This window comes from Paraburkholderia sp., assembly GCF_049581445.1.
Lineage (GTDB): Bacteria > Pseudomonadota > Gammaproteobacteria > Burkholderiales > Burkholderiaceae > Paraburkholderia.
This window is the reverse complement of sequence record NZ_JBAURZ010000294.1, coordinates 1-57245: the sequence shown is the minus strand read 5'-3', so window position 1 is coordinate 57245 and position 57245 is coordinate 1. Positions and strand designations below refer to the sequence as shown.

57 protein-coding genes (1 of these 57 running past the window's edge) are annotated in these 57245 nt (G+C 60.8%); 36 read left to right on the top strand and 21 right to left on the bottom strand.

The window, feature by feature from the left end; translation table 11 throughout:
- The 5 genes from WCA85_RS24555 to WCA85_RS24535 all read left to right on the top strand — a co-directional run.
- Positions 1-220, top strand: partial view of an NADPH-dependent FMN reductase gene (locus tag WCA85_RS24555; RefSeq protein WP_424067451.1) — the 3' portion only. Its footprint begins 443 nt before the window's first position; 220 of the gene's 663 nt are visible here — the last part of the coding sequence; the start codon falls outside the window, past its left edge; its stop codon occupies positions 218-220.
- A 442-nt stretch (positions 221-662) separates the two neighbouring features.
- Positions 663-881 carry a transcriptional regulator gene (locus tag WCA85_RS24550; protein ID WP_424067450.1) on the top strand — a complete coding sequence of 73 codons (219 nt, stop codon included), beginning with the start codon at positions 663-665 and terminating at the stop codon, positions 879-881.
- 97 nt (positions 882-978) lie between these two features.
- Positions 979-1887 carry a ferritin-like domain-containing protein gene (locus WCA85_RS24545; RefSeq protein WP_424067449.1) on the top strand — a complete coding sequence of 303 codons (909 nt, stop codon included), beginning with the start codon at positions 979-981 and terminating at the stop codon, positions 1885-1887.
- A 25-nt stretch (positions 1888-1912) separates the two neighbouring features.
- Complete coding sequence (iaaH, locus tag WCA85_RS24540) at positions 1913-3367, top strand: indoleacetamide hydrolase (protein ID WP_424067448.1); 1455 nt, start codon at positions 1913-1915, stop codon at positions 3365-3367.
- Between the two features lie 77 nt (positions 3368-3444).
- The gene (locus tag WCA85_RS24535) at positions 3445-4185 is read left to right on the top strand and encodes a CDP-diacylglycerol diphosphatase (protein ID WP_424067447.1); all 741 of its coding nucleotides are present in this window, start codon (positions 3445-3447) and stop codon (positions 4183-4185) included.
- Positions 4186-4288: 103 nt separating this feature from the next.
- Here WCA85_RS24535 and WCA85_RS24530 read toward each other — a convergent pair whose 3' ends face one another.
- On the bottom strand, positions 4289-4783 hold the full coding sequence (locus tag WCA85_RS24530; protein ID WP_424067446.1) for a MarR family winged helix-turn-helix transcriptional regulator: 495 nt from the start codon (positions 4781-4783) through the stop codon (positions 4289-4291).
- 284 nt (positions 4784-5067) lie between these two features.
- Positions 5068-5238, bottom strand: a complete 171-nt coding sequence (locus WCA85_RS24525; RefSeq protein WP_424067445.1) for a hypothetical protein — start codon at positions 5236-5238, stop codon at positions 5068-5070.
- Here WCA85_RS24525 and WCA85_RS24520 point away from each other — a divergent pair.
- Positions 5237-6046 carry an Arm DNA-binding domain-containing protein gene (locus tag WCA85_RS24520; protein ID WP_424067444.1) on the top strand — a complete coding sequence of 270 codons (810 nt, stop codon included), beginning with the start codon at positions 5237-5239 and terminating at the stop codon, positions 6044-6046. The two genes, WCA85_RS24525 and WCA85_RS24520, sit on opposite strands and share 2 nt — an antisense overlap.
- Here WCA85_RS24520 and hpnJ read toward each other — a convergent pair.
- The gene (gene hpnJ, locus WCA85_RS24515) at positions 6018-7439 is read right to left on the bottom strand and encodes a hopanoid biosynthesis associated radical SAM protein HpnJ (protein WP_424067443.1); all 1422 of its coding nucleotides are present in this window, start codon (positions 7437-7439) and stop codon (positions 6018-6020) included. The two genes, WCA85_RS24520 and hpnJ, sit on opposite strands and share 29 nt — an antisense overlap.
- Before the next feature lie 531 nt (positions 7440-7970).
- On the opposite strand from hpnJ, the gene WCA85_RS24510 reads away from it, so the two are divergent.
- Positions 7971-8312: a hypothetical protein gene (locus WCA85_RS24510; RefSeq protein WP_424067442.1), complete on the top strand. Its 342-nt coding sequence runs from the start codon at positions 7971-7973 to the stop codon at positions 8310-8312.
- Positions 8313-8423: 111 nt separating this feature from the next.
- Here the strand turns inward: WCA85_RS24510 and WCA85_RS24505 are convergent, their stop codons facing one another.
- Entirely contained in the window at positions 8424-9188 is a 765-nt protein-coding gene (locus tag WCA85_RS24505; protein WP_424067441.1) for a PP2C family protein-serine/threonine phosphatase, read from the bottom strand.
- Positions 9189-9257: 69 nt separating this feature from the next.
- Between WCA85_RS24505 and WCA85_RS24500 the strand changes: the two genes are divergently transcribed.
- Positions 9258-10049 carry a phosphate/phosphite/phosphonate ABC transporter substrate-binding protein gene (locus tag WCA85_RS24500; RefSeq protein ID WP_424067440.1) on the top strand — a complete coding sequence of 264 codons (792 nt, stop codon included), beginning with the start codon at positions 9258-9260 and terminating at the stop codon, positions 10047-10049.
- Between the two features lie 42 nt (positions 10050-10091).
- On the opposite strand, the gene WCA85_RS24495 is transcribed toward WCA85_RS24500, so the two are convergent.
- From WCA85_RS24495 to WCA85_RS24480, 4 genes are all read right to left on the bottom strand, one after another.
- A complete protein-coding gene (locus WCA85_RS24495) occupies positions 10092-12104 on the bottom strand; it encodes an acetyl/propionyl/methylcrotonyl-CoA carboxylase subunit alpha (protein ID WP_424067439.1) in 2013 nt (670 codons plus the stop codon).
- Between the two features lie 76 nt (positions 12105-12180).
- Positions 12181-12966: an enoyl-CoA hydratase/isomerase family protein gene (locus tag WCA85_RS24490; protein WP_424067438.1), complete on the bottom strand. Its 786-nt coding sequence runs from the start codon at positions 12964-12966 to the stop codon at positions 12181-12183.
- A gap of 38 nt (positions 12967-13004) precedes the next feature.
- A complete protein-coding gene (locus tag WCA85_RS24485; RefSeq protein ID WP_424067437.1) occupies positions 13005-14612 on the bottom strand; it encodes a carboxyl transferase domain-containing protein in 1608 nt (535 codons plus the stop codon).
- 63 nt (positions 14613-14675) lie between these two features.
- Positions 14676-15857, bottom strand: a complete 1182-nt coding sequence (locus tag WCA85_RS24480) for an isovaleryl-CoA dehydrogenase (RefSeq protein WP_424067436.1) — start codon at positions 15855-15857, stop codon at positions 14676-14678.
- A gap of 266 nt (positions 15858-16123) precedes the next feature.
- Between WCA85_RS24480 and WCA85_RS24475 the strand changes: the two genes are divergently transcribed.
- Entirely contained in the window at positions 16124-16864 is a 741-nt protein-coding gene (locus tag WCA85_RS24475; RefSeq protein WP_424067435.1) for a TetR/AcrR family transcriptional regulator, read from the top strand.
- A 136-nt stretch (positions 16865-17000) separates the two neighbouring features.
- Here WCA85_RS24475 and WCA85_RS24470 read toward each other — a convergent pair whose 3' ends face one another.
- A complete protein-coding gene (locus tag WCA85_RS24470) occupies positions 17001-18173 on the bottom strand; it encodes a 4-hydroxybenzoate 3-monooxygenase (RefSeq protein WP_424067434.1) in 1173 nt (390 codons plus the stop codon).
- 328 nt (positions 18174-18501) lie between these two features.
- On the opposite strand from WCA85_RS24470, the gene WCA85_RS24465 reads away from it, so the two are divergent.
- Positions 18502-19305: a DUF72 domain-containing protein gene (locus WCA85_RS24465; protein WP_424067433.1), complete on the top strand. Its 804-nt coding sequence runs from the start codon at positions 18502-18504 to the stop codon at positions 19303-19305.
- A gap of 37 nt (positions 19306-19342) precedes the next feature.
- On the opposite strand, the gene WCA85_RS24460 is transcribed toward WCA85_RS24465, so the two are convergent.
- On the bottom strand, positions 19343-20221 hold the full coding sequence (locus WCA85_RS24460) for a LysR family transcriptional regulator (protein ID WP_424067432.1): 879 nt from the start codon (positions 20219-20221) through the stop codon (positions 19343-19345).
- A gap of 291 nt (positions 20222-20512) precedes the next feature.
- Here WCA85_RS24460 and WCA85_RS24455 point away from each other — a divergent pair, with 291 nt between their 5' ends.
- The 8 genes from WCA85_RS24455 to WCA85_RS24420 all read left to right on the top strand — a co-directional run bounded on the left by WCA85_RS24455 (position 20513) and on the right by WCA85_RS24420 (position 27492).
- On the top strand, positions 20513-21259 hold the full coding sequence (locus WCA85_RS24455; RefSeq protein WP_424067431.1) for an SDR family NAD(P)-dependent oxidoreductase: 747 nt from the start codon (positions 20513-20515) through the stop codon (positions 21257-21259).
- A gap of 99 nt (positions 21260-21358) precedes the next feature.
- On the top strand, positions 21359-22462 hold the full coding sequence (locus WCA85_RS24450) for an alkene reductase (protein ID WP_424067430.1): 1104 nt from the start codon (positions 21359-21361) through the stop codon (positions 22460-22462).
- A gap of 54 nt (positions 22463-22516) precedes the next feature.
- Positions 22517-23506 (top strand): zinc-dependent alcohol dehydrogenase family protein, encoded by a 990-nt coding sequence (locus WCA85_RS24445; protein WP_424067429.1) that lies wholly within the window; start codon positions 22517-22519, stop codon positions 23504-23506.
- 270 nt (positions 23507-23776) lie between these two features.
- Positions 23777-24253 carry a DUF3331 domain-containing protein gene (locus WCA85_RS24440; protein WP_424067428.1) on the top strand — a complete coding sequence of 159 codons (477 nt, stop codon included), beginning with the start codon at positions 23777-23779 and terminating at the stop codon, positions 24251-24253.
- 570 nt (positions 24254-24823) lie between these two features.
- Positions 24824-25570, top strand: a complete 747-nt coding sequence (locus WCA85_RS24435; protein ID WP_424067427.1) for an SDR family NAD(P)-dependent oxidoreductase — start codon at positions 24824-24826, stop codon at positions 25568-25570.
- Positions 25571-25707: 137 nt separating this feature from the next.
- Positions 25708-26106, top strand: coding sequence for a DUF427 domain-containing protein (locus WCA85_RS24430; protein ID WP_424067426.1), 399 nt, complete (start codon positions 25708-25710; stop codon positions 26104-26106).
- An 86-nt stretch (positions 26107-26192) separates the two neighbouring features.
- A complete protein-coding gene (locus WCA85_RS24425; protein WP_424067425.1) occupies positions 26193-26942 on the top strand; it encodes an SDR family NAD(P)-dependent oxidoreductase in 750 nt (249 codons plus the stop codon).
- A 55-nt stretch (positions 26943-26997) separates the two neighbouring features.
- Complete coding sequence (locus tag WCA85_RS24420; protein ID WP_424067424.1) at positions 26998-27492, top strand: DUF3237 domain-containing protein; 495 nt, start codon at positions 26998-27000, stop codon at positions 27490-27492.
- A 51-nt stretch (positions 27493-27543) separates the two neighbouring features.
- On the opposite strand, the gene WCA85_RS24415 is transcribed toward WCA85_RS24420, so the two are convergent.
- From WCA85_RS24415 to WCA85_RS24395, 5 genes are all read right to left on the bottom strand, one after another.
- A complete protein-coding gene (locus WCA85_RS24415; RefSeq protein WP_424067457.1) occupies positions 27544-28032 on the bottom strand; it encodes an N-acetyltransferase family protein in 489 nt (162 codons plus the stop codon).
- Between the two features lie 40 nt (positions 28033-28072).
- A complete protein-coding gene (locus tag WCA85_RS24410; protein ID WP_424067423.1) occupies positions 28073-29005 on the bottom strand; it encodes an AraC family transcriptional regulator in 933 nt (310 codons plus the stop codon).
- 158 nt (positions 29006-29163) lie between these two features.
- Positions 29164-30129 carry an agmatinase gene (gene speB, locus WCA85_RS24405; protein WP_424067422.1) on the bottom strand — a complete coding sequence of 322 codons (966 nt, stop codon included), beginning with the start codon at positions 30127-30129 and terminating at the stop codon, positions 29164-29166.
- Positions 30130-30262: 133 nt separating this feature from the next.
- Positions 30263-31750 carry an aldehyde dehydrogenase gene (locus WCA85_RS24400; RefSeq protein ID WP_424067421.1) on the bottom strand — a complete coding sequence of 496 codons (1488 nt, stop codon included), beginning with the start codon at positions 31748-31750 and terminating at the stop codon, positions 30263-30265.
- 102 nt (positions 31751-31852) lie between these two features.
- Positions 31853-32404, bottom strand: a complete 552-nt coding sequence (locus WCA85_RS24395) for a cupin domain-containing protein (RefSeq protein ID WP_424067420.1) — start codon at positions 32402-32404, stop codon at positions 31853-31855.
- A gap of 434 nt (positions 32405-32838) precedes the next feature.
- Here WCA85_RS24395 and WCA85_RS24390 point away from each other — a divergent pair, with 434 nt between their 5' ends.
- From WCA85_RS24390 to WCA85_RS24315, 16 genes are all read left to right on the top strand, one after another.
- The gene (locus tag WCA85_RS24390; RefSeq protein ID WP_424067419.1) at positions 32839-33060 is read left to right on the top strand and encodes a hypothetical protein; all 222 of its coding nucleotides are present in this window, start codon (positions 32839-32841) and stop codon (positions 33058-33060) included.
- Positions 33061-33362: 302 nt separating this feature from the next.
- Positions 33363-34157, top strand: a complete 795-nt coding sequence (locus tag WCA85_RS24385; RefSeq protein ID WP_424067418.1) for a gamma-glutamyl-gamma-aminobutyrate hydrolase family protein — start codon at positions 33363-33365, stop codon at positions 34155-34157.
- 32 nt (positions 34158-34189) lie between these two features.
- Positions 34190-35524 carry a glutamine synthetase family protein gene (locus tag WCA85_RS24380; protein WP_424067417.1) on the top strand — a complete coding sequence of 445 codons (1335 nt, stop codon included), beginning with the start codon at positions 34190-34192 and terminating at the stop codon, positions 35522-35524.
- Positions 35525-35559: 35 nt separating this feature from the next.
- Positions 35560-36996 (top strand): aspartate aminotransferase family protein, encoded by a 1437-nt coding sequence (locus WCA85_RS24375; RefSeq protein ID WP_424067416.1) that lies wholly within the window; start codon positions 35560-35562, stop codon positions 36994-36996.
- Positions 36997-37069: 73 nt separating this feature from the next.
- Positions 37070-38203, top strand: coding sequence for a polyamine ABC transporter substrate-binding protein (locus tag WCA85_RS24370; protein ID WP_424067415.1), 1134 nt, complete (start codon positions 37070-37072; stop codon positions 38201-38203).
- Between the two features lie 207 nt (positions 38204-38410).
- A complete protein-coding gene (locus WCA85_RS24365) occupies positions 38411-39565 on the top strand; it encodes an ABC transporter ATP-binding protein (RefSeq protein ID WP_424067414.1) in 1155 nt (384 codons plus the stop codon).
- Entirely contained in the window at positions 39562-40536 is a 975-nt protein-coding gene (locus tag WCA85_RS24360; RefSeq protein ID WP_424067413.1) for an ABC transporter permease subunit, read from the top strand. The genes WCA85_RS24365 and WCA85_RS24360 overlap by 4 nt, the downstream gene beginning before the upstream one ends.
- The gene (locus WCA85_RS24355; protein ID WP_424067412.1) at positions 40533-41453 is read left to right on the top strand and encodes an ABC transporter permease subunit; all 921 of its coding nucleotides are present in this window, start codon (positions 40533-40535) and stop codon (positions 41451-41453) included. The genes WCA85_RS24360 and WCA85_RS24355 overlap by 4 nt, the downstream gene beginning before the upstream one ends.
- 37 nt (positions 41454-41490) lie before the next feature.
- The gene (locus WCA85_RS24350; RefSeq protein ID WP_424067411.1) at positions 41491-43074 is read left to right on the top strand and encodes a DUF3138 family protein; all 1584 of its coding nucleotides are present in this window, start codon (positions 41491-41493) and stop codon (positions 43072-43074) included.
- Between the two features lie 68 nt (positions 43075-43142).
- Positions 43143-44435, top strand: a complete 1293-nt coding sequence (locus WCA85_RS24345) for an NAD(P)/FAD-dependent oxidoreductase (protein WP_424067410.1) — start codon at positions 43143-43145, stop codon at positions 44433-44435.
- Complete coding sequence (locus WCA85_RS24340; protein ID WP_424067409.1) at positions 44435-45739, top strand: NAD(P)/FAD-dependent oxidoreductase; 1305 nt, start codon at positions 44435-44437, stop codon at positions 45737-45739. The genes WCA85_RS24345 and WCA85_RS24340 overlap by 1 nt, the downstream gene beginning before the upstream one ends.
- 64 nt (positions 45740-45803) lie before the next feature.
- Complete coding sequence (locus WCA85_RS24335; RefSeq protein WP_424067408.1) at positions 45804-46814, top strand: DUF2891 domain-containing protein; 1011 nt, start codon at positions 45804-45806, stop codon at positions 46812-46814.
- Positions 46815-46929: 115 nt separating this feature from the next.
- Positions 46930-47283: a hypothetical protein gene (locus WCA85_RS24330; protein WP_424067407.1), complete on the top strand. Its 354-nt coding sequence runs from the start codon at positions 46930-46932 to the stop codon at positions 47281-47283.
- Positions 47284-47465: 182 nt separating this feature from the next.
- Positions 47466-47609, top strand: coding sequence for a hypothetical protein (locus WCA85_RS24325; protein WP_424067406.1), 144 nt, complete (start codon positions 47466-47468; stop codon positions 47607-47609).
- A gap of 492 nt (positions 47610-48101) precedes the next feature.
- Entirely contained in the window at positions 48102-48293 is a 192-nt protein-coding gene (locus WCA85_RS24320) for a hypothetical protein (RefSeq protein ID WP_424067405.1), read from the top strand.
- A 399-nt stretch (positions 48294-48692) separates the two neighbouring features.
- Complete coding sequence (locus WCA85_RS24315) at positions 48693-48971, top strand: hypothetical protein (protein ID WP_424067456.1); 279 nt, start codon at positions 48693-48695, stop codon at positions 48969-48971.
- A 53-nt stretch (positions 48972-49024) separates the two neighbouring features.
- Here WCA85_RS24315 and WCA85_RS24310 read toward each other — a convergent pair whose 3' ends face one another.
- The 3 genes from WCA85_RS24310 to WCA85_RS24300 form a co-directional block, all read right to left on the bottom strand.
- Entirely contained in the window at positions 49025-49363 is a 339-nt protein-coding gene (locus WCA85_RS24310; RefSeq protein ID WP_424067404.1) for a superinfection immunity protein, read from the bottom strand.
- 134 nt (positions 49364-49497) lie between these two features.
- Positions 49498-49779, bottom strand: a complete 282-nt coding sequence (locus WCA85_RS24305) for a hypothetical protein (RefSeq protein WP_424067403.1) — start codon at positions 49777-49779, stop codon at positions 49498-49500.
- A 150-nt stretch (positions 49780-49929) separates the two neighbouring features.
- Positions 49930-50589, bottom strand: coding sequence for a glutathione S-transferase family protein (locus tag WCA85_RS24300; RefSeq protein WP_424067402.1), 660 nt, complete (start codon positions 50587-50589; stop codon positions 49930-49932).
- Positions 50590-50854: 265 nt separating this feature from the next.
- Between WCA85_RS24300 and surE the strand changes: the two genes are divergently transcribed.
- Complete coding sequence (surE, locus tag WCA85_RS24295) at positions 50855-51643, top strand: 5'/3'-nucleotidase SurE (RefSeq protein WP_424067455.1); 789 nt, start codon at positions 50855-50857, stop codon at positions 51641-51643.
- A gap of 22 nt (positions 51644-51665) precedes the next feature.
- Here the strand turns inward: surE and WCA85_RS24290 are convergent, their stop codons facing one another.
- The gene (locus WCA85_RS24290) at positions 51666-52922 is read right to left on the bottom strand and encodes a HAMP domain-containing sensor histidine kinase (RefSeq protein WP_424067401.1); all 1257 of its coding nucleotides are present in this window, start codon (positions 52920-52922) and stop codon (positions 51666-51668) included.
- A 347-nt stretch (positions 52923-53269) separates the two neighbouring features.
- On the opposite strand from WCA85_RS24290, the gene WCA85_RS24285 reads away from it, so the two are divergent.
- Positions 53270-54766, top strand: coding sequence for an MFS transporter (locus tag WCA85_RS24285; protein WP_424067400.1), 1497 nt, complete (start codon positions 53270-53272; stop codon positions 54764-54766).
- 21 nt (positions 54767-54787) lie between these two features.
- Here WCA85_RS24285 and WCA85_RS24280 read toward each other — a convergent pair whose 3' ends face one another.
- Entirely contained in the window at positions 54788-56236 is a 1449-nt protein-coding gene (locus tag WCA85_RS24280) for an MFS transporter (RefSeq protein ID WP_424067399.1), read from the bottom strand.
- Between the two features lie 267 nt (positions 56237-56503).
- The coding region (locus tag WCA85_RS24275; protein ID WP_424067398.1) for a LysR substrate-binding domain-containing protein at positions 56504-57245 on the bottom strand (742 nt) is incomplete at its 5' end.

The window sequence follows — 57245 nt, the reverse complement described above, 5'->3', positions numbered from 1 at the left end:
GCCCACGCCGTTTGGCGCCGGCATCAATACGCTCGAGACGCGCTTCGAGAGCGTGGATACCTGTTCCGACCCGAAGGTGGTCGACCAGCTCGCGACCGTCGGCCAGCAAGCCGCGCAATTCGCCCTGGCATTTAGCGCACAGCACGCGCCTGTTGAACGAAAGCCGGCCCACAGCGCTTCCGAGGCACACAAAAGCAAGGTGCTGACGCTAGCAAGATAAGTGCTGCACCGCTCGCTGAACGCGAGCAGAAAATCACTGCCATCAAACGCAAGCCCATTGACGATACTTCTCGCGCAATGGGCTTTTTTATGCCTGAAAACAGGGGCGAAAGACTGCGCGTCAGGCGGCCAGTGTGCGGAAAACCGCGCCCGGAAGTAGCGCATGCGTCAGCGCAGGCAAACCGTACTCTCGAGCGTGTGCAAAACCACAGACGGTACAAATTGCGCGCCGGATAGTCGTCACAACGCATCCGGGACCGCCACCTCCGACCATCCGAATCCACGAAGACCGTTTCAGGTCCACTATGATTTGCTTGCGACGAAAGATTGGTTCACTCGCAAGGCCGGCCAGCCTACGCTTGACCCCGCCCGCTCATTCACCGATCGGTACCCTGCGTCTGTCATTCCTTGCAACGCACGTAGGCACGATCATCGCCATCACCATGAATCGACAACACATTCAATACAAGGGTTACGAGGTCGCTCCGGTGGCCCAGCCATTGCCGAACGGCCTGTTTGCCGCCAATCTGACCATCGAGAAAGCTAGCGCCACGCAGCATCACGCCTACTCATTCGACGCGCTCGATTATTTTTTCGACGAGGAACACGCGCTCGCCTACGCATTCCGCTGGGGACGTCTGTGGATCGACAGTCATCAGTGAGCCAGTGACGCACCGCTGTCCATTGCGTTTCGCAACGCGTTTTAAAAGGCTGTGACAGAATAGGCGGCACTCCCCGCTTGCCCTTTTTTTCGCCGCCATGTCCGACACCCTGACAGACGCAGCCGAAGATCGCGCCCTGCGTCACTGGACGTTTCGCGATCCCACGTCACGCGTGAAGATTGGTTCGGAAGCACACCTGCAGATGTTCTGCAGCATGCTTCTCGAAACACACAACCCTTACAAACCCGCCGTGATCGACTGGCCGCCATTACCGGCGGACGTGCTGGCGCGCCTCACCGCGTTGCCGATCTGGGATATGGCGGTACAGACCGAAGGACGCGCCACGATTCGCGTTGCCAGCTACGCGGCGGGCATCACCGATCCTCTATTGCGCGCCGCCCTCGACATGGATTCCGCCGAGGAAGCGCGCCACAAACTGGTGCTCTCGAAGCTGGTGGCCGCGTATGGCATCGACCTCGCCCCCGAGCCGGAATACCTGGCGCCACGCGACCGGGAATGGGCGTGGATGGTGACCGGCTATAGCGAGTGCATCGACAGCTTTTTCGCCTTTGGCCTGTTCCGCTCCGCGCAGCAGTCCGGCTATTTCCCGGAGGAGCTCGTGCAGACCTTCGAGCCCGTGATCCAGGAAGAGGCGCGTCACATTCTGTTCTTCGCCAACTGGGTGGCGTGGTATCGGTGCACCATGCCCTGGTGGCGTCGTCCGTGGCACTCGCTGCGGGTCGGCGCGATCTGGATCTATCTGGTGTGGGAACGCTTGAGCATCGCCCGAGGCATGGACGCCGACGGCGGCACCCACGACTCGAATTTTCTGCCTGCGAGCACCGAGACCTTCGGCGACGCACTCGATCCGCGAGAGCTGTTCACGCTGTGCCTCTCAGAGAACGAGCGGCGCATGAGCGGGTACGATCCGAGGCTGCTGCGGCCCACGCTGGTCCCAACACTGGTACGCTTCGCCTTGCGCTTCATGAAGCGACGCAGCCCCTGAGCAACCCTATGAGGAGACCTCACGCATGACATGGACCGTCGACGAACAGTTGGCCCTCACGGCAACCGAAGCCGTAGCAGCAATCCAGACCGGCCGGCTGAAAGCCACGGACTATGTCGCGACACTGCTCGCCCGCGCTGCCGCCCTGCAGACGCTCAATGCACTCACCGCGCTCAATATGGAAGGGGCGCTCGCCGCCGCGCGGCATATCGACAGCCTGTCCGCGCAAGCGCGCGCGGCGTTGCCGCTGGCGGGCCTGCCGGTGGTCATCAAGGACAACATCAACACCACGGGTCTTCTGACCTCTGCGGGGACGCCCGCCCTCGACGGCTTCGTGCCGGATAACAATGCGCCATCGGTGCAGCGGCTGCTCGACGCGGGCGCCATCGTGCTTGGCAAGGCCAATATGCACGAACTCGCGTTCGGCATCACCAGCACCAATCTCGCGCCGCATGCCGGCGCAGTGCGCAATCCTTATGACCCGGGACTGATTCCAGGCGGCTCGTCGGGCGGCACCGCCGCGGCCATTGCCGCGCGCATCACGCCCGCGGGACTGGGCACCGACACCGGCGGGTCCACACGTATTCCTGCTGCGCTGACGGGCATCGCCGGCTTTCGTCCCTCGGTCGGCGACGGCGGCGCTGAGCGGCGCTATCACGATCCGAATGCGGTGGTGCCGATCAGCCATACGCGCGACACAGTCGGGCCCATGGCGCGCACCGTTGCTGATCTCGCGTTGCTCGACGGCGTCATCACCGGCGACGGACCGTTGCCTCAGGTGACGCTGACGGGCTTGCGCATTGGCCTACCCGCTCCGCTCTGGGACGACCTCGAATACGCGCTTGAGGACGTGGCGCGCGCCGCCCTCAAGCAGCTCGAAGCGGCAGGTGTTACGTTCGTGCCCGTGGCGATGGACCAACTGCTCGATCTGAATGCGCAGGTCGGCTCTGCGATCGCCATTTATGAAGCGCGCGAGGACGTGCCCGCATGGCTCGTCGCCAACAACGCGCCGGTTAAAACCGTGGCAGAAGTCGCGGCCCGGATTGCCAGTCCAGACGTGCGCGATGCCTACGACGCAATTCTTGCCAACCCGTTCGCCAATCAGTATCAAACGGCACTTACCGTGCTGCGGCCGCAACTTCAACAGCACTACGCGGATACCTTCGCCGTGCATCAACTGGATGCGCTGCTGTTTCCCACCACGCGCCTGTGCGCGGTGCCGATCGATCCGCTGGCCGGCTCCTCCACGGTATCGATCAACGGCGCCGCGCCCATCAACGAAATGAACGCTTTTCTGCGCAATACCGATCCAGCCAGCAACGCTGGTATCCCGGGCCTGTCGCTGCCTGCAGGTCTGAGCGCCGAAGGCTTGCCGGTTGGACTCGAACTGGATGGCCCGCGCGGCAGCGACCGGCGCCTGCTGGCAATTGGTGTGGCGTTCGAGCAATTGCTCGGCGCGTTGCCTGCACCGACGCTCTGATGCGGGCGCGCGAAATCTCGCGGGCGGCTCAGCCGACCCGCGCTCTCCCTTGGCCCCGCGCATGCGCCCGCTTCTTCATGAAGCGCGCAATCGGGATCGTTGCGGTCACGGTCGCGGCGACGAGCTGCGCGCAAATCGCCGCGCTTGATCCGGATGCGCTATGGAAAATCGTCGGTGGACAATGCGTGCCTCAGGAGCAGGCGATGGGCCGCCCCGGCCAATGCACGAGCGTGAATCTGCCCGAGCACTATGCGATTCTCAAAGACATCAGCGGCATCTCGCAGCACTTGCTGATCCCGACCGAACGCGTGACCGGTATCGAAAGTCCCAGCGTGCTGGAGCCAAATGCGCCGGAATACTGGGCGGACGGATGGAATGAACGCAAGGTGGTCGCGGATTCACTGGGGGAACCGCTCGCCGGCAATCAGTTCGGACTGGAAATCAATTCGAAGTACCGGCGCTCGCAGCAGCAACTGCATATCCATATGGACTGCATGCGTACGAACGTGATCGAAGCATTAGCTTCGTATCACGATGCCCCGCTCGGGAAATGGAAATGGGACACGCTCGACGGCGCGCGTTACCGCATCATGCGCGTGAGCAGCCTGACCCACGCCAGCAATCCATTTCGTATCGTCGCGCGCGATCATCCCGGCTCAGAGGCCATGGCCACCCAGACGATTCTCGTCACGGGCGCAGGGCCTTCGCCTGACCAGGACGGCTGGCTCGTCGTCAATAGCGGTATGGATGTAAACGACGGCTCCGGCACGGCCGAGGGTCTGCTCGATCACCACTGCCTGCTGGCCGAAGCGCATTAGCTTGTGCATGGGCCATCATGCAGCGGCGCACTGAAAAGCAGAGGCGTGGCGAGGCGCACGCGTGGCGCACGCCGCGCCACTCCACGCCGCGCCAGCAACGCGGTCATTCCGGCTCGCCCGGTGCACCCTCCACGGCCAGGCTCACCAGCCAGCGCCGGATCACGCTTTCTTCCTCCGCATCGAAGCCGGTCAGCATCTGCTGCTCGATTGCCTTGACGCGAGCGCGGCATTGCTTGAGCAACGCTTTGCCCTGATCGGTGACATCGATATGTTGAATGCGGCCGTGCACCGCATGCGGGCGGCGCGCAATGGCGCCCGTGCGCAGTAAGTTCGCGACGATCACGCTGACCGTCTGCGGCGTCAGCATCGCGAGCCGCGCGACGTCCGCATTGGATAGCCCAGGATACGCGACCAGCATCGTCAGCACCATGAATTGTGGGGGCGTCACGTTGACGTCAGCGAGTGCGCGCTCCATGCGCAACCGGTGCGCCGCGCCTGCCTGACGCAGCAGATAGCCGATATATCCTTCTTCGCCGCGTTTCCCCTCGCCGATACGGGGGACGTCTCGCCGTTCCTGCGTGGCCGAGGTCTTGCGCATAAGTCAGAGCATTTGCCTGATGAGTGTTCGACCTCTGATATTAACCGGTAAGTACGCCACGATGGCAACGCGCCAAAATCCCCGCCGTTACGCGCTATGCGTCTTTTCGCCAATGCTTTGCGAAACAAATTGGTTCGCTCGCGGCGTGGCTTTCCGTAGTCTTGGCCACAACGCGCCTGTATGGCGCCAAAGCTTTCCCCTTTATCCAGCACCACTTGCGCAACTGATGGCGATCTACCTCGACGACACCCAACGCAAAGCCTGTCGAACGCTCAGGAGGCTTTCTAGTCAAGGGTTACAGCGAATGGTTCAGGCGGTATGGACTCACTGCGGTTGCGCATCCGGTGGCTGGCGTTAGCTCCGATCGCTTCCGCGAAAAGCCGCCAGCTTCCATCGGTTTTGCAGGTAAATTGCAGGTGAAACGCATGGTAGTTGTCCGAGATGGAGTTCGCCATGAAGCTCACCTGTCCGCTCCTGTTAAACGCGAAACCAAAAGCGAAGCCCTATAACCTCACCGACCGCGATTCGATGTATCTATACGTATCGATCGCGGGTACGAAGACGGGGAAGTTCGACTTCCGATTGGACGACAAGGCTTGCACGTACACTCTCGGGCGCTTCCGCGCCCTATCGCTTCATGACGCACGAGAATTGCGAGGCAATGCCGCTAAGCTCGTCGGGGCCGGCATCCATCCCAAAGCTCATCAAAGGCAACTCCAGCAACAGACGATTGCCCATCACAAGCACACGTTTTGTGCCTGGCTGTCGACCCTGGCATGCGGCGTGCGCTTCACCGAACAACTCCAAGGCGTCCCCGGCATGAACGTCGCTTCGACAGCTCGAAGAGCCTTTGATTTGATTGGACGGAGCATCGATCGAGACCATCTGCGATATTCGGAGGGGTCAAATGAGAACGTCATACGCCTGGTTGAGCGCAGTCGTTCTGTTCATGCTGCTTACAGGCAACGCGAATACCTGGGAAGAAACCCCGAATCTGCGTGTCAACTACCTCGCCTACCCCGTGGCCTGAAACGGACGCACGATCACAATCGGCGCACGATTTCAGGTACCGCTAAACGTAATTCCACGATGCTTCCCCGACATTCGCGTCTCAACGACGACAAAAATCAGCTTTTGACACAGGCAGTCACCGTGAACGGAATGATGTGCAAGCGCGCTATTCCTCGACAGGCCGAGTATGGTCGAGTCGAGTGTAACGCGGTCACATCGGGCTTCATCCCTCGCGCGCCCGGAGAAATCTGAAGAACTCCACCCCTTCTTGCAGGCGCCGCTTCATCATTTCCCAACTGACCAGCATCTCGCGGACGATTTCCCAGATTTTCGTCGGTCTAAAGTAAAAGCGCTTGTAGAACTCCTCCACGCTTTGATAGATCTCTTCGCGCGACAGGTGTGGATAGTCTAAAGCTGAAGCCTGTGCGCCTGTGGAGCTGACGAGGGTGATGACCTTGCTTTCTTTCAGCCATCCATTCTCAAGCGCTTGTTTGTGAAGAGTCGTGCCGGGATAAGGCGCAGCAAGCGACACCTGGATTGTGTGCGGATTGATCTCTTTCGCGTATTCGATCGTCTGCTTAATCGTTTCACGCGTTTCGCCGGGAAGCCCAACAATGAATGTGCCGTGAACCTTAATGCCGAGCTTATGGCAATCAGCGCTGAACTGGCGTGCGAAATCGGTTCGCACGCCTTTTTTGACGTTCACGAGAATCTGATCGTCGCCGGATTCGTAGCCGACGAGTAAAAGACGCAAGCCGTTATCCTTCATCACCTTAAGTGTTGAATAAGCGACATTCGCTTTCGCGTTACAGGACCACGTCACACCTAACTTTCCAAGACCGCGAGCGATCTCTTCGGCTCTTGGTTTGAAGTCGGTAAACGTATCGTCGTCAAACATGATCTCCTTGACCTCGGGCATGTTGTCCCTGATCCATTTCACTTCTTCGAGAACGTTTTCGACCGAACGGGTGCGGTAGCGATGGCCCCCGACGGTTTGCGGCCACAGGCAAAAGGTGCACCTTGATTTGCACCCGCGCCCCGTGTAGATCGACACATACGGATGCTTGAGGTAGCCACTGAAGTAGTTCTCGCTCTTGAGATCCCGCTTATAAATGGGCGAGACAAATGGCAGCTCGTCCATGTCTTCAAGGATGGGTCGGGCTTCGTTGTGCATGACGCCGCCATCGGGCAGACGATAGCTGAGCCCGAGAATCGACTCGAACGGAAGCCCTTGCGCTATCTCGCGACAGGTGAAATCGAATTCCTCGCGGCATACGAAGTCGATTGCCTCGCTTGCGGTCAGCGAGCCGTGAGGGTCGACAGCGACTTTTGCGCCAACCATCCCGACGAGTATCGTTGATCTACGTCGCTTCAAATGCTCTGCGAATCGGGTATCGCTCGGGAACGACGGGGAGCTCGTATGAATGATGACCAGGTCGTACTGCTGAGCGATATCAAGGGACGCTTCCAGGGACAGGCCATCGGCTGGAGCATCCAGGAGGCGACTACCCTCGACCAGCGCAGCGGGCTGGGCGAGCCACGTCGGATACCAGAATGATCGAATCTCGCGCTTCGTTTGGTAACGTGAGCCCGCCCCGCCATCGAAACCGTCAAACGAAGGCGCCTGCAGAAACAACGTTTTCATAGATGCTCTCAAGGAAGATAGTGTGTTTCCGCGAGACGAGTCACCCGCAGGGACCTGCCGCGCACCGGGAACGCTCGCGATCTGATACATGCCCTCTAAAAGAGCCGTTCGCCGGATACTTCGGCAAACGAAAAGACGATCAAGAATACTAGGACTAGGGAATTTTGCATCGCAAACCGGGTTTTCACCTAGTTAATTGTTAAAGGACGGACGTGATCACACTAGACGCAATTGCCGCGTAGATCGAATACGCACCGAAAGGATAGATCGCTGATGGCGAGGCGCTGAACAACTTATACCCCCAAAACCAACTCGTAATCTGTATTCTGGAGCCTGTCGAAGTTTTGAGCCTCGTCGCCGATTTGCAGAACCGCGACCTCTGGCCGTGTGCAACATCACGCGCGAGATGAAAACCAGGCTTAGTGCGGTACGCAACAACTCGACCGCCGTGCACCGCACGGTGGGACGGCCAACGGGCAACGGCGCGATTCCGCGCTTTGCAGCGCGGTTGCACCTCAGCGGGTGGCGAATATGAATGAGGGTCGAAGCGATATGCAAGGTGTGCCGGTCGGCGGCGGTCGCCACATTAGCCCGGCGGAATTCTTGCTGATGTCGGGCTTTCTTGCATACCGGGCTCACCTGGCGCCGCTTGCTGCTCGCGCTGCGGCCCGACGGATTCTTGATGCCGTTTTTCGGGCCGCGGCGGCTAGCGGGTTCGTTCACTCGGTCGTTCTGGACACGATGATGGCGGACGAGGAAAAATCTCCGTGCATGTGGACGCTTGCGGAACAGGCCACCGCTGCCATCGGCGATACGACAACATTCCTGCACGTGATTCGGGGCGCCGACATATCGTTGCAGGGCGACCTGTAAAACGAAGCCATCAAGGAACGTCCGCGCCTCCGGGGGTTCTTTCCTCCGTCCCTCCAATTCTTGACACGCGCTACTTGCGCTGTGCCACCAGTATCTCGAAGGTATTTGGAATCACTGCCGGCCGCGGGACGCTGTCCCAGTACCGATCGAACAGGCCGCGAACCAGGCCTGCACGCGGGTCAGTTCGACGTCGCCCGGTTCGGATAATGGCTTGCCCGATTCGACGCGCAGACTGGCGACGTAATCCGCCGCCAAATCGAGCATGGCGGCGCTGAAATCGCCGGTCCGATGCGATAACCCGCTAAAGGTGCGTCGCGTGGAGATCAGTCCCGCGCAACGGGCCTTGAGCGAACGAACAGGGCCACGAGCGCCAGCGTGTGTTCGCGGCAGGCGGCGAGAAAAGCGTCCAGGTTGTTCCACGCCTGGCGGCGCGCGTCGTCCGAAATGCGTCACGTCGCTAGGCTGGCCGTGCACGTGATCGCGGGTAAGCTGCATGAACCCGCCCTTCTCCTGCACGTAGACGCGGCTGTCGCCGACCCAGCCGCACAGCACGAACTGCTGGTCGTGCACCAGCAGCGCGACGGTCGAACCGATCACGTCGACCTGGCGCTCGACAGCGACGGCGCGCAACTCGGCGTTGACCTGCTGCAGGCTGTCCTCGACCGCCGCGACGAATTCGTAGACACTGCCTTCTCGCTTCAGTTCGCCCAGCCGCTCGACAATCAGCGCGCTTGCCAGGTCGCCCGCCGCATGGCCGCCCATGCCATCGGCAACCACCCACAATCCGAGGTCTTCGCGGATCAGAATCGCGTCTTCGTTGCGGTGGCGCACCTTGCCCGTTTCGGTGTGGCCCGCGGACCGGCAATGGGTCGTCATGCGCCGACTCTGATGACGGCCAGCGAGCGTTCGACACGCGTCAGCGCCTGATATGCCAGAATCGTGAGCATGATCCGAGTCGCCGCCCTGCCAATGTACAACGTCACTCCCGCCCTCGCCGCCGACTGGCGCGCGTGGCTTGGCGATGTCTTGCGCGCGGTCGACCCACAAGCCCGTATCGTCGACCCTGGCGACGACCTTCACGCATTCTGGCGACGTCCCGACCTGCTGATCTCGCAGACCTGTGGTTATCCGCTGGTGAAAGGCCTACACCGCCAGGCTCAATTGATCGCCACGCCGCACTTCGATGCGCCGGGCTGCAACGGTGCGGGTTATTCGAGCGTGCTGGTCACCCGCGCGGGTTCGTCCCTTGCCACGCTCGCCGCATGCCGGGGCACCCGCGCGGCCTACAATCAGGACGATTCGAATAGCGGCATGAACGTGTTTCGGCACGCCGTCGCGCCGCTTGCCCAGGGTGGACGATTCTTCAGCGAAACCATCCGCACTGGCTCACATCTCGGCTCGTTGCGCTCCGTGGCGAGCAACGAAGCGGACGTGGCGGCGATCGACTGTGTAACGTATGCGTTCGTATGCGATGCGTTGCCGGAACTGGCGCAGCAAGTGCGCCAGATCGGTTGGACCGCCGCCTCGCCGGGGTTGCCGTTGATCGCCGCGCGCGATGTCCCGCAACCAACGATTGAAATACTGCGCGCCGCACTGCACGAAGCGATAAGCACGCAGCCCGAACGTGCTGCGCGGCTACGCATCAAGGGATTTTCGGCGCTGTCATTGAACGACTACGCGCGCATCGAACAACTGGAAAGCGAGGCGGAAGCGCTTGGCTATGCGCACCTCGCCTGATCCGCCAGCGAGCCAGGAAGCGAAGCAACGCGTTGCGTTGCCTCAGCCTACATCCAGCACCAGTAGTTGCGCCCCATCCGCCACCTGATCGCCCACGGCATAGAGCACTTCCGACACGGTACCCGCCGCCGGCGCTCCGATCGTGTGCTCCATCTTCATCGCCTCCATCACGATTAGCGGCGTGCCCTTCTCGACTACCGTACCTGCTTCCACCAGCACGGCGATCACCTTGCCCGGCATCGGCGCGGTTAAACGCCCTTCGCCATGTTCGGCGTCCGCGGCATGGGCCAGCAAGTTTTGCCATTCGAAGGCCTGCGCCTTGCCGAGACAAAACACGTGAAACACATCACCGTCGACGAACACGCGGCCCGTGACGTGCACATCGCCCAGCGTCGCGCCAAACTCGTGCGCTCCCGTGCCGCTCCACCAGGTGAAGCTGGCGCGCTCACCCTTGTAGTCAAGCGTCGGCACCGTGCCGTCGCGCCCAAACGTGGCGACGAACGCAGTATCGTTCTCTACGTCGCGCCATGCGAGCGTTTGCTTGTAGCCACCGTTGAGGCGCCAGTGCGACAGCGCGTCCCACGGCGAGGCGCCATGCGCGGTGCCGCCCTCACGTGTCAGCAACGCCGCGCAAGCGAGCGCCAGCGCCTCGCGGAACGGCTTGTTTCCGGGCGCAAATAGCGCATCGTGATGCCGTTCGATCAGCCCCGTATCCAGATCGCCCGTCGAGAACGGCTCGCTCGTCACGATGCGTTGCAGGAATTCCACATTTGTATGCGGACCGACCACCTCGCAGGCGCGCAGCGCGCGGCTCATACGTGCCAACGCTTCGGCACGCGTAGCGCCGTGGACGATCAGCTTCGCGATCATCGGATCGTAGAACGGCGTGATCGTGTCGCCTTCGCGCACGCCACTATCGATGCGCACCGCAGCGCGGGTGCTGCCCGCACCGATGCTGAACTCGACACCCTCAGGCATACGCAAATGCTTGAGCGTACCCGTCGATGGCAGAAATCCACGGGCCGGATGCTCCGCATAAATACGCGCTTCAATCGCATGACCGTCGAGCTTCAACTGGTCCTGTGTCAACGGCAAAGGCTCGCCGAACGCCACGCGCAACTGCCACTCGACCAGATCGAGCCCGGTCACCATTTCGGTGACCGGATGCTCGACTTGCAAACGCGTATTCATCTCCATGAAATAGAACTGGCTGGAGCCGGTCATAATGAACTCAACCGTCCCCGCGCCCACATAATTCACGGCGCGTGCAGCCGCCACCGCCGCCTCACCCATCGCCCGTCGCAATTCCGCGGAAAGCCCCGGCGCAGGCGCCTCTTCCAGCACTTTCTGATGGCGGCGCTGCACCGAGCAATCGCGATCGAACAGATACACGGTACCGCCCTGTTGATCCGCAAACACCTGTACTTCGACGTGACGCGGCCGCGTCAGATACTTTTCGATCAGCACACGGTCGTTGCCAAAACTGCTGGCCGCTTCGCGCTTGCATGACGCCAGCGCCGCCGCAAAATCTTCGCTGCGCTCGACCACCCGCATGCCTTTGCCGCCACCACCTGCGCTCGCCTTCAAGAGTACCGGGTAGCCCATCGAATCCGCTTCGTGTTGCAGCAGCAGCGGATCCTGGTCGTCGCCGTGATAGCCGGGCACGAGCGGCACTGCTGCTGCATGCATCAACGCCTTGGCGGCCGCTTTCGAGCCCATGGCTGCGATGGCTGCAACCGGTGGTCCGATAAACACAATGCCTGCCGCTTCGCACGCTTGCGCGAAGTCCTCGTTTTCCGACAGGAAGCCGTAGCCCGGATGCACCGCCTGCGCGCCTGTAGCAAGCGCCGCTGCGATGATGCGCTCGTAGCGCAGATAGCTCTCAGCCGCGGTTGACCCGCCAATATGCACTGCTTCATCGCACGCGGCGACGTGCTTCGCGTTGGCGTCCGCATCGGAGTACACCGCCACGCTCGCAATGCCGAGACGCTTGCAGGTCGCGGCCACACGGCAGGCAATTTCGCCGCGGTTCGCGATCAGGATCTTGTTGAACATGAGGTGTCTCGGTGAGGTGTCCAGAGTATTACGTTTAGGACTGTTGTTCTGCCGGATGCCGCGTTCACTGGCAACGTTAATTGCGCCAAGCCGGCGCGCGTTTTTCAAGGAACGACGCAACCCCTTCGCGGCCTTCCGCGCTGGCGCGTACACGTGCAATGCGTGCGGCCGTCTCTTCGATCAGCGCCGCGTCCAGTTCGTGGCCCGCGATATCCTGCACGAGCTGTTTGCACGCGCGCACCGCATGCGGGCCATTGGCGCATAGCGTATCGGTAAGTTGCTGCACGGTCGCATCAAGCCGGTCTTCACTGACCGACTCGCTTACGAGGCCCAGACGCAGCGCAGTGGCGCAATCAAACAGTTCAGCCGTGGTGAAGTAACGGCGCGAAGCCTGTTCGCCGAGCGCGAGGATCACATACGGGGCGATCGTCGCGGGAATCAGACCCAGACGCGCTTCGGACAGACAGAAGCGCGCGGTATCCACCGCCACCACAATGTCACACGCGCAGATCAGCCCCATTCCGCCCGCGTACGCGTCGCCATTGACGCGCGCGATCACCGGCTTGTTGCAGCGGTAAATCGCCGAGAGCATTGCGGCCAGGCGCAGGGCATCAGCGTGGTTCTCCTCATCGGAGTAACCCGCCATCTTCTTCATCCAGTTCAGATCCGCGCCCGCGCAGAAGGCCTTGCCGTGCGCGGCCAGCACCACCGCACGCACGTCGTCGCGCTGGTCGAGCGCCTGAAACGCGGCAGTGATTTCCGCAATCATCGTTTCGTTGAAAGCGTTGCGTACGTCCGGGCGGTTTAGTGTGACTGTCACCACCTGCCCCGCAAACGTGACGCTCAAAGTTTCGTATTGCATCTCGACTGACTCCTTCGTCAATGCGTCACACCCAGGCGTCACATTCTGAACACGCCGAAACGCGTGTCTTCGATCGGTGCATTCATTGAGGCCGATAACCCCAGACCCAGCACGTCACGGGTCTGCGCCGGGTCGATCACGCCGTCATCCCACAGTCGCGCGCTGGCATAGTACGGGTGTCCCTGATGCTCGTATTGATCGCGGATCGGCTGCTTGAACGCCTCTTCCTGTTCCGCGCTCCAGGTGCCACCCTTGCCTTCGATGCCATCGCGCTTCACGGTGGCCAGCACTGATGCCGCCTGCTCGCCGCCCATCACCGAAATGCGCGCGTTGGGCCACATCCAGAGGAAGCGCGGCGAATATGCCCGGCCGCACATGCCGTAGTTGCCCGCGCCGAACGAACCGCCAATGATCACGGTGAACTTCGGCACTTTCGCCGTGGCGACTGCAGTCACCATCTTCGCGCCATTGCGTGCAATGCCTTCGTTCTCGTACTTGCGGCCCACCATGAAGCCCGTGATGTTCTGCAAAAACACCAGCGGAATCTTGCGCTGGCAGCACAGTTCGATAAAGTGCGTACCCTTGAGCGCCGATTCGGAAAAGAGAATGCCGTTATTGGCGATGATGCCGACCGGGTGGCCCCAGATGTGCGCAAAGCCGGTCACGAGCGTCGTACCGTAACGGGCCTTGAATTCGTCGAAAGCGGAATCGTCGACGATCCGCGCGATCACTTCACGAATGTCGAACGGCTTGCGTGTATCCACGGGAATCACGCCGTAAATGCTCTTCAGGTCGTGACGTGGAGGTTTCGGCTCCTGCAACGCCACCGGCACCTGCTTGCTGCGATTCAGATTACCGACGATGCTGCGCGCAATCCCCAACGCATGGGCATCGTTCTGCGCGAGATGATCGACCACGCCCGACAGCCGCGTATGCACGTCGCCGCCGCCGAGGTCTTCCGCGCTCACCAGCTCGCCGGTCGCGGCTTTTACCAGCGGCGGACCGCCCAGAAAGATCGTGCCCTGGTTCTTGACGATGATCGACTCGTCACTCATGGCCGGCACATAGGCACCGCCCGCCGTACATGAACCCATCACCACGGCGATCTGCGGGATGCCGGCAGCGGACAGGTTGGCCTGGTTGTAGAAGATGCGCCCGAAGTGATCGCGATCGGGGAACACGTCGTCCTGATTCGGCAGGTTGGCGCCGCCGGAGTCCACCAGGTACACACACGGCAAACGGTTCTCCGCCGCAATTTCCTGCGCGCGCACGTGTTTTTTAACGGTGACCGGGTAGTACGTGCCGCCCTTGACGGTGGCGTCGTTGCAGACGATCACGCATTCTTGTCCGGCAATGCGTCCAATGCCCGTGATCACGCCGGCGCCGGGGGCGTCGTTGTTGTACATGCCGAATGCCGCCAGTTGCGACAGTTCCAGAAACGGCGTGCCTGGATCAAGCAACTGCGCGATACGGTCGCGCGGCAGCAGCTTGCCGCGGCTGACGTGCTTGTCGCGCGCGGCCTCGCCGCCGCCCAGGGCCAGCTTTTCGACCTTGGCCCGCAGATCGGCGACCAGCGCCTCAAGCGCCGCCGCGTTAGCGCGGAAATCGTCCGAGCGCGGGTTCAGCTTTGTTTCGATGATCGGCATTGCGCGGTTCTCCTCGTGGGCGCTGTTATTCGGCGTTGCTTAGGCTGTAATTCACGCCGTAATTCAGGCCGTTTCCGAAAACAGTTCACGCCCAATCAGCATGCGACGAATTTCGCTGGTCCCCGCGCCGATTTCATACAGCTTCGCGTCGCGCCACAACCGGCCCACCGGATACTCATTGATATAACCGTTGCCACCAAGAATCTGGATCGCCTCGCCGGCCATCCACGTCGCTTTTTCGGCGGTATAGAGAATCACGCCCGCGCAATCCTTGCGCATCTGCCGCACGTGTTCCGAGCCCAGCGTATCCAGTTGACGCCCCACGGCATACAGGTATGCGCGGCACGCTTGCAACGTGGTGTAGAGATCAGCGACCTTGCCTTGAATCAGCTGGAATTCGCCAATTGATTGGCCGAACTGCTTGCGGTCATGGATATACGGCACCACCGAGTCCATCACCGCCACCATGATGCCGGTCGGGCCGCCCGCGAGCACTGCGCGCTCGTAGTCCAGCCCGCTCATCAGCACCTTGGTGCCGCCGTTCAACTGGCCGAGGATGTTTTCTTCCGGCACTTCGACGTTTTCGAACACCAGTTCGCCCGTATGCGAACCACGCATGCCGAGCTTGTCGAGTTTCTGCGCCACCGAAAAGCCCTTCATGCCCTTTTCGACGATAAATGCCGTGATGCCGCGCGGACCGGCTTCGGGATCAGTCTTGGCATAGACCACCAGCGTGTCGCAATCCGGCCCGTTGGTGATCCACATCTTGGTGCCGTTCAGCACATAGTGGTCACCCTTCTTGTCGGCGCGCAGCTTCATGCTGACCACGTCCGACCCGGCATTCGGCTCGCTCATCGCGAGTGCGCCAACATGCTCGCCCGACACGAGCTTCGGCAAGTACTTCTGCTTTTGCGCAGCGGTGCCATTGCGGTGAATCTGGTTCACACACAGATTCGAATGCGCGCCGTATGAAAGGCCGACCGAAGCCGAGGCCCGCGATATCTCTTCCATCGCGATCATGTGCGCCGTGTAGCCCATATTGGCGCCACCGTATTCCTCCGACACCGTCATGCCCAGCACACCCAGGTCGCCGAATTTCTTCCACAGGTCCATCGGGAACTGATCGGTGCGGTCGATCTCAGCGGCGCGCGGTGCGATTTCCTTTGCAGCAAAACCCGCGAGGCTGTCGCGCAACATTTCGATCTCTTCACCGAGCGGGAATTGCAAACCGGGCAGATTACTCATTGCAGTGTCTCCAGGAATTCGTAGGCGATGGGCGCCGCTGGCGCTGCGGCCGCCGTTATGTCTGAGCGCGGCGCGGGCCGCTTGCGACCAATCGCTTGATGCGACGGTCGTACAAGGCGAATTTCACGCTAGATTTACGTATACGTCAATAGGTATTTTTGAGTGATACTCAGATATGGCTGAAGCACCTGAATGCGCTACCAGTGCGTGATAAACTCGGCAAAACTACGCTTTCCGCACAATCAAATCTGAACCGGACTCATATGATGGCCGCACCGAAGGCCGCAACCAGGGCCGAACTGCCAGCCTCGCGGCGCGAGCCTACGGGACGCAAATCGCAGCAGCGCGTGAAGGAGATCCTTCAGGCCGGGCGCGACGTGTTCTCCGAAAAGGGCTACGAGCGGGCCACCACCGCTGAAATCGCCCAGCGTCTGGGCATTTCCGAGGCCACCGTTTTCAGCTATTTCCGCGGCAAGCGCGAGTTGTGCGCGCGAGTGATCGGCGACTGGTACGACGAAATCATCGAGGCGATCGAAACGGGTTTGCCCCGCGACGGCAGCGTGCGGCAGCAGTTTGCGTTTATCGTGCGGATGCATTTGCGGCTGATGCTGGTGAACGGCACCGATCTTTGTGCGCTCGTGCTCTCGGAAGGCCGTGCGCGGCATCATGAGTTGAGTGAGGCATTGACGGAGTTGCAGCGGCGCTATACGGCCCCGCTCATGCGTGTGCTGGCACGGGGCCAGGAAAGCGGCCAGATTCGTACGGATATGCCGCTGCGGCTGCTGCGTTCGATGGTGTTTGGCCCCATGGAACACGTGCTGTGGGACGCCACCCTGGCAAAACGGCGTACGGATATCGAGGCCACCGCAGAGCAGTTGATCGAGGTGTTATGGGCGGCGCTGCAACCGCCCGATGCCGCGTTAGCCGCGTTGGTGCAGTTCCGGTATGACGTGGCAGAAGCGAACCGGCGGTTAGAACAGGCGGAAGGGGCGCGGAAAGCTTTGTGAAAGCTGAAACATGGGCGCCGCCATCCAAGATGATGCCGGTGTGGTAGCTCGCCGGTTCTGACGCGAGGAACGCAATGGCGCGAGCAACCTCTTCAAGCACGCCAATCCGCCCACACCTATGCGCTTCAAATAGACTCTAAACCGCCGCGACACCCACATAGTTTTCTGCCATCGCAGTCGCAGCGGCGCGTGAAGTGGTGACATGCTCGAGTTCCGCCACCTGAAGCTGCTGCTCAAAAGGCGATGCGTCGTCGAGCCGGTGCATCATCCGCGTCATCCAGTAAGAGAAATGCTCTGCGCGCCAAATACGCTTGAGTGCGGTCGCGCTATATCCATCGAGCAGATCGCTGCGGCCTTCTTCATAGAACGCCCGCAAGGCGCCGGTCAGCACGCGTACATCGGCCACGGCCAGATTCAGGCCCTTGGCGCCCGTCGGCGGGACGATGTGAGCGGCGTCACCGGCCAGGAAGAGCCGCCCATGTTGCATGGTGGTCGATACAAAGCTGCGCATGCTCACAATATTCTTCTGGAAGATCTTTCCGTCCACCACCTTCTGACCATCGGCGCAATCCACGCGAGCGTGCAGTTCCGCCCAGATCCGATCATCGGACCAGTTCCCCACTGAATCCTTTGGATCGCACTGAAAATACATCCGCTGCACATTCGGAGAACGGGTGCTAACGAGCGCAAAGCCGCGCTCATGCCGCGCGTAAATCAGTTCATCCGACGATGCCCGCCCCTCACACAGAATGCCGAACCAGCCGAACGGGTAGACGCGTTCGTAATCTTTGCGCAGCGCTGCGGGAATCGATCCACGGGATACACCCTGCGAGCCATCGCAGCCGATCACGAAGTCACATTGCAGTTCGCACGCGGCGCCTTCGTGCCTGAAGCGAATCGAAGGTGTAGCGGTTTCGATGCCGTGAATCGACGTACCGGAGACGCCAAACAGCAGTTGCCCACCCGCTTCGACGCGCGCCGCCACCAGATCCTTGAGTACCTCGTGTTGCGCATACACAGTGATGGAATGGCCCGTCAGTCCCGTGAGATCGATACGCCGGCGCTTGCCTTCGTAGGCCAACTCAAAGCCGTGATGCAGCGCGCCTTCGGCCTTCATGCGCGCGCCGACGCCGGCTTCGTTCAGCAGATCCATCGTACCCTGTTCGAGCACGCCGGCGCGGATGGTGGATTCGATCTGCTCGCGCTCACGCGCTTCGAGCACCACAGACTCGATACCGCGAAGATGAAGCAAATGGGAAAGAAGCAGGCCCGCGGGCCCGGCGCCGATGATGCCAACTTGAGTACGCATGAATGTCTCCTGAATGCGTCGATTGATTTATGGCCTCAGTGTGCCGACTCCATGACGTATCGCGCAACGCGATATCGTGGATAACGACTATCTATATTTGAGATACACGGAGAGACCGCCCACGGCGTGAGATCGGCGCTGGAGCGTTCGCGTTTGCAGCCAGCCAACAGCGTCAGCCAGCGTGCGCTAACCTATGCCCTAGTCGGCGCGGTCCAAGGCAACAACTTCGCGCTCAACAGATGTGGCACCGAACATGCTGACGTAACCGGAGAAACAGCTCAGCCCGAAGTACGCCGGACACCGATACGCACAACGAGGAGTTTTTTATATGGCAACGCGCAAACAATCGCGTATCAGGATCGGCATAGGCGGCTGGACATTTGCGCCCTGGCGCGGGGTTTTTTATCCCGACGACCTGACGCAAAAGCGCGAACTCGAATACGCCAGCCGTCAATTGACCTCCATCGAGATCAACGGCACGTTCTACGGCTTGCAAAAGCCGGAAAGCTATATGAAGTGGCACGACGAAACGCCCGACGATTTCGTCTTCTCGCTGAAGGCCCCGCGTTACGCTACGAACCGACGCGTGCTCGCTGAAGCTGGGGATAGCATCGAGCGATTCTTCGCGAGCGGCCTCACGCATCTGAAACAGAAGCTCGGGCCGATCAACTGGCAATTTGCTACCACCAAGCAATTCGACGCAGAAGATTTCGAGGCGTTTCTGGCGCTGCTACCCAAGCGTCTAAATGACCACGCGTTAAGACACGCAGTCGAAGTCCGTCACGAGAGTTTTCGCAGTGAGGCCTTTGTCTCGCTTGCGCGTAAATATGACGTTGCCATCGTGCTCGCAGGGGACAGCGAGTATCCGCAGATTGCAAATCTGACCGCACCTTTTGTGTATGCGCGGATCATGGGGACGACGGATGCGCATGCGAAGGGCTATTCGAAAGCCGCACTGGATGCCTGGTCGGAACGCGCTCGTCTGCTGGCTGCGGGCACCGTACCCGAGGATCTGCAATCGGTACAGGTTCGCGCGCCCGCCAAAAGCGCGCGGGATGTTTATCTCTACGTGATCAGCGGCTTCAAGGAACGTAACCCCGCGGCTGCGACGGCTCTGATAGAACGGCTTTAGTTGCCGAGGTGTATGCGCGAATGCCGCACCCGCCGCGCTAATCCACCAACTCATCTGCGCGCGATAGAAACAGCTTCAGTATCGGCGACGTATTCGATTTGCTGTAGCCCACCACCAGATCGATAGTCGGTGCCTCGCCCTCGAGCGGGCGGCTCACCACCGACCAGGGCAGCAGATTGTTCGCATACTCCGGCAGCAACGCGAGACCGCGCGTGGACGCCACCAGCGACATCGCCATCGCGAGATTGTCGACGCCGTGTTCCGGCGTGACTTCGATTGCGTTCTCCTGCAGATATTGCTTGACCACCTGGTGCAGCACCGTGGCCTTGTTGGTCGCCATGATGAACGGCTCGCCGGCGAAGTCTTCTGGACGGATCGTGGTCCGCTCCGTAAGCGGATGATCGCTTGGCATCAGCACGACGAGTTTCTCCTTGCTGACCACCCGATAGTTGAGATCGTAGCCCGGTTCGGCCCGCAAAAACGCGAGGTCGAGTTTGCCGCGTGCAAGTGCATCAGCGAGGTCCGGCGAATAGTGACTGGACACGGTGACGTCGATCTTCGGCAGTTCCTCGCGCAACACCTGCATGGCGCGCGGCAGCCAGGTCATCTCCTGGCCGGTCAGAAAACCGAGGGCAAAGACCTGTTTGCTCGGTTGCGCGGCCCGCCGCGCGGCCTCGGTAGCGGCGTCCACCTGCGAAAGCGCAAGCCGTGCATGGTCGAGAAAGGCCTTGCCCGCTGCCGTCAGTTCAACGCCGCGCGCGCTTCGGCTGAACAGTTCCGCCCCCACCTCGTCTTCCAGATCGCGAATCTGGCGGCTCAGCGACGGCTGCGACGTGAACAAACGCCGTTCAGCCGCAACCGTCAGGCTGCCGGTCTCGGCAACCGCGATGAAGTACCGCAAATGGCGAAGTTCCATGGGTCCTTTGGTATTGGACATGCCTGAAAAGCATGCCCGCAAGCCTACAAAGTCTTTTTGCTTTCCGCAAGCCCCCACTAGATTACCCATCAGGCAACGACGCGGACAGCAGCCGACTCCACAAGACGGCTTAGACGACGCGGCGCTCCATGCCTGTCATCTATATCACAGAGGACCCGAAAATGGACACAACCGTCGTTTTGATCACTGGCGCAAACATGGGCACGCTCGACCAGATCGTCACGGTCGGCGCAGGCAAGACGGCAATCTGAACGCGAGCGGAAGCTAATCATGAATCCTCTTACCGGAAAAACCGCGCTCGTCACAGGTGCCTCGCAAGGCATAGGTCGCGCCAGTGCGTTGGCACTCGCGCAAGCTGGTGCTCAGGTGCTGATTCACTACGGCCACGACGACATGGCCGCCAACGAAGTAGTGCGCATGATTCAGGCGGAAGGTGGCCACGCGCAGAAGCTCGCCGCCGATCTACGCGCGGCGGACGGCCCGCATCACTTGGCGCGGCGTGTTCGCATCATCATCGGCGCCCGTCTGGATGTACTGGTTGCAAGCGCCAACATTGCCATGGACGTCAGCATCGAAGACACCAGCGTCGCAGATTTCGACGACCTGTTTGCGATAAACGTGCGTGCGCCCTACTTCCTCGTGCAGCAGTTGATGCCGGTGATGTGCAAAGGCAGCAGCGTCGTGCTGGTTTCATCGCTGGCGGCACATGCCTCGGTGGGGCAACTGTCCGCCTACGCAGCGACCAAGGGCGCTATCGAAGCGATGGTCAAGCATTTCGCGCTCACCCTCGGTGCGCGTGGCGCTCGGGTCAACGCGATTGCGCCCGGCGTGGTTTCGACTGGCTTATCGGCACTGGCTGCCACGCAAACCGGCCGCGAGGCTGCACTCAGCATGCAGGCATTCAAGCGCATTGCAGAGCCGGATGATATTGCCGCAAGCATAGCTTTTCTCGCTTCGGACTCAGCACGCTGGATCACCGGCGAGACTTTTTACGTCGACGGTGGCTCGCGACTTTAATCAGTATTACCAATCTTCTGTGAAGAAGCAGAAATCATCATCAAAAGGATCATTGAAATGACACACGGCACTCCAGTACTGAACGAATCAGGAAAGATCATGGCTCACCTGTTCACTCCGAAGAAGGTCGGCGCGTATACCCTCTCTCATCGCGTCGTGCTTGCTCCGATGACCCGTCTGCGCACCATTCAGCCCGGCGATATCCCCAGCCCGATGATGGCCCATTTCTATGGCCAGCGTGCTTCGAAAGGCGGCCTCGAAATCGTGGAAGGCGTTAGCGTTTCGGTCGTTGCGCGCTCCTATCTCGGCGCGGCCAGTTTCTATCACGATGGCCAGATGGAAGGCTGGAAGGCGATCGCCAACGCGGTCCATGCCAAGGGTGGCCGTGTATTCATGCAACTGATTCACGGCGGCCGTCAGAGCCACGTTGAAATGACCGGCGGTGTCGATCCGGTTGCGCCGTCGGTTGTCCCCTTCGATGGCGTCGCGCTGACCAAGGACGGTTTCGTGCCCGCATCCCGGCACCGTGCGCTCGGCATCGGAGAGATCCCCGGCATCATCGAAGAGTTCCGCGTAGCCGCACAGCGCGCACTCGACGCCGGTTTTGACGGCGTCGAACTGCACGGCGCCAATGGCTACCTCGTCGACCAGTTCATTCAGGACGGCACCAACCAGCGCACCGACGCTTACGGTGGCCCGATCGAAAATCGTGTGCGCTTTCTGCGCGAAGCCGTCGAAGCGCTGATCTCGGTATGGGGCGCCGACCGTGTAGGCGTACGCATCTCACCGTCAGGCGAATGGGGCGGTATCTCCGATAGCAACCCGGAAGCCACGTTTAGCTACGTTGCGAAGGTGCTCGACGAGTACAAGATCGCCTACCTGCATGTGATCGAACCGCGCATCAAAGGCGATGACACGCTCCATGCAGACCATCCGCCAGTTGCAGTAAAGTATTTGCGTCCCTTCTTTTCTGGGCCGATCATCGCCGCCGGCGGGTTTGACGGCGTCAGCGCAGAAGCGGTAGTTGCTTCGGGCGATGCGGACCTCGTGGCGTTCGGCCGGCACTTCTCGTCGAATCCCGATCTGCCGTACCGTCTGCAGTACGATCTTCCGCTCACGCCGTATGTCCGCGCAGCGTTCTGGGGCGGCAGCGAACAGCACTACTCCGATTTTCCGACGTACGAGGAGACTGCAGAGGCTTGAAGCAACCGCCAGATGCAGCGCTCTCTCTCCCTTCACTCTGTTCTAGAGGTTCATATGTCACGCACAATCAAGTTTGCACAGGCAGGCGGCCCGGAAGTCCTCGAATTTGTCGAGACCCAGGTCCGCGCGCCGGCTCCTCACGAAGTTCGCATCAAGGTCAAGGCCATCGGCATCAACCGGGCCGAATCGATGTGGCGGCTCAACGACTATATCGAACCCGTCAAATTCCCAGCGGGTCTGGGGTACGAGGCAGCGGGCATCGTCGATGCGATTGGCTCCGAGGTAACGGGCTTCGGCGTAGGCGATGAGGTAAACCTCATCCCATCGTTCTCGATGAACGACTATGGCACGTATGGCGAAGTGATCATCGCGCCGGAACATGCGGTGGTGAAGCATCCCAAGTCGCTTTCGTATGCTGAGGCAGCATCGGTGTGGATGATGTTTGTCACGGCCTATGGTGCGCTGATCGAAGATGCAAAGATCGGCGAAGGTGATTACGTCATCATTCCAGCGGCGTCGAGCAGCGTAGGTCTCGCGGCCATCCAGATTGCCAATTACGCGGGGGCCACACCGATTGCGCTCACACGCACCTCGGGCAAGCGCCAACAATTGCTGGACGCAGGCGCCAAACATGTCATTGCCACTGAAGAGACCGACCTGGTCAAGGAAGTGATGCGCATCACCGATGGCAAAGGCGCGCGCATTGCATTCGATCCGGTTGGCGGCCCGACGCTGACCAAGCTGCTCTCAGCGCTGTCCTTCAACGGCACCGCGTATATCTATGGCGCGCTCAGCCCGGAAACCACGGCTTTGCCGGTCCTCGACATGATCGCCAAGATGACCAGCGTGAAGGCGCACAACATCTGGGTCACCAGCGGCGACGAAACACGCCGCAAGGCTGCGGTGGAGTATGTCCTCACAGGGCTGGAAAGCGGCGCACTCAAGCCGGTCATCGACCGCGAGTTCACGTTTGATGAAATGGTGGACGCGCACCGTTATCTGGAGCAGAACGGCCAGTTCGGCAAGATTGTCGTTACGGTGTGAGCCGCGGCGCCGCCATACGACAGCTGGCCAAAGTCGCCAACAGGGGTCGATTGTTGGCGAATTCCAAATGAAGTTTTCACAATGCATGCGTTTATCTGGCGCAGCGGGGTCGATATGATCCTGCCATGGGTGTCGCCCACGGCGCTGTGCAGTTCGCTATCTGCTGTGTCGCACGCCTTCACGATGGGAGCTGAGGTCCGCGCGACGTGACGGGGTGACTCGTCATGAGTCGCCGCGTCCGCTGGGCCGCAGCTGAACAAAGGATTAGACGTGAACGCAACAATAACCGAACTGGACATCGCGCCGACGCTAAAGGCCGCCGCTGACCCGTGGTCCGCCGTGATTTCGTGCCTCAAAGGTGACGGTGCAGACAGATCGTCACACGGTATGGATAAGGTCAGTCAGCCGATGCGGCAAGCACGTCGCGAGGGCGCTAGCGCAGCACTTCGCGGCAGCGCGGTTGAACGCACCCGGACGCCGTTAGTACGTCCCAAGAGCACCAGGGTCACGTTTGTCGAGCGCTTCACCGCGAAATCAGTGTCCATCACGTGGCGCGATGCAACGGCAGCCAATTACTGCGAGCAACTGTGGATTCGCCGGATCGCGCGCTCGCACGGCGTGTGTGCGCTCACCGGCGAGGCTATCGTGCGCGGCGATGCGGTCTACAGTCCCGCTGGACGTACCGCTATGCGCCCGGCCAATTGCGCGCAGATGGTCCTCGCCGCTGTACTCGAAGATCTGGAGTAGCCGAGGGGGCTGCGTGGTCCTTGCACCGTGCGGCCCGCACTTCGTCCAGCTTTCGTATCAATCAAGAAGCATTGCCTCTCGCAGCTTTCTTCAGTTCGCAACTGGTTCACCCAAGGGCAGTGGCACCGTCACTCGCTACCGTCCATTCACCGCCTCTGAAGCCATGTAGCCGCAGCGGGTCCAACCTGGCTCGCATCACGCAGCGCCCAAGCTTCGCAGCCTCGTCTCGCGCGCCGCGCCATGCAGGCAACCGGAGAACGCCATGCGTCTCATACTATGGCTTCATTCCTCTGAAGTTCCGTATCGCCCCCGTCAATTGGGGCGTACAGCGAAAATACGCGCCCCTCTGCGCCGTCAGATATGCCTCGCAGGCATGGCCACCAGCCCACAAAGTCTTTTTCCTTTGCACCGCGCGCCACTAGATTACCTCCCATGGCAGCGACGCAAATGCACTGACGCAAGCGCCGCAGCTTCGAGTCACAGGGCCCGGGCAAACCGCGCGGACGTCCTCGGGACACAAGCCGGCATCCGGCAGACCAGGCAGGCTTCCAGGCACACAGGAGATTGACCATGACTAACCTTACCGGCAAAACCGCACTCGTTACCGGCGCGTCGCGCGGCATTGGCCGCGCCAGCGCCCTCGCGCTCGCCAAAGACGGCGCCGAGGTACTCGTTCATTACAGCAGCGGCGCCAAAGAAGCGGACGGCGTGGTCGCAGAGATCCGTGCAGCCGGCGGCAAGGCACACAAGATCGGCGCCGATCTGCGCGCGGCGAACGGCCCCCACCAGCTTGCCCACCATGTGCGTGAGATCGTTGGTGAGCGTCTGGACATCCTGGTGGCGAACGCAGGCATTTCGAAAGCAGCCAGCATCGAAGACACCAGCGTGGAGGATTTCGACGACCTGTTCGCCGTCAACGTGCGTGCCCCCTACTTTCTCGTGCAGCAATTGCTGCCCGTGCTAGGCCAGGGCAGCAGCGTAGTTCTGCTGTCATCGCTGGCGGCGCACTCAGCGGTCGGCACACTGTCCGCGTATGCGGCGACCAAAGGCGCGGTCGACACGCTCGTCAAGCACTTCGCGTCGGCTCTCGGCGATCGCGCTATCCGCGTGAACGCGGTGGCGCCAGGCGTCGTCGCAACCGATATGTCGAACTTCACCAAGACCGATGCGGGCCGTGACATCACGCTCGGTATGCAGGCCTTGAAGCGCATCGCCGAGCCCGATGACATCGCCGGGGCAGTGGCGTTTCTCGCTTCCGATAACGCCCGCTGGATCACCGGCGACACGTTGCATGTCGACGGCGGCTCGAAGCTTTAACGCCTCAGGGCGAGGCACCGGTCGCGTCATCGTTCCTGCGCCAAATCTTCAAAGGGCCGATCATGGCGGCAGGCGGCCGCCTAGCGCGACGACCGCCCGCAGCAGCAACAGCCGTATCCACTCAAGGAGAGTTTTTCATGTCAGGCACCCTTAACACCGCAGGCAAGACTGTCAAGATCCCGGGCCCCGATCATCCCATCACGATCGAGCCTAATCCGTCGCATGTCGTCGTGACGCTTGGCGGCAAGGTCATCGCCGACACGCGCGACGCCTTGACGTTGCGCGAAGCGGCCTACCCTGCCGTGCAGTACATCCCGAGAAAAGACGTGGATATGACGCTGCTCGAGCGGACCGATCACGCAACCTACTGCCCTTACAAGGGCGATTCTGGATACTTCTCGATCCCATTGGGCGGCGAACGCGCAGTCAACGCGGTCTGGACGTACGAGCACCCTTATGCAGCAGTCGCGCAAATCAAGGATCACGTCGCGTTCTACCCGGACCGGGTCGATTCAATTGAGGTTCGGGCCGACTAATCCGTGTGGCACTGAAGCGGCATCACTCAAAGGAAACGCAACGCGGGCAGTGACTCCGCCGAAACACTGCCCGCTGGAGAAAAACTATGAACACATCACCTGTCGTACTTATCACCGGCGCCCTGACCGGCATCGGCCGCGCGACCGCCATCGCGTTCGCGCGTGACAAGGCTCGCGTCGTGGTCTCCGGGCGTCGTGCGGAAGAAGGCCAGAAGCTCGCCGAAGAACTCCGCGCGCTCGGTGCGGAAGCGGAATTCCTGCAGTCGGATGTTCGTTTTGAAGACGACGTGCGCAAACTGATCGACGGCACTGTGGCGCGCTTTGGACGGCTGGATATCGCCGTCAACTCCGCCGGTACCGAAGGCGAATCTGCCCCGGTAACGGATCAAACCCCCGAACGCTACGCAGCCGTGTTCGATACCAACGTCCTCGGCACGTTGCTTGCGATGAAACACGAACTGCGCGTGATGGCCGCACAAGGCAGCGGCAGCATCGTCAACATCTCGTCAACCATGGGCGCACGCGGCGCTGCCGGCGCATCGCTTTACGTAGCGAGCAAGCATGCCGTGGAAGGGCTCACGAAATCGGCAGCACTGGAAGCGGCCGCCTTCGGCGTGCGCGTCAACGCCGTCGCGCCCGGCCCTGTCGAAACAGAAATGCTCAACCGGTTAACGGTGAATGCTGAGCGCAAGGCGGCTTTTCTCGCTGGCGTGCCGCTCAAGCGAGCTGGAACGGTGGAAGAAATGGCTGACGCCATCCAGTTTGTCGCATCCCCGCGGTCGAGCTTCATGACCGGCGAAGTTCTCCGCGTCAACGGTGGACGAACCGCCGCGTAACATCACGTGGTTTAACATCCGCTGCAACTCTCCTAGCCGCGCAAAGGTGAATACGATGTCCACACCCGCTTTCAACGAACTTCCAACCCCGCTTCAAAGCATCCAGACGCGCCCACTATTTGTAATGCGCCTCGACGTCAAAGCGATGGTCATGGTCGGCGACACGCCGGGCTCGTTTCGGCGTGTCGGTATCGTGCCGTCCGGCACGTTCGCCGGAGAGCGGTTAAGCGGCAAGGTGCTGGACGGCGGCAGCGACTGGCAAGCGGTGCGCAGCGATGGCAGCACCACCCTGGATGTGCGGCTGATCCTCCAAACCGACGACGGTGTCAACCTCACGATGGCGTATCGCGGCATTCGTCATGGTGCGGCTGAGGTGATCCAGCGGCTGGAAAAAGGCGAAGAAGTCGATCCCGCCAGCTATTACTTTCGCACCAACCCGATTTTCGAGGCACCCGCCGGCAAGTACGAATGGCTGAACCGCGTCATTGCGGTGGGTACAGGGCACCGTTTTTCGTACGGACCGGTTTACAGCGTGTTTGAGGTCCTGTAAGACGAACGCGCCCAAACAGGCGTTGGGGCGCGTCCGCACATTTAAAGCGTCTCAGTTCGAAGCGACCTTTGTCGCGTCATAGGCGTAGTGGCGGTAACCGCCCTCATCATGGGTGTAAATGAAGCCGGTTCGTTCGTAAAGATACCGTGCAGGGTTATCTGGCTTGACGCCGAGCTGCAGCGTGCCGAAACCCGCCGCCTGCGCGTCGTCCATAAAACTGGCCAATAGTTGCTTACCCAGTCCATCGCGGCGGCGCTCCGGTACGACATAGATCGAAGCCAGCACAGCCGCGTTATTGTGAACTTCCCAAAAGCAATAGCCGCCGACTTCGTCACCGCATTGGACAACAAACATACGCCCCAGATCGTTGGTCCACTGCTTGATGTGCGAGTACATTGCATCCTTCCAGCGCGCCTCCTGATGCGGCTCGATCTGGCGGATATAGTCGAGCTCACCGGCATAGATTGTCGGGAGGTCAGTGGCACGGGCACGGCGAATCGAATGGCGTGTTGTCATTGTCTGTTGGAAGGTGGAATACATCAAACGAGCCTGAGTGCAGCCCTGCACACGGCAGCTCGCATTACTCCGCGCGCGCGTGCGAAGCACGCGCTGCGGTTCGGTATCGCTTCGGCGCATTGCCGGTCACACGTTTAAAAGCGTTGCTAAAGGCGCTCTCGGACGCATACCCGAGTTGTCCCGCGATAACGTTGACGGGAGTGTCGTTCTCGCGAAGGGCGCGGGCCGCAAGACGCATGCGCCACTCTGTCAGGTATGTCAAAGGAGCGAGGCCAGACACCGTTTTAAAGTAGGCCGCAAAGGTGGTCCGCGACATTGCGGCGATTTTTGCCAGTTCCTCAAGTTGCCAGGCGCGTCCGGGATCGCCGTGCATCACACGCAGTACAGGCGCAAGCCGTTTGTCGCTAGCCGCACGCAGCCATCCCGGCAACAGCGTCTTTGACGTTTCCAGATGCACGCGCAGGATCTGGATGAACATGAGCTGAGCCAGTTGCTCCGACGCGAGACTGCTGCCGGGGAGCTCAGCGTCGCCCTCGCGGACCATTTGCTCAATGAGCCATACCAGAACCGATGCGCGCGGTGACGCCGCGCGCACATGAACCAGAGGAGGAAGCATATCAGTTAGCAGGCTCGCATTCTCTGGGTCAAGGAGAACATGGCCGCCAATATGAATGAAGTCGTGGCCGTCGCCGAGGGTCACGGTCCCGCGGAGCGCGCTTGTGAATACGCTCATTGCTTCTATCGGCGCCGCCTCCAGATCACTGGCAAGTACGAACGATTTGCGGGCAGACAAAAGAAACGCGTCGCACGCGTCTGCACGCACCGGCTCTTTCCCTTCGAGACACACCCAGCCATGCCCATTCGCGACAGCGAAAAATCTGATCTGGTCTGGGGCCGGAAAGCGGATCGCCCACGAGCCTCCCGCCGAAAAGCCCTCTGTCACCACAGATTGCGCATTCGTCAGCCGAAGGATGTCGGAGAAGGGGTCGGCGTTCATGTCCGGATTATCAAGACTGAAAAATAAACTTTCAAGCATTCTCAGTCCGGGCAAGGACGCCCGCAAGCCGGTTGCATAAGCGCAAACCGCGATAGCCCTGCTCACTCTCCTATCCGCGGCCCACACTCTGCCCCGCAGCCAGCACGCTTAACGGTACATCACCGTCTGGCGGCGACCTTGCGCTGCCGCCACAGGCACAATACATCGCACGCGACATGCGCCGCGGCGATGGCCGTGATTTCGCTCTGATCGTAGGCGGGTGCCACTTCAACCACGTCTGCCCCCACCAGATTGACCGCCGCCAGACCGCGCACAATCGCCAGCCCTTGCGCGGACGACAAACCTCCCGCCACAGGTGTGCCCGTCCCCGGAGCGAAGGCAGGATCGAGGCAGTCGATATCGAAGGTCAAATAAGCCGGTCGCTCACCGACAATCGACACGATCCGCTCGATCGTTGCGCGCACGCCATGCTCATGCACCCATGCGGCATCGAGAATATTGATGCCCATGAAATCGTCGTTCCACGTGCGGATACCCACTTGCACCGAAGTCTTCGGATCGATCAGGCCGTCTTTCACCGCCTTATAGAACATCGAACCGTGATTCAGGCTATCCGGACTATCATCGGCCCACGTATCGCAGTGGGCGTCGAAATGGATCAGCGAAAGCGGTCTACCGTATTTCTCAACGTGTGCAATCAGCAGCGGATACGTAATATAGTGGTCACCGCCCAAGGTGAGCATCTTCGCGTCTGAACGCAGGATCGTGCGGGCATGCTCGATGATCGCCGGTTTGATCGTCATCGGGTTATGCGCGTCGAAATAGCAGTCGCCGTAGTCGCTAACCGCCAGATCGTCGAAGGGGTTAAATCCCCACGGATAAGGTTTTAATTCGGACAACTGCACACTGGCTGCACGCACGGCGGCGGGGCCGAGGCGAGCGCCAGAGCGGAACGTGGTGGCCAGATCCAGCGGCACACCCGAAACGGCGACGTCCACGCCGTCGAGCTCGCGGGTGTACTTGCGTCGCATGAACGACAGCACGCCCGCGTAAGTGTTTTCGATTGATGAACCGTAAACGGACGGACGGCGGATTGCGCCGTCGCCATAGAGGAGTTCAGTCATGAGATGACCTGATAAAACATGCCGGCGATACACGCGTGGTTTCCAGAGGTTGTGCGCATATAGCCCGGCTTCGGATTCATTGGGAACGCGACGGCGCCGTCATGGCACACCGCCGCGCTGGCTTGCGAATCCTTTAGCGCAGCCGCACCAGCGTAGACTTCAGCTCGGTGTACTTCTCCAGTGCGTGCAACGACTTGTCACGCCCATTGCCCGATTGTTTGTAGCCGCCGAAGGGGAAATTCATATCGCCGCCTTCGTCGTAGCAATTGACCCATACCGTGCCGGCACGCAGGCTGCGCGATACTTCGTGAGCCGTGGTCAGGTTCGAGGTCCATACTGCGGCAGCAAGGCCAAATTCGCTGTCGTTGGCAATCTTCACGGCTTCTTCAACCGTATCGAACGTGATCACCGACAGTACTGGTCCGAAGATTTCTTCCCGCGCAATTTTAGCATCGGCCTTCGTCTCGAAGATGGTGGGCTCGATATAGTAGCCACCGCTCTCCTTGTTGACGCGTCCGCCGCCGAGCAACAGTTTCGACTCTGCTCGTCCCGCTTCGATATAACCCAGCACACGTTCCAGTTGGACCTGATCGACGATTGCACCCATCGAGGTCTTCGGGTCCAGCGGATTGCCCGGCGTGTAGCTGCGTGCCGCCGCCAGCAGCTTGTCGAGGAACACTTCCTTGATGTCGCGATGCACGAGCAGACGCGAGCCCGCCGTACACATCTCGCCCATGTTGTAGAAGATCGCACCGGCCGCCGCGTTGGCTGCCCGATCCAGATCAGGACAGTCCGGCATCACGATGTTCGGTGACTTGCCGCCCAGTTCAAGCCAGACCCGCTTCAGGTTCGATTGTCCGGCGTACTGCATGATGAGCTTGCCGACGTTGGTCGAGCCGGTGAACGCAAGGCAATCCACATCCGGATGCAATGCGAGCAGCTTGCCGGGCTCACCGCCGCCCGGTAACACGTTGAATACGCCAGCCGGAATGCCGGCTTCGAATGCGAGTTGCGCAATGCGTATCGCTGTGAGGGGCGACTTCTCCGAAGGCTTCAGGACCACGCTATTGCCTGCCGCCAGCGCCGGTCCAAACTTCCACGATGCCATCAGGATCGGGAAATTCCACGGCACAACGGCGGCGACCACGCCGATCGGCTCGCGCGTCACGAGCCCAACCAGATGATGATCCGCCGGCGCCACTTCACCGCCGATCTTGTCGATCGCTTCCGCAAACCATTCGACGCAATAGGCCGCGCCAGGCACGTCAACCGACGTGGTGTCACCAATAGGTTTGCCCGCGTCGAGCGTCTCGAGTAGCGCCAGCTCATCTGCGTGTTCGCGCAGCGAAGCCGCCCAGCGCAACAGAATCGCTTTGCGTTTACGCGGATTCAGTCCCGACCAGACGCGCGCGTCAAATGCTCGGCGTGCAGCGGCTACTGCCGCGTTGGCATCTTCTGCACAGCTATCGGCCACCTTGACGAGCAGCTTGCCATCAATCGGGCTCAGGCAATCGAAGGTTCGGCCGCCTGCCGCATGGCGGTATTCTCCGTCGATGAATGCGCGGCCTTCAATCGAAAGCGTTGCGGCTTTGTCCTGCCAGTAAGCCAGGTTCTTTTCCATCAGGATGCCTCAATGTTATGCGTTCGACATTAGACACGAGCGCTGCCCCGTGCAGATATGATGCGGCGCTTGTGTGTGCCGGAACGCGTTGACGTGGAGTCTCTAGAAGCTCGGCGGCGAATTCGCCGACACGATCTCGCAGACGTGCTCCGTGCTGGGATTACGAAAACGGTGGGGTAAGCGGCTTTCGAAGTAGTAGCTGTCGCCAGGATCGAGCACCCACGTGACGCCTTCCACAGTCAATTCAATCTGACCGCTGACGATCACGCCGCCCTCGTGTCCGGTATGCACGAGCATTTCAGGCCCGGTATCCGCGAGCGGCTGGTAGACCTCGCGCAGAATGCCCATGTTGCGATCTTTCACGCCCGAGCCGGCAAGATAGAACTCAATCGACTCGTTGCCAAGATTCGGCATGTCCACACGGCGCGACACCACGGAACGGTCCGCTTCGACCTCGAATGTGAAGAATTCCGCGAGACTCATCGGTATACATTCGAGCAGCTTCTTGAGGGACCCGACCGAAGGACTCACGCGATTCTGTTCGATTAACGAAATGGTGCCGTTCGTGACCCCCGCCCGCTTGGCCAGCTCGCGCTGAGACAAGCCATTTTTCTTGCGGATGTACTGCAGACGGGTCGCTACTTCTATGGACATCGCCACACTCTCTGAGTGGATGAACCGGTTTAGGGAACGAGCAGGGATCAGTCAAGCGTCGCGCAATGACCGCGCGAGTGTTGAATATTCTAGTCACTTTCATCTCGCCGCTGCTGGGGAAAACCCTGCGATCAATCCGAAATACCGAGTATTGCAACGAGCATACCTGGTCCGAGGGTTTAGGCCTATTACCTCGGGAAAGCCCTGATAAATGTTTTGCAAAAATGATTTGACGGCAATATTGACTCGTATATGCTGGTTCCCAGGCGATCGTCATACCGATGTCACAGGCCACCAGCGAGTGATTTGTGACGCAGCGAATTCACTTTGCAACCGGTTAAGGCGATCATCCAGCGTCACGTTTCTTTAAACGCCCTGTGCGTTCAACGAAGCAAGGCGTTCAATAATTTCAACGTCGCTAGTCGAGTTCAATCGTGAGAGTCCGAGGCCCTTTGGTTAGGTGGGAACGCAGTCAGGCGAATCGTCTTCGCCCTGATGGCGCCATCGCCGACGGCAGCAACGGCAGCCTTACATTCCGCCGCTTCCTGTCCGTCTTCACGATCCTGTCCCGCCGCTCTGTCCGACGTCACAATTCTGTCTCTGCACGTGCGTTTATCGCCGTTCGCACAGACGAAGTCGCTTCGCTGCTGCCGTAGCGCCTCTCCCCTGTTCCCTGTTCGATTCACCTGATTGCCTGAGCGTGCCTTAACCCGCATTTGCACATGGCGCCGGCGTCATATCGCCTGTCGTCTGCGCATGCCTGATGCATCGCACTGTGTAACGGGCCGAATCGAACAGCATCCCTGATAGAAAACGCGCGGCGCGGTCCGCTTGAGGACATCGCTCGCACTTAAGGCAGCTTTGCGCCCGGCGCACGGTTGCGGAACTGTGCCGCGCCTGTTTTTAACGTTGTTCATGCCGCGTCCCGCGGGGAACAGACACGTCCATTCAATTAGTCATGCGAATCAGACCGCTGGTCGGCATTAGCGCCGACAGAACGATGATGGGAGTGCACCCGTTGCACGTGGTCGGCGAGAAATACATCGCCGCGATCGTCGACGGTTCACAGGCGCTCGCCATGCTGCTGCCCGCGTTGGGCGAGCGGCAGGCAAGCGCCGACATTCTGGCGACAGTCGATGGGCTGCTGTTTACCGGCAGCTATTCGAATGTCGAACCGCATCACTACGGCGGCGATGCCAGCGCTCCCGGCACGCTACACGACGCCGCACGCGACGCAACGACCCTGCCGCTGATGCGTGCGGCAATCGAAGCGGGTGTGCCAGTGCTGGCAGTCTGTCGCGGCTTTCAGGAAATGAACGTAGTGTTTGGCGGGACGCTGCATCAAAGCGTTCACGCAGTGGCTGGGTTGAACGACCACCGCGAGAACAAGGAAGATGAACTGGACGTGCAATACGCACCGTCTCATCCGATCACGCTGACCCGGGGGGGCTTGTTACAGCGTCTCGCGGCCGGTGCGGACGAGGCGCGTGTGAATTCGTTGCATGGCCAGGGCATCGAGCGGCTGGGCAACGGTCTCACGGCCGAAGCCAGCGCGCCCGACGGACTGATCGAAGCGGTGAGCGTCAAGGATGCGCGTGCGTTTGCTTTGGGTGTGCAGTGGCATCCCGAGTGGAAGCATGCGAGTGACGCGCTTTCCACCGCCATCTTTCAGGCCTTCGGCGACGCCTGCCGCGATCGAATGCGCATCAGGACCGGCCACGGCGCGGCACCTGCCGCTGCCACCATCGCTTGAGCCGGTTCGCGCAAAAAACTGAGAGATCAATCATGCATGACATCGACGAATTTCTGAAGAAACACCGCATCACCGAGATCGAAGCAATCATTCCCGATATGGCCGGGATCGCGCGAGGCAAGATCATTCCGCGCAACAAGTTCGAATCCGGGGAATCAATGCGCCTGCCGCAAGCGGTGATGATCCAGACCGTCACAGGGGACTATCCGGAGGACGGCACCCTGACCGGCGTCACCGATCCCGACATGGTCTGCGTTCCCGATGCTTCAACGATCCGCCTCATCCCGTGGGCAGTCGATCCCACGGCTCAAGTGATTCACGACTGTGTGCATTTCGACGGCACGCCAGTCGCGATTTCGCCGCGCCGCGTGCTGCGCAGCGTGCTCGAACTCTACAAGGCAAAAGGCTGGAAGCCGGTGATCGCACCGGAACTCGAGTTCTATCTGGTCGACATGAACAAGGACCCGGACCTGCCACTGCAACCGCCGATCGGCCGTACCGGCCGTCCGGAGACGGGGCGTCAGGCGTATTCGATCGAAGCGGTCAACGAGTTCGATCCGCTCTTCGAAGACATCTACGAGTACTGCGACACCCAGGAGCTGGAAGTCGACACCCTGATTCATGAAGTGGGTGCGGCGCAGATGGAAATCAACTTCATGCACGGCGACCCCCTGAAACTCGCTGATAGCGTGTTCCTGTTCAAGCGCACGGTGCGCGAGGCCGCGCTGCGTCACAAGATGTACGCCACGTTCATGGCCAAGCCCATGGAAAACGAGCCGGGTTCCGCGATGCACATGCATCAAAGCCTCGTCGACGAAGAAACGGGCCGAAACTTGTTCACCGGTTCAGACGACAAGCCGACCGAGCTGTTCGATGGTTACATCGCAGGTTTGCAGAAATACACGCCTGCCTTGATGCCGATTTTCGCGCCGTATATCAACTCGTATCGCCGCCTGTCGCGCTTCATGGCAGCGCCGATCAACGTGCAGTGGGGTTACGACAACCGTACCGTGGGATTCCGGATTCCGCATTCGGGCCCGGCTGCACGGCGCATCGAAAACCGCATTCCCGGTGTCGACTGCAATCCGTATCTCGCGATTGCCGCGACGCTCGCGGCTGGCTATCTCGGCATGACTCAGAAGCTGCGCCCCACCGAACCCCTGATCAGCGACGGCTACGAGTTGGCCTATCAGTTGCCGCGCAATCTCGAGGAGGGTCTCACCTTGATGGGCGCTTGCGAGCCCATCGCCGAAGTGCTCGGCGAAAAATTCGTCAAGGCCTACCTCGCCCTGAAGGAAACCGAATACGAAGCGTTTTTCCGTGTAATCAGTTCGTGGGAACGCCGGCATTTGCTGCTGCACGTCTAAACGCACAACAGCTAAAGAGAACACCTGGAGGCTACATGAGCTACAGAACCGAAGAAGTCGCTTACGTGCAACCGGCCCAGCCGGCTACGAGCGCGCAGGTTACGCAACAACGCAGTACAGCTGAGTACCGCGCGCTCGACGCTGCGCACCATATTCATCCGTTTTCCGACATGGGCTCCCTCAACAAGTCGGGCAGCCGCGTGATCGTGAAGGCCAAGGGCGTGTACCTGTGGGACTCGGAAGGCAATCAGATCATCGACGGCATGGCGGGTCTCTGGTGCGTGAACGTCGGTTATGGCCGCAAGGAACTGGCCGACGCCGCGTACCGGCAAATGCTGGAACTGCCGTACTACAACACCTTCTTCAAGACAACGCACCCGCCGGTGATCGAACTCTCCGCGTTGCTGGCTGAGCTGGCACCGGCACCGTTCAATCACTTCTTCTATTGCAACAGCGGCTCGGAAGGCAACGACACGGTGCTGCGCATCGTCCATCAGTTCTGGGCGACGCAAGGCAAGCACGCGAAGAAGTATGTGATTTCGCGCAAGAACGGCTATCACGGCTCGACCATCGCGGGCGGAACGCTGGGCGGCATGGGCTACATGCATGGACAGATGCCGTCGAAGGTCGAGAACATCGTTCATATCGATCAGCCGTATTTCTTCGGTGAAGCCGAGGGCAACCTCACACCGGAAGAATTCGGTCTCGCCCGTGCGCAGCAGCTGGAAGCCAAGATTCTCGAGATCGGCGCGGAGAATGTCGCGGCCTTCATTGGTGAGCCTTTCCAGGGAGCGGGCGGTGTGATTTTCCCGCCCTCCACCTACTGGCCGGAAATCCAGCGCATTTGCCGCAAGTACGACATTCTGCTCGTGGCCGATGAAGTGATTGGCGGCTTTGGTCGCACCGGCGAATGGTTCGCCCATCAGCATTTCGAATTCGAGCCCGATCTCATCACGCTCGCCAAGGGCCTGACGAGCGGCTATGTGCCGATGGGCGCAGTGGGCCTGCACGACCGCGTCGCCAAAGTCATCATCGAAAACGGTGACTTCAATCACGGTCTCACCTACTCCGGCCATCCGGTTGCAGCGGCGGTTGCGGTCGCGAATCTGAAGCTGCTGCGCGATGAAAAGATCGTCGAGCGCGTCAAGACCGATACCGGTCCGTACTTCCAGAAGAAGCTGCGCGACACGTTCGCAGATCATCCGATCATCGGCGATATCTCGGGCGTCGGTCTCGTGGCGGGGCTGCAACTGGCTCAGGATCCGAAAGCGCGCAAGCGTTTTGCCAACGGCGGTGACGTTGGCACGATCTGCCGCGACTTCTGTTTTAACGGCAACCTCATCATGCGCGCCACTGGCGACCGTATGTTGCTGTCGCCGCCGCTCGTGATCACAAAGCAGGAAATCGACGAGATCGTATCGAAGGCGAAAAACGCCGTCGACGCAACCGCACAACAACTCGGAATTTCGTAACGGCAGTTCTTTCCGGCATGCGCGCATTACGACACGCGCTCATGTCGGGCCCTCAACTTCAAGGAAAAAAGTCATGAGCGCTAGTCATAGTGGACGTCATCTTCGTCATGCGGTCGCGGGGGCCGCGCTTCTTGCCGTCACGAGCTTTGCCACGCTGTCGGTGACACCGGCGCTTGCGGCCGATACGGATCTGAACGTGTACAACTGGTCGGACTATATCGCCAAGGACACGATTCCGAACTTCGAGAAGCAGGATGGCATCCACGTCAAGTACGACAACTACGATAGCGACGACACGTTGCAGGCCAAGCTGCTGGCAGGCAGCTCCGGCTACGACATCGTGGTGCCGACGTCGAACTACATGGCCAAGCAGATTCAGGCCGGCGTCTATCAGAAGCTCGACAAATCGAAGCTGCCAAACCTGGCTAACCTCGACCCCGTGTTGATGAAGATGATCTCCGATGCCGATCCGGGCAATCAATACGGTGTGCCCTGGGCATATGGCACCGACGGTATTGGCTATAACGTGGAAGCAGTGCAAAAAGCGCTGGGCGCCAACGCCCCGGTGGATAGCTGGTCGCTGGTGTTCGATCCGGCTAACCTCTCCAAGCTGAAGGGTTGCGGCGTGTCGTTCCTCGACCAGGCCGTCGACGTATTCGCTTCCGTGCTGCAATACATGCACAAGGATCCGAACAGCACGAACCCGGCTGACTACCAGGCCGCCTTCGAAGTGCTGAAGAAAGTCCGCCCGTACATTACCCAGTTCAACTCGTCCGGCTACATCAACGACCTCGCCAACAACGACGTGTGCGTCGCCGTGGCATGGTCGGGTGACGTCGGCATCGCCAGCCGCCGCACGGCTGAAGCAAAACGCTCCTACCAGGTCAAGTTCTCGAACGTGAAGGAAGGCGGCCTGCTGTGGTTCGACGTGATGGTGATTCCGAAGGATGCACCGCACCCCGAAGCCGCACTGAAGTGGATCAACTACATCGAAGATCCGAAGGTCAATGCTGCGATTACCAACGAAGTGTTCTATCCGACCGCCAACAAGGCAGCGCGCCAGTTCGTGACGCCGAGCGTCGCGCAGGACACGACGGTTTATCCGGGTGATGACGTGTTGGCCAAGATGACCCTGATGAAACCGATGCCCACCGATATTCTGCGGCTCGAAAACCGTCTCTGGGCCCAGCTTAAAACCGGCCACTAATTTCTAGTCACATTATCGACAAGCATATTTAACTGCGAAGCAGGGATCGCTCGATCCCTCTCCGCCCGAATCAGGTAATAGGGCAGTCAGCCTGCGCCTTGCAAGCGCAGTCCCAATGTTTCCCGATCGCAGCAGACCTTTGTGAGTCGCCTCGCGCGACTCACACGGGGACGCTTACGCCTGCGATCCGCAAGGAATGGTCACACCATGAAATCGACGCCATCAAATACCGCCACCCAGGTGGCCCGGAATGCAGCAACGACGCATAGCAAATCGGACGAGTTTGTCCGGATTGAAAACGTCGTCAAGAAATTCGGTGACAGCACTGCTGTCGATAATGTCAATCTGAGCATCAAGAAGAATGAGCTGTTTGCACTGCTCGGCAGTTCGGGCTGCGGCAAGTCCACGCTGTTGCGCATGCTGGCCGGGCTGGAAACGGCCACCTCCGGACGCATCTTCGTCGACGGCGAAGATCTCGCTGCGATGCCGCCGTACAAGCGTCCCGTCAACATGATGTTCCAGTCATACGCGCTCTTCCCGCATATGACCGTTGAAGCAAATATCGCTTTTGGCCTCAAGCAGGAAGGTGCGCCGAGGAACGAGATCAAGGAACGTGTGGCCGACGCACTGCATCTGGTGCAGATGAGCAAGTTTGCGGGGCGCAAGCCGCATCAGTTGTCGGGTGGTCAGCAACAACGGGTGGCGCTCGCCCGCTCGCTCGTCAAGCGTCCTAAGCTGTTGCTGCTCGATGAGCCGATGTCCGCGCTCGACAAGAAAATCCGCCAGAAGACGCAGCTCGAACTGGTCAACATCATCGAGAAGGTCGACGTTACCTGCGTCATGGTCACGCACGACCAGGAAGAAGCCATGACGATGGCCGGACGCCTCGCGGTCATGAGCGAAGGCCGTATCGTGCAGATCGGCACGCCATCACAGGTCTACGAGTTTCCGAACAGCCGCTTTTCGGCAGAGTTTATTGGCTCAACCAATATGTTCGAAGGCGTCGTGGTGGAAGACGAACCGGATCATATCTTCGTCGAAAGCGAGGACCTCGAAACGCGCATGTATGTGAGCCACGGCATTACCGGGCCGCTTGGCATGCCGGTCGGCATCTCGGTGCGCCCGGAGCGCGTGAAGGTATCGCTAGAAAAGCCCGCTGTAGCCAATAACTGGGCCCGCGGCGTGGTTTCGGATGTGGCCTATATGGGCAGCTATTCGCTCTATCACGTGCGCCTGCCGAGCGGCAAAACCGTCGTCTCCAATCTCTCCAGCTCGCACCTGATGAACGAAGGTGCGCCCGCCTATAACGACGACGTGTTCGTCCATTGGTCACCGGCTAGCGGCGTGGTGGTGACGCAATGAGAACCCCTGCCCCCACTTCCTCCGCTACGCTCGGCGCGTCGCATACCAACGGCGCGCTCGCCTCGCTCAGGCAGCGTCTGTTCAGCGTGCTGCCTTCGGGGCGCACCACCGTGATCGGCGTGCCGTTCCTGTGGCTCACGTTGTTCTTCGCGCTGCCGTTCGTGCTGGTTCTCAAGATCAGTTTCGCCGATCTTCGCCTGGGCATTCCCCCCTACACCGACCTCGTCAACATGAAGGACGGCGTCGTGCACCTGGCTATCCAACTCGGTCACTACGCGTTCCTGCTGCAGGACGATCTGTACGTCGCGACGTACATCAGCTCGCTGAAGATGGCGGCCGTTTCCACCTTCTTTTGCCTCTTGATCGGCTATCCGATTGCGTACTACATCGCCCGGTCGGAATCCGCCCGACGCAACCTGTTGATGATGGGCGTGATGCTGCCGTTCTGGACGTCGTTCCTGATCCGCGTGTACGCATGGATCGGCATCCTGAAGGACGACGGCCTGCTCAATCACACGTTGATGGCGCTCGGCATGATCCACTCGCCGCTGCGGCTCTACCACACCGATATCGGCGTCTATATCGGCATGGTGTATTCGTATCTGCCGTTCATGGTGATGCCGCTCTACGCCCACCTCGTGAAAATGGACCTGACGCTGCTGGAAGCGGCGTATGACCTCGGCGCCAAGCCCTGGACCGCCTTCACACGCATCACGCTGCCGTTGTCGAAGAACGGCATTATCGCCGGCAGTTTGCTGGTGTTCATACCCGCAGTGGGCGAATACGTGATTCCCGAACTGCTTGGCGGCGCAGACACGCTGATGATCGGCCGCGTCATGTGGGACGAGTTCTTCAACGATATGGACTGGCCGATGGCATCCGCTGTGACGGTTGCGATGGTTCTACTGCTACTCGTGCCGATGGCCGTGTTCCAGTACTACCAGGTCAAGGAACTGGAGGGCGCGAAATGATCAAGCCAAATAAACCCCTTTCCACTACGGTCCTGACGCTCGGATTTCTGTTTCTGTATATCCCGATCATCAGTCTGGTGGTGTATTCGTTCAACGAATCGAAACTCGTCACGGTGTGGTCGGGCTTCTCGCTGAAGTGGTACGGCGCGCTGCTGCAGGACGATGAGTTGCTGAGCGCTGCGTGGCTGTCGCTGAAAATTGGCCTGTTGACGGCATGTGCGTCGGTCGTGATCGGCACATGGGCGGGCTACGTGCTCGCCCGCTTCGGGCGCTTTCGCGGCTTCACGCTGTTCGCCGGGATGATTAATGCGCCGCTGGTGATTCCTGAAGTGATTCAGGGCATTTCGCTGCTGCTCCTGTTCGTCGCGCTCGAACAGATGCTCGGCTGGCCGAAGGGCCGTGGCTTGCTGACGATCTGGATCGGTCACGTGATGCTCTGCGTGTCGTATGTCGCGATCATCGTGCAATCGCGTGTCAAGGAGCTGAACAAGTCGCTTGAGGAAGCCGCGCTCGATCTTGGCGCGACACCCTTCAAGGTGTTCTTCCTGATCACGCTGCCACTGATTTCGCAGGCGCTGATGTCTGGCTGGTTACTTTCGTTCACGCTGTCGTTCGACGATCTGGTGCTCTCCGCGTTTCTCTCGGGCCCCGGCTCCACGACGCTGCCGCTGGTGGTGTTCTCACGAGTACGCCTCGGCCTGAATCCAGAGATGAATGCGCTCGCAACCATCTTCATCAGCGTGGTGACGATTGGTGTGATCGCCGTCAACCGCTGGATGCAGATCCGCGAACGCAAACGGACCCGCGATATGCAACTGGCGTTCGCTCTCGCCGATGCGGCCGACGCAGCCGAAACCGTCCCCGCTACCCCACAACCCGCAACCGTACGCAAATCGCTCGGCGCCGCCCGAGCGTAGGCAATTTTCAGCAAGTCGACCAATAAGGAGAATATGAATGAGAAAGAAGCTCATCTGCCTGCTAGTGGCGGGGAGTCTGCCTGGCATCGCCATGGCGGACGCCACCAGCGATGAGATCAAGGCGCTGCAGACTCAACTGAATGCGCTACAAAAAGAAGTGAAGCAATTGCGCTCAGAAGTCGCAGCGAAACCCAAGGCTGTGGCTGTGGCGGCAGCGCCGGCGCCGGCTCCTGCTGCGGCAGCGCCTGCTGTGGCCGCGGCACCGGTGGACATTTCCTCACCGGACTATGGCAAGTCCACCGCCACGTTGACCAACGACCAGGTCGACTCGATGAAGCAGCAGATCGCCAATCAGCAGTTGAAGGTCGATTCGCTGGTGGACGCGCAGAATACGGGGCCGATTGCGGGCCTGTCGGTGACAGGCTATATCGATCCGACCTACATGTATAACCGCGCTCAGAGCAGTTCATCGTTCCTGTTCGCCAACCACGAAAGCAGCTACAACTACTTCAACAGCACGTTCGGCGATCTGTACCTCGACATCAAGAAGACCTTCGGTGTCGGCCCGATGGCGCCGTCTGCTGAAATCACCCTGATGCCGAACCGCGGCAACGGCATTACGCTGCTGCAAAACGAGCACGGCGAGATTGGCGACAACATCCTCAATACGGCAGTCGTCACCGTGCCGGTCACCGCCACGACGACCTTCGTCGCCGGTTTGATGCCGAGCTTCGGCGGCTATGAAGTGCAGCAGTCGAACCAGATGCTGACGCTCACGCACAACCTGCTGTATGACTTCTCCGATCCGGGCAGCTATGTCGGTGTGGGCGTGAACTACACGGGCGACGGCAGCAACTGGGCGTGGAAGTTCATGCTGGGTAACGAGCAGTACCGGACCTATGGCTCGGTGGTGCAGACCGGCACCAATGCCTTGGGCGATCCGATTACCAGCAGCAACAAGATCCCCACCCTCACGGGCCGGGTCGACTATACGTGGTCTAGCGCGCTGGATATTGGCGGTTCATTCAATATTGGCCGTCAGACGCTTGTGTCCGGCACCGATTCGAATGGCAATCCGGTGTACGGTGTGGGTGGTGTGGCGCCGAACGCTTTCGGTTCGTTCTTCTTCACTGAAGCCGATGCGTCGTACACGCTCGCCGACGTGCAGTACAACGCCGAACTCGACTACGGTCAGCAGCAGAACGCCGCGTACAACGGCGGCCAGGCGCAATGGTATGGACTCTCGCTGCTCGCGCACCGCAAGTTCAACGTGCCAGTGCTGGGCCGTATGGGCGCGACCGTGCGCTATGACGTCCTGGTCGACCAGAAGAATGGCGGCGGTGGCGGCGGTATCGCGCTGAACTCGAATGGCATGGATACGGCGGACGGCTTCGGTATTGGCGCCGATTGCATTGCGAACTCGTCGAATCACGGCTTCGAATGCAAGGGCGCAACGCATCAGGACGCCGCGCTCGACCTGTTGTTCTACCCGACGCAGCAGATCACGGTGAAGGTGGAATATCGCCACGACTGGGCGAGCCAGAATGTGTTCCTGCGCAACGACGGTTCGTATAGCAAATCAAACGATATCTTCGCCGCGCAGTTTATCTACTCGTTCTAACCTGACCCGCCGAAGCACGGCGCTTCATTTTACAGCGCCATGCTTCGGCCTCTTACGTGTTTCTGCCTATGCTCCGGTTCTCGAACCAGCCTCATGCTCCGTCGTACTACGCGGCCACGCTGAACGACACGTCCCGTCATCCGCCGCTCGACGCGGCGATCGACGTGGATGTCTGCGTCGTCGGCGCGGGACTCACCGGCCTTTCTACCGCACTCAACCTCGCGGAACGTGGCTATTCAGTGGCCGTGCTGGAGGCCTCGAAAGTGGGCTGGGCTGCAAGTGGTCGCAATGGCGGTCAACTGATTGGCGGCTTTGCGTGTGACATGGATACGTTTGGCCGCTTTCTGGCACCCGAGGACGTTAAACGCATCTGGGAGATGGGCCTCGAGACGCTGGAGATCGTCAAGGACCGCGTTACACGGCATCAGATCGACTGCGATCTCACCTTGGGCTATCTGCACGCCGCTAACAAGCCGCGCGACGTCACCGCCTTGCGGCAATGGCGCGACGAGGCGCAGCAACGCTTTGGCTACGATCGCTTCCAGTATGTCGAACGCGCGCGCATGGGCGATTATCTGGAGTCCTCACGTTATCTGGGTGGTCTGTACGATCCGGACAGTGGCCACCTGCATCCCCTCAATTACACGCTGGGCCTCGCGCGTGCCGCGCGCGCAGCAGGCGTGCAGATTTTCGAAGACAGTTGCGTCACGCGGATACGCAGCGACACCAACGGACATGTGATTCAAACCACCAGCGGCCAGGTGCACGCGAAGTTCGTTGCGCTGGCCTGCAACACCTGGCTGGGCGCGCTCGCCCCCGACGTGTCGAAGAAGATCATGCCGGTGGGCACCTATGTAATCGCGACCGAGCCACTCGAACCCGCGCGTGCCAAAGCGCTCATGCCCGCGCAAGCCGCCATCTGCGACAGCCGTTTCGCGCTCGACTATTTCCGGCCCTCTCCCGATCATCGGGTCCTGTGGGGCGGCAAGGTCAGTTATTCGACGCTCCCGCCGCGCCATCTTGGCGAGGCGATGCGCCGCGATATGCTGAAGACATTCCCGCAACTGGCGGACGTGAAGGTCGATTACGCATGGGGCGGTTTCGTCGATATCACGATGAATCGCGCGCCGCATTTTGGACGCATAGCACCAACAATCTACTTCGCGCAGGGCTTCTCCGGCCACGGCGTCAACACCACGGGGCTCGCGGGCAAACTGATCGCGGAGGCAATCGACGGTCAGGCATCGCGCTTCGACCTGTTCGGCAAGATTCGTCACCGTGATTTCCCAGGCGGCGCTACACTGCGCACCCCTGCCCTTGTGCTTGCGATGGCCTGGTATCGAATGAAGGACCTGCTGTGATGACAGATAATCTCGACCGCCGTGCGGATGCGCTAATCCGCAACTCCTATTACGAAGCGAGCGTCACGCGTCCGCTCGCCGACGATCCGATGCTTGACGGCACGCTCGACGCCGATGTCTGCGTGATCGGTGCGGGCTTCGCCGGGCTCTCGGTGGCGCTCGAATGCCGGGCGCGTGGCTTGTCGGTGATCGTGCTGGACGCGCATCGTCCAGGCTGGGGTGCATCAGGTCGCAACGGCGGCCAGACACTCGTGGGCTTTGCCAAAGACGAGGTCATCGAGAAACAACTCGGACTCGACGGTGCGCGCGCCGCGTGGGCTATGTCGGTGGAAGGTGTGTCTCTGGTACGCGAACGCATCGAACGGTATGGGATCGATTGCGATTTCACGCCCGGTTATCTGACCGTCGCCACCAAGCCGAAACGCGTGCCCGATTTGCGGGCGTGGATGGAGAGTGCGTCGTCGCGTTGGGGTTATTCCAGTCTGACCTGGCTCGACACCGATGCGGTCCGCGCAAAAGTCGCGTCGCAACGCTATCTGGCAGGCGTCTACGATCCGTTTTCCGGGCATCTGCATCCACTCAAATACTGTCTCGGTCTTGCTGAGGCGGCTCGCCGTGAAGGTGCCCTACTGTTTGCCCACTCGCCGGTAATCGAAGTGGTGCGCGGCGCGCGGCCTGTTGTACGCACCGCAACGGGCGAAGTACGCTGCCGGTTCGTCACGGCATGCGGCAATGCAACGATCGGTGACGTGTTGCCGGTTGACGTCGCCGCGCGCATCGCGCCGATCGCCTCGTATATCGTCGCCACCGAGCCGCTCGGCAAGGCCCGCGCCGATGCGCTGATCGCGGGACGCGCTGCCGTGTGCGATAACAATTTCTTTCTCGACTATTTCCGCGTCTCGGCCGATCACCGTGTGCTGTTCGGCGGACGCGCGAGTTCGACGGGTAGATCGCCTGCGCAACTGTCCGAAGAAATCCGCAAGCGGATGGTGGGCGTATTCCCGCAGCTCGGGGATACACGAATCGAGTTTGCGTGGGGCGGCTTTGTCGATGTCACGCGCAACCGTGCGCCGGATTTCGGTTCGATCGATCCGAATTACTTCTACGTGCAGGGGTTTTCCGGACATGGCGTCGCGTTGACAGGCGTCGCGGGGCGCGTCGTCGCGCAGGCGATTGTCGGAGAAACTGCCGCCTACGACCTGTTCGCGAAGCTGCGTCATGCGCGCTTTCCGGGCGGCCCAGCGTTGCGCGGACCGGCGCTTGAACTGGGCATGCTGTATCACCGGATTCGGGAGCTGTTGTAGTCTTTGGGTTTCGCTTGTGACCCGATGCTGGCCTGCCCCTTGGCCCGCTCCCGACGAGGTATCGATGTCCACTCAACTCACTTCCGCTATCGCGTCGAAATTCGCCAATCTCGCGCTCGATCACCTCACGCGCGAATATCCCAACAAGCTGACGCACTCGCTCGCCGGTCCCCAAGACGTGCAAGGTCCGCGCGCGCTGCACCCGATTTTCTACGGCAGCTACGACTGGCATTCGTGTGTACATGGTTACTGGCTGATCCTGCATCTGCTCGCGCGCTTTCCTGATCTGCCGGAAGCCGGGCGCATCGTTGCCGTGGTCGATCGGCACTTCACCGAAGCCGGTGTCGCGGGCGAGCGTGCTTACCTCGACCTGCCGCATAATCGCGGCTTCGAGCGTCCTTATGGCTGGGCCTGGCTGCTCGCGCTCTCCGCTCAGATCGATGCGCTCAACTTGCCGCAGTCCGCGCGCTGGCGCACGACCTTCGCGCCGTTGACCGAAGCGTTTGTCGAACGTTTCGAGGAGTTCTTGCCCAAGGCGACCTACCCGCTGCGGGTCGGCACGCACTTCAATATGGCGTTCGCGCTGGCCCTCACGCTTGATTTCGCGCGGCAGACCTCACGCGCGTCGCTCGAAAGCCTCGTCGTCGAAACCTCGAAGCGCTGGTATCTGCAGGACGTGGCGTGCCAGGCGTGGGAGCCGGCTGGCGACGAGTTTCTCTCGCCGTCGTTGATGGAAGCCGAACTGATGCGGCGGGTTTTGCCGTCCGCGCAATTCATCACATGGTTCGATGCGTTTTTGCCTGCGCTCGCCGGGCGTCAACCAGCGACACTGTTCGAACCGGTCACTATCAGCGACCGCAGCGACGGCAAGATCGCCCATCTGGACGGGCTGAATCTGAGCCGCGCGTGGTGTCAGCGTGCGCTCGCCCGCGCGCTGCCGGCAGATGACACGCGCCGCACGGTACTGAATGAGGCCGCCGAACTCCATCTCAACAGGGCTTTGGCGCATGTCGCCGGTGACTATATGGGCGAACATTGGCTCGCCACGTTTGCGACGCTCGCACTGGAAGCCTGAGCGGTGTGTTCGCGCGCGCCATAGGCATCGTTGCGCCAAACGGTAAACAGTAGACACAAATGTGCAGGAACTTGGCTTGCGGGATCCTTTCTTAAGATACAGGAGGGAGACCATTATGCTTCGCCGAATTGCAGCGCTCGCGGCACTCGCATCTGCAGCCGCTCTGACGGGGTGTGCCGTTGCACCTGGTTACGGATACCCAGGCTACGGCTATGGCTACGGGCAACCCTATTACCCCGACTACGGTTATGGCTACGGATATGGCTATGCGCCGGTCTACGGGTCAATCAACGTTTGGGGAGGTGGCGGGGGCTGTTGCTATTACGGCCATCCCTACGGCTATGGCCACGGCGGTTACTGGCACGGCGGCGGACATGGCGGCTGGCACGGCGGGGGCGGGGGCGGCGGTGGCCACTACCCAAGTGGCGGTGGCAGTGGTGGACATGGCGGCGGCGGTCATGGTCATTAACGAGCCGGTTGTGGCCCGGCTTGAATAGCATGCAAAGATGTCAGTCTTACATGTACCAACGCAAAAAACTCACTCCGACATGTTGTAACAAGCTTTTGCAAATCCTTAAAGCCGGTTTTGCCGAATGGCGGCTAATATTACGGCCTCGTTCAATCAACACGGTCGCCCGACCACCCTATTTCATGAAGAAGATTCTGCTCGCGCTTACATTTGCCGCCGTTACGGTCGGCGTGATGACCCCGGCTTTCGCCGACGAATATCATCATCACCATCCCGTTTGCCACAAGGTGAAGGTGCACGGCCACTGGGAAAAGCGCTGCCACTAAGGCGCTCGCCGGGCGAGCCCATTTCGGCAGATTTCGGGCCGGAAGCGCCGCCTGGCAGCCGTTAAGCTCCCGCAGGACAAAAAAATGGCCGCAGATTGCTCTGCGGCCATTCCATTTTGCGCAGCTTCACTCCGCCGCGTTCTCGTCTCGAGCGCCCAGTTCCGGCGCGGCCCCGTTTAGAACATCCCCGTACTTATGTTTCGCAACACTTAGTTACGTTTTGTTACAGTCTAGCGAATTCATCGCAGGTTGCTATCATGGTTTTCCTTAATACGGCCGTGGTGTCCCACGATGGCCTATTCACGGGCTTTTTAGCCGAACTGCGACGCGAAAATCGAGATTAGTATTTTTCGCAGCTTGCCATCTTGCGAATTTGCGTTAAAGTATTAATCAGACAAAACAAAGATAAACGCTGATCCAAGTACGCGCGGATACGGGGGGCTGGAGATGCTTACGTTAATCGATCAAGACATCGCGCATATCACGCGTGTCATGAGACCGTCGTTATGCGGCGATCTGGGTGGACCTATTCTGCCAACCACGTATTGGCGCCAGCGCCTCTACAAGCTGCTCGACTCCCAGCACGTCACGAAAACCCAACTCTGTTCCATCGACGATTTGCTGTTGCAACTCGACGAACTGGACGCTGCAATTCGCCACGACACCGCTGATTCCGAGAGATAGGCTCGCGCCCCCACAAGCCGCGCCGTGGATTGTTCCGTATCAGAGCCCACGGTATGATGCCTTCCGCATGCCCGCCAACCCGTAGCTGAGGCAAACGGAATGCTGACCGCTAACAGCGCGCCGCCGGTCGGGCAGGCTTGCAACGGCAGCGAATCCGGCGTCCTGTAAGCGACGGCCACCTTGGGTAGCCGTTGGCGTTTCCAGCGCGACGCGTTTTCGAAGTTAGACGCACTTGTGCGATGTGCTCCGACGGCCAAAGCACGGCGTGGCGGCCCACGTTCGTTCATGCCCGCTGTGTCCGTCCGTGCCCGTTCGCCCTCTTTCAATTGCCCTGAGCGCTCCGGCCGGTATGCCCCGCCCCAGCCTCAGGACAACGACTTAACCTTGACTTTCACCGCCATGGATATCAACAAGCAACTCGCCGCCCTCACCACGTCCGAATTACAAACCGCTGGCGCGAGCCAGGCGACCGCGATCGCCGTGAGCGTGCTGCTACGGCACCTGCAGTCGCCCGAACTCACCAAGCTGCTGTCGAGCGCGTTTGAAAATCATCAGGCTGTCATGCTGCAGACGCCGTGGCCCGACCAGATGCTGCAGTCATTTGAGGCCACGCGGCGCTTTCTCGAAGGCGCCGCGCGTCCCCCTGTCGCCGACGATGCTCAACAAAACGCGAGCTAGGCGCGAAACTTCGCGCCTAGCCCAGTGAGCATCCCGTCCTGATCGGTTTCGCCTCAGCGGCGAACTGGAATGGGCTGCAAAACTGGTTGGCCAGCCGCCAGGCGGCGCTGCAGCGCCCCGCGATACGCCGCGTGCTCCACGATCTTTGCAATCGTCACCCGCGCTGCCGCCCGCTGAGTCCTTTTCACCAAACGCGTCAAGTGCTTCTCAGCCGCCGGACGCCGCGCCCACATAAACGCCGCAACCCAGCCAATCACGGTCCATCCGAGCAGAACGTTAAATAGCGTGATCGCTTGCGCGTCCTGGCTGTTACGTGCATCCGCCATGATGGATGGAATCAGGTATAGCGTCAGACCACCAAGTATGGCCACACCTTCAAGAATCTGGGACATTGCATCACCTCACTGTTTGAACCGATGCTCGGTTCAATCCCGGGCCTAAACCAGGATCCAACCGCGAACCCGGCGACCAGCGGGTACAGCCTACGCACGCTAAACCGCGTACCTGTATCCGCCGTCCCCGGCGATTAATGGTGTGCGAAAAGGCTGCGTCCGTTGGGAGCAATCTGACGGGCGCCCGATTCGGACGAACTGCTAGCCACACCACCGTATGACGAATCGGTCACAGCCGTGCCGATCGCGTCGTTACGTTCGGCGGCGACGGTCTGCGAACTTTGGCCACGCTGTGACACGGGTGCGCCAGCCGACGGACGATAGAACGGAGCCGGGCCATAGCCGCTGGCAAACGCCGGCGCTGCGAAGGATGCTGAAACCGCGACGAGCAGGGCTGCAATGAGCTTGGTCTTCATGATGAAACTCCAATCAGGTATCGAGTAACGGGTGCGCTGCAGGTCTTTCAATGCCGCGCTGGTTGGAGTTCAGTTTAGAAGACTCCTATCGGAAGTCTATGTCCATAGATCGAAATCACAGTTGCCGGATCGCGAACAATGCGCCGCGGCTCAATCGCGGTCCGGCGCCCCAAGCGGGAACAGAGGACGGTATGGACGCGCCTCATCGACCGCTCGCGCAAAGGTCGGACGCGCCAACAGGCGCTTGCGGTAGCTAAGGACGTTCGCAAACGACGGGTCGATCCGAGAGGTCCAGTCGGCATAGAACAGGAACGGTGCGGCGCCGCAATCGGCGAGGCTGAAGGAATCGCCCGCGGCCCATTCGCGCCGCGCCATCACGGTGTCGAGCCACGCGTACGCGGTATCGAGCATCGCGCGGGCCTCGGCGACGCCACGCGGGTCGCGCTCCGCCTCTGGACGCATGCTGTCGTACACGATCCTTTGCGACGGCGTGGAGACGTAATTGTCGAAGAAGCGGTCCATGCTCCGGACCTCCAGCGCCGCATTGGGATCGGCAGGCAGCAGCTTGACCGGCCCCGGATAGTGCAACCCAAGGTACTCGATGATGATGGTCGCCTCGCACACGGTGCGGCCCTCGTCCAACAGCACCGGAAAGCGCTTGAGCGGCCATAGCCCGGCGAGTTCGCTCATCGCCTGCGGATTCTCGTGCGACAGCAGACACCACTCGAACGCGGTCTGGTTCTCGTACAGCGCGATCAGAACTTTTTGGCAGTAGGCGGAGAAGGGATGAGCATAGAGTTTGAGTGTCATCGCAAGGCACCTCGAATGGGAAAAGAAAAGTCGACGGGATAAAAGTCGTCACCAAAGCGCTTTACCTCACGACGCACGTGACCCGTACAAATCGACATGGGCAGCATAGCTTTTACGACACGAACTAGCGCCCTGCCCGTCCGGCGCTTTGGTGCCTGATTACGCAGGACGAAGTCGCCTGGCAGGTGCTGCATTGGCGCCGTCCGCAAGCGAATGGTCGGATAATGGAGCCTTCCTGACCACCGAAATCAAGGAGAGTCCTGCGATGTCCGCCCCCTTCACCAAATTGCCCCGCGTGCTCCTCACCAATGACGACGGCATCGACGCGCCCGGCCTCGCGGTACTCGAAGCGGTCGCGGCCGAACTCGCTGACGAGGTCTGGGTGGTCGCCCCCGAGCACGACCAGAGCGGCACCTCCCACTCCATCAGCCTGCATTCGCCATTGCGCGTGAGCCGCCAGGGCGAGCGGCGCTTCGGCGTGGTGGGCACGCCGGGCGATTGTGTGGTCATGGCCGCGCGCCATCTGATGGGTAATACGCCGCCCACGCTGGTCCTCTCCGGGATCAATCGCGGCGGCAACCTTGGGGTGGAGACCATGTTTTCCGGCACCGTCGGTGCCGCAATGACGGGGCTGCTGCTCGGACTGCCGTCCATTGCGTTGAGCCAGACGTTCAGCGACCGCGACAATGTCCGCTGGGACACGGCACGCTCGCTGGCGCCGGGAGTTATCCGACAGTTACTCGCGATCGCGCACGACGCGCCAACCTGCCTGAACGTGAATTTCCCCGATGTGGATGCCGCGGCAGCCGGGCCGCTTACCGCGACAAAGCAAGGCGTGGGGCTCGTGGAGGGAATCGAGGTCTTGCCGCAAGTCGATCCGCGCGGCATCGAATACCATTGGCTGCGCTTTCAGCGCGGTCCACGTGAAAACGCGCCCGATAGTGAAACGGCGGTGGTGGCCTCGGGCCGGGTGTCGGTCGCGCCATTGAATTTCGATCGTACCGACGAAGGCACCTTTGCCACCTTAAGCGCGGCGTTGCAGATGAAACGCTAGGTTTGTTGCATCCGCAACCGCTTCACGTAGCAGGCAGCACCAGACGCACACACAACCCGCCGTCAGGATGATTACTCAATTTGAGGTTCGCGCCGCAACGGCGCGCGAGCCTCGCCACCACCGCGAGGCCCAGTCCCCAATGCTGCGTGCTGCACGGTTCATGACTCAGACGCACGAAGGGCTGCGTCGCGCTCGACAGCGCATGCTCCGCGATACCCGCACCGTGATCCCGCACGGTGAGCCGCCAGCCACCCTGATCTCGCGCGGTGCGAATCTCGATAGGCGGTGCGCCGTGCTCAAGTGCGTTGTCGACGAGATTGGTCATCAGGCGCTCCAGCAGCGGACGTGACATCACGAATTGCGGGCCCGCCTTCAGATCGCAGTTGAAGAGCGTTTCATCCATCGTGCCCAGCACCGAATAGCGGTCGCGCAGGAAGCTATCCACGGACACCGTCTGCTCTCCTTTCTCGCCACGCCCCACGACGTCGAGCAGTTGCTGTGCGATGTCCGCGAACGCATCGATATCCTCGACAAATGCCACCCGTTGATGCCATTCGCTCACGTCGAGCGCGCGATCGCGCAAGCGGCCCGCCTGAGCTTCCATATGCCGCGCAAGACCCGCGAGCGCCACGGCCTGCTCCTCAACGGCCTCGTTGCGACGCCGCAGCATTTCGTTGAATGTGCGGACCACGCGACGCAATTCATTGGGGCCCTCTTCGCGGATCGTCGAAGCGCAGTGGCGCCCGCAGGCCGATTCACGCGCGGCGCGTGTCATGTTGAGCAATGGACGCTTCATATGCCAGACGCCCACACCCGCCAGCACGAGCAGCGCCAGCGCCGCCAGCCACTCTGCGACGGCCGCGCGCGAATCCGGCATGGATTCCACATCCGTGTCGGACCATTGCGCATCGTCCTGTGCGTCGCCCAGCAGTCCGGCCTCGATCGGCAGCGACGCGGATTCGCTCACGTTGACAAAGCCACCCGCTGACGGCGTCTCGTAGACGGCCGAACGAATGTCGACGATCTTTGGCCGGGCCCCGAGGTCGAGCCTCGTGGCAATGGGCATGGGTGAAACGTGCGCCGACCGCAGATCCGCCGGAGCTTGATCGGGGAGATCCAGCGGCCCATCCAGGTCGGAGGGTGTATCGAGCACGGCCGTCTGCAGGACGTGCTCGTAACCGGCCATAGCGGACGACGAATCCAGCAGCACGATACCCGCGCGCACTGCGAGCAGCACGGCGATCGATAGCAAAATGGTTCTTACAAACAAGGTATTCAACGATTCCTCTTCGTTGTCAGTCCGATTGGCGTGACAAACGCACAATGGGGTAAAGAATTCGCAGCAGCATCCGTTAACACGATTAAGCGTTGGAGACGCTGTCGAGACACCTCGGACACAATCTGTCCCACGCCGATATTCCCCCACGCGGGCGATATTAGAACCCACGAATAAGACCTGCGGGGACACAAGTCCTTACACGATCTTTCCCATTCCTTACTTCGGTAAGCGCGCAGATGGGCCGGGCGCAACGCTGACGCCGTCGCACCTCGCATTAGCAAATAACGAAAATGCCTTTGGCCGGCTAGCGAGCGGGCAGTAGGATCGCACTTTTGCCGGTCTTTTGCATGTCCACCCTGCTTGCTTCCCAGCCCAACTCCGCCTCCTCCGTTGAGTCCGGCGACACCTCCCGGCCGCTCATCCGTTCGGCGGCCGATGTGTCGAACCTCGTCAACTCGGGCGCGGCGGCGGGCAGCAACGCACGCATCGTTGTGGCGATTGCACTGGGTGGGGTGTTTCTTGACGCTTACGACCTGGGCGCGCTCGCCTTTGGTCTCAAGGACGTGACGCGCGAGTTCTCGTTGACGCCGACGGGTACCGGTCTGGTGGCCTCGGCAATCACCTTCGGCGCCATTGTCGGCGCATTCTGCGGCGGCTTTCTCACTGACAGGATCGGCCGCTACCGGGTCTTCATGGCCGACATGTTCTTCTTCGTGATCGCCGCGCTCGCCTGTGCATTTGCGCCGAACGCGTGGGTGCTGGGCGGCGCGCGCTTCGTCATGGGTCTCGGCGTCGGTATCGACCTGCCAGTTGCGATGGCCTTTCTCGCGGAATTCTCACGTCTGTCGGGCCGCGGCAACAAGGCCGCTCGCGTCGCCATGTGGTGCCCCGTGTGGTACGCAGCCATCAGCATCTCCTACCTCCTTGTGCTGGCGTTCTATGCAACGTTGCCCGCCAGCCACGCGGCTCTGCTCTGGCGTCTGATCCTCGGATTCGGCGCGGTCCCCGCACTCGCGATCATCGCGGTACGCAGCCGCTATATGAGCGAGTCGCCGGTGTGGGCGGCCAATCAGGGTGACCTGGCCGGTGCGGCGCGCATCCTGAAGCGCTCATATGGGATCGACGTGCAGGTTGCCCCGGACGCCCAAAATGCACCGCGAGTTACGCCAACCCGCACGGCCTCGTGGAAGAACTATGGAGCGTTGTTGCGCGGCGTCTATCTGCGACGCACTGTGCTTGCCACCGTGATCGGCATCGCGTCGTCGTTTGCCTACAACGCGGTGGCGTTCGGCTTGCCTGTCATCATCTCGAGCTTTCTCGCTCAATCGATGCTGACGACCATTCTCGCCTCGCTGGTGCTCAATCTCGGCTTCGCGTTCGTGGGCGGCGTGATCTCGGTACGCATCGTGCCGAAGGTTGGCGCCTGGAAGCTCACAGTGATCGGCTACGTGCTGCAGTTCATTGCGCTGGTCGGCCTCGCGATTGTTGGCCGGCCTGCCGCAACGCCTGAGGTGGTGGCCGCCGTCGCGCTGCTGGCAACTTTTCTGCTGGGCCAGGGAATCGGACCCGGGTCGCATTCAATGACTTTCGCGTCGCTAAGCTATCCGACTTCGTTGCGTGGCGTCGGCGTGGGCTTCAACCAGACCTTGATGCGCGCCAGTTCCACGCTCTCGCTGTTTCTATTCCCCGTGCTGGCAGCCGCGTTGACCACCCGTGTGTTCTGGATCATCGCGATTGCGCCGTTAGCCGGCCTCGTCGCCTTGCTGGCGATTCGCTGGGAGCCTTCGGGCTACGACGTCGATGCGGAAGATTTTCAACCCGCAGCAACGTCGCTTGCGCAGTAAGCGACCAAGGGGCACTCGTCCCTACCGCGAGATCTTCTCGAGTTCGAGTCCATTGGTGCGCGGCCCCATCAAACCAATCGCCAACATCACGATCAGCATCGCAGCGGCGATAAACACGAACACGCCAGTCGTACCGAAACCCTTCAACACTGCGGCAATCAGAAACGCCGTGAAGATTGCCGAAAAGCGGCTCCACGAGTAGACGAAGCCCACTGCGCGCGCCCGGATGCTGGTCGGAAACAGTTCCGACTGGTACGCATGGAAGCTGTACGACATGATGTTGTTCGCCAACGTCAGACCGATGCCGAGGCTCACGAGCAGTACGGCTCCTGATGCCTGACTGAACCAGAGGCCGCAGACAATATTTGCGGCCGCCATCACGACAATTACCGTCTTGCGCTCGAAGCGATCGCCGATAAAGAGACCTATGATCGGCCCGACCGGCGCGGCCAGCGCAATGACGCTCGAATACATCAGGCTAGTGGTAATCGTGATGCCCTGCTTGATCAGCAGCGTCGGCACCCAGTTCGCAAAGCCGTAAAAGCCCACCGTCTGAAACACGTTGAAAATCGTCATCATCAGCGTGCGGCTGCGATACGGCGGCACCCACATGTCGTGGAAACTGCCGCGCGGCGCGACCGGCATCGGCGGCGCGGTGGGCGGCAACTCGCGACCGTATTCGCTGCGCACCTTCGCTTCAAGCGCGCTCATCACGCGGTCGGCTTCGTCGAGGCGTCCCTGCTGAGCGAGCCAACGCGGGCTCTCCGGCAACGCGCGCCGGATCCACCAGACGAACAGCGCACCGTGTGCGCCGATCAGCACCACCCAGCGCCAGCCGTCGAGTCCGAACGGTGTGCGCGGCACCAGCAGATACGACAGGAATGCCACCACCGGCACCGCCGTAAAGCCGACCGCCTGCTCACAGGCAAAAGCACGGCCGCGAATCTGCTTGGGGACCAGTTCGGAGATGTACGTGCCGATCGTCACCAGTTCGACGCCAATCCCGACACCCGCGAGAAAGCGCCAGAAATTGAGTCCCGTGGCGCTGTCCTGAAAGGCCATCACGACATTGGCCACGGTGTACCAAAGCAGCGAATACGTGAAGACCGCGCGACGTCCAAAGCGATCGGCGAGAAAGCCGCAGGCGATCGTGCCGATGAAAAGCCCCGCGAACAGCGCGCCAATGAAACTCGCCACGCCCGTCGTGCCGAACAGACCATGTGTGGTCGCCGTCAGCAGTCCGCTCTTGACGAGACCGGGCGCGACATAGCCGGTGTACAGCAGATCGTAGAGTTCGAAGAAAAAGCCGAGGCTCAGCAGCACCACGAGCTTCCAGATGGAACGCGTGGCGGGCAAACGGTCGAGGCGTGCAGAAATGGTGCCGGCGTCGATTGCGACGGTTTGAGCGCCAGGGGAACGGCCAGCGCCGCCCGCCTGCGCAACGGAGCCGGCTTGTTCGGGGGTTGCCATAGTGTCTAAGTGTCTCCTTCAGATATGAGGCCGGTCTCGTGCCGGCTCTCGCTGATGCGCGCCGCGTTGGGGCAATGTCATGTCGCACTCGGGCCGCGGCAACACCCGCGCTGATGTGCCGGGCACAAGGCCAGGCGTGCATTCTAGCCGCGTGCGCCTGTCAATTGTTCTATGGTCGTGATTCTTTATGCCGACCAGCCAGTATGAGCGCCGCACCCGCTCCACCTGAGTCTGCCTCCGGGTAATGAATGGCCAATAGCTGAGGCATCATTCACTTCCCAAGTGCGCCTTGAGCGCATCGATAAACACCCGCACCTTCGGCGCCGTATAACGAGCCGATGGGAACAGTGCATGAATCCCCGCCGCAGGCGTGGCCCACTCCGGCATCAAGCGGACCAGGCGGCCCTGCGCAACGTCCTCGCCAATCGAGAAATCAGTCAGCGCCGCCACCCCGCCGCCTGCCAGCGTCGCCGCCCGGCAGGCTGGCGCGGTATCCGCTAGAAACCCGGCGTTAAAGCGCACGGTCTGCTTCTTGCCCCGCGCGTTTTCAAGCGACACCATCAGCGGCTTTGGCAGCACAGCAGTGGCAATAAACGGCAACCCGGCCAGCGCCGCCCACGTCTCAGGTTCGCCATGGGCAGCGATGAACGCGGGGCTTGCCACCAGCCATCTGACGAAAGTACTCAGCTTCACCGCGCGATGGCTCGAATCGGCCAGCCGCCCTACACGGATGGCGACGTCAATGCCCTCCGCGACCAGATTCACCAGCCGGTCGCCGGACACCAGTTCGATATTGAGCGCCGGATGTTGCTCGCGCAGCGCAACCAGGGCGGGCGCGACGACGATCGCGCCGTAGTCGATCGCCGTGGCGACGCGCAGCGTGCCGTGCAACGCCCCGCCCTGATCGAGGGCCTGAAGCGCTTCGTCCGCGACGTTCAGGATTTGCCGGCTCGCCTCATAGAACGACCGGCCGGCCTCGGTGACGCTGACGCGGCGCGTGGTGCGTACC

Coding starts and splice junctions, on each gene's coding strand:
- WCA85_RS24370 (WP_424067415.1), top strand. CDS start 37,070: ATGAGCGCTAGTCATAGTGGACGTCATCTTCGTCATGCGGTCGCGGGG.
- WCA85_RS24525 (WP_424067445.1), bottom strand. CDS start 5,238: ATGGCGAACTCCATCTCGGACAACTACCATGCGTTTCACCTGCAATTT.
- WCA85_RS24355 (WP_424067412.1), top strand. CDS start 40,533: ATGATCAAGCCAAATAAACCCCTTTCCACTACGGTCCTGACGCTCGGA.
- WCA85_RS24350 (WP_424067411.1), top strand. CDS start 41,491: ATGAGAAAGAAGCTCATCTGCCTGCTAGTGGCGGGGAGTCTGCCTGGC.
- WCA85_RS24345 (WP_424067410.1), top strand. CDS start 43,143: ATGCTCCGGTTCTCGAACCAGCCTCATGCTCCGTCGTACTACGCGGCC.
- hpnJ (WP_424067443.1), bottom strand. CDS start 7,439: ATGAAAACGTTGTTTCTGCAGGCGCCTTCGTTTGACGGTTTCGATGGC.
- WCA85_RS24460 (WP_424067432.1), bottom strand. CDS start 20,221: ATGGAACTTCGCCATTTGCGGTACTTCATCGCGGTTGCCGAGACCGGC.
- WCA85_RS24450 (WP_424067430.1), top strand. CDS start 21,359: ATGGCTCACCTGTTCACTCCGAAGAAGGTCGGCGCGTATACCCTCTCT.
- WCA85_RS24365 (WP_424067414.1), top strand. CDS start 38,411: ATGAAATCGACGCCATCAAATACCGCCACCCAGGTGGCCCGGAATGCA.
- WCA85_RS24480 (WP_424067436.1), bottom strand. CDS start 15,857: ATGAGTAATCTGCCCGGTTTGCAATTCCCGCTCGGTGAAGAGATCGAA.
- WCA85_RS24410 (WP_424067423.1), bottom strand. CDS start 29,005: ATGAACGCCGACCCCTTCTCCGACATCCTTCGGCTGACGAATGCGCAA.
- WCA85_RS24285 (WP_424067400.1), top strand. CDS start 53,270: ATGTCCACCCTGCTTGCTTCCCAGCCCAACTCCGCCTCCTCCGTTGAG.
- surE (WP_424067455.1), top strand. CDS start 50,855: ATGTCCGCCCCCTTCACCAAATTGCCCCGCGTGCTCCTCACCAATGAC.
- WCA85_RS24505 (WP_424067441.1), bottom strand. CDS start 9,188: ATGACGACCCATTGCCGGTCCGCGGGCCACACCGAAACGGGCAAGGTG.
- WCA85_RS24420 (WP_424067424.1), top strand. CDS start 26,998: ATGTCCACACCCGCTTTCAACGAACTTCCAACCCCGCTTCAAAGCATC.
- WCA85_RS24530 (WP_424067446.1), bottom strand. CDS start 4,783: ATGCGCAAGACCTCGGCCACGCAGGAACGGCGAGACGTCCCCCGTATC.
- WCA85_RS24320 (WP_424067405.1), top strand. CDS start 48,102: ATGAGACCGTCGTTATGCGGCGATCTGGGTGGACCTATTCTGCCAACC.
- WCA85_RS24510 (WP_424067442.1), top strand. CDS start 7,971: ATGAATGAGGGTCGAAGCGATATGCAAGGTGTGCCGGTCGGCGGCGGT.
- iaaH (WP_424067448.1), top strand. CDS start 1,913: ATGACATGGACCGTCGACGAACAGTTGGCCCTCACGGCAACCGAAGCC.
- WCA85_RS24375 (WP_424067416.1), top strand. CDS start 35,560: ATGAGCTACAGAACCGAAGAAGTCGCTTACGTGCAACCGGCCCAGCCG.
- WCA85_RS24380 (WP_424067417.1), top strand. CDS start 34,190: ATGCATGACATCGACGAATTTCTGAAGAAACACCGCATCACCGAGATC.
- WCA85_RS24500 (WP_424067440.1), top strand. CDS start 9,258: ATGATCCGAGTCGCCGCCCTGCCAATGTACAACGTCACTCCCGCCCTC.
- WCA85_RS24395 (WP_424067420.1), bottom strand. CDS start 32,404: ATGTCCATAGAAGTAGCGACCCGTCTGCAGTACATCCGCAAGAAAAAT.
- WCA85_RS24300 (WP_424067402.1), bottom strand. CDS start 50,589: ATGACACTCAAACTCTATGCTCATCCCTTCTCCGCCTACTGCCAAAAA.
- speB (WP_424067422.1), bottom strand. CDS start 30,129: ATGACTGAACTCCTCTATGGCGACGGCGCAATCCGCCGTCCGTCCGTT.
- WCA85_RS24330 (WP_424067407.1), top strand. CDS start 46,930: ATGCTTCGCCGAATTGCAGCGCTCGCGGCACTCGCATCTGCAGCCGCT.
- WCA85_RS24535 (WP_424067447.1), top strand. CDS start 3,445: ATGAAGCGCGCAATCGGGATCGTTGCGGTCACGGTCGCGGCGACGAGC.
- WCA85_RS24425 (WP_424067425.1), top strand. CDS start 26,193: ATGAACACATCACCTGTCGTACTTATCACCGGCGCCCTGACCGGCATC.
- WCA85_RS24400 (WP_424067421.1), bottom strand. CDS start 31,750: ATGGAAAAGAACCTGGCTTACTGGCAGGACAAAGCCGCAACGCTTTCG.
- WCA85_RS24335 (WP_424067408.1), top strand. CDS start 45,804: ATGTCCACTCAACTCACTTCCGCTATCGCGTCGAAATTCGCCAATCTC.
- WCA85_RS24545 (WP_424067449.1), top strand. CDS start 979: ATGTCCGACACCCTGACAGACGCAGCCGAAGATCGCGCCCTGCGTCAC.
- WCA85_RS24430 (WP_424067426.1), top strand. CDS start 25,708: ATGTCAGGCACCCTTAACACCGCAGGCAAGACTGTCAAGATCCCGGGC.
- WCA85_RS24385 (WP_424067418.1), top strand. CDS start 33,363: ATGCGAATCAGACCGCTGGTCGGCATTAGCGCCGACAGAACGATGATG.
- WCA85_RS24550 (WP_424067450.1), top strand. CDS start 663: ATGAATCGACAACACATTCAATACAAGGGTTACGAGGTCGCTCCGGTG.
- WCA85_RS24435 (WP_424067427.1), top strand. CDS start 24,824: ATGACTAACCTTACCGGCAAAACCGCACTCGTTACCGGCGCGTCGCGC.
- WCA85_RS24315 (WP_424067456.1), top strand. CDS start 48,693: ATGGATATCAACAAGCAACTCGCCGCCCTCACCACGTCCGAATTACAA.
- WCA85_RS24310 (WP_424067404.1), bottom strand. CDS start 49,363: ATGTCCCAGATTCTTGAAGGTGTGGCCATACTTGGTGGTCTGACGCTA.
- WCA85_RS24415 (WP_424067457.1), bottom strand. CDS start 28,032: ATGTATTCCACCTTCCAACAGACAATGACAACACGCCATTCGATTCGC.
- WCA85_RS24475 (WP_424067435.1), top strand. CDS start 16,124: ATGGCCGCACCGAAGGCCGCAACCAGGGCCGAACTGCCAGCCTCGCGG.
- WCA85_RS24325 (WP_424067406.1), top strand. CDS start 47,466: ATGAAGAAGATTCTGCTCGCGCTTACATTTGCCGCCGTTACGGTCGGC.
- WCA85_RS24495 (WP_424067439.1), bottom strand. CDS start 12,104: ATGTTCAACAAGATCCTGATCGCGAACCGCGGCGAAATTGCCTGCCGT.
- WCA85_RS24340 (WP_424067409.1), top strand. CDS start 44,435: ATGACAGATAATCTCGACCGCCGTGCGGATGCGCTAATCCGCAACTCC.
- WCA85_RS24445 (WP_424067429.1), top strand. CDS start 22,517: ATGTCACGCACAATCAAGTTTGCACAGGCAGGCGGCCCGGAAGTCCTC.
- WCA85_RS24455 (WP_424067431.1), top strand. CDS start 20,513: ATGAATCCTCTTACCGGAAAAACCGCGCTCGTCACAGGTGCCTCGCAA.
- WCA85_RS24490 (WP_424067438.1), bottom strand. CDS start 12,966: ATGCAATACGAAACTTTGAGCGTCACGTTTGCGGGGCAGGTGGTGACA.
- WCA85_RS24485 (WP_424067437.1), bottom strand. CDS start 14,612: ATGCCGATCATCGAAACAAAGCTGAACCCGCGCTCGGACGATTTCCGC.
- WCA85_RS24465 (WP_424067433.1), top strand. CDS start 18,502: ATGGCAACGCGCAAACAATCGCGTATCAGGATCGGCATAGGCGGCTGG.
- WCA85_RS24280 (WP_424067399.1), bottom strand. CDS start 56,236: ATGGCAACCCCCGAACAAGCCGGCTCCGTTGCGCAGGCGGGCGGCGCT.
- WCA85_RS24305 (WP_424067403.1), bottom strand. CDS start 49,779: ATGAAGACCAAGCTCATTGCAGCCCTGCTCGTCGCGGTTTCAGCATCC.
- WCA85_RS24520 (WP_424067444.1), top strand. CDS start 5,237: ATGAAGCTCACCTGTCCGCTCCTGTTAAACGCGAAACCAAAAGCGAAG.
- WCA85_RS24360 (WP_424067413.1), top strand. CDS start 39,562: ATGAGAACCCCTGCCCCCACTTCCTCCGCTACGCTCGGCGCGTCGCAT.
- WCA85_RS24470 (WP_424067434.1), bottom strand. CDS start 18,173: ATGCGTACTCAAGTTGGCATCATCGGCGCCGGGCCCGCGGGCCTGCTT.